Consider the following 57,671-nt stretch of genomic DNA (forward strand, 5'->3'; position numbering starts at 1 on the left):
AATCTTTCGCTTCACCGCCGTAAGTTTTTGCACAAATAGTTGCAATCGCAGCAGTTAAAGTTGTTTTACCATGGTCAACGTGACCGATTGTGCCCACGTTTACGTGTGGCTTATTACGTTCAAACTTGGCTTTAGCCATGATGATCTTCCTTTATTAACTACTCATGGAGGGTCACCCCATGAGCACTTGGTTTTCAACTAAGAATTAGTTAGGGCTTATAGTAATCGAAAGATTACTCGTCGTCACCTTTTTTACCGCCAGCTTGGAATTTAGCAATGATGCCTTCAGCCACGTTACGTGGAGTTTCAGCATATTTAGCAAATTCCATTGAGTAAGTCGCACGACCTTGAGACATAGAACGCATTTGAGTCGCGTAACCAAACATCTCAGCAAGAGGAACTTCTGCTTTAATTGCTTTTGTTCCACCAGGAAGATCGTCCATACCTTGAACCATACCACGACGACGGTTTAAGTCACCCATGATATCGCCCATGTAGTCTTCTGGAGTTTCTACTTCAACTTTCATGATAGGTTCAAGAAGGATAGGATCCGCTTTCATGAAACCATCACGGAAGGCATAAGAACCAGCCATTTTGAACGACAATTCGTCAGAGTCGACATCGTGGTAAGAACCGTCGAAAAGAACAGCTTTAACGCCTACAACTGGGTAACCAGCCAAGACACCATTCTTCATACGTTCTTGAATACCTTTATCAACTGCACCGAAGAATTCTTTAGGTACTACACCACCAACAACTTCTTCAGCGAATTCGTATTCTTTACCAGCAGCTTCAACGTCAAGCGGTTCTAAACGAACATATACGTGACCGAATTTACCTTTACCACCAGTTTGACGTACGAATTTACCTTCTTGCTCAACAGTTTTCTTAATCGTTTCACGATAAGCAACCATTGGTTTACCGATATTCGCTTCAACACCGAATTCACGCTTCATACGGTCAACGATGATGTCAAGGTGAAGCTCACCCATACCAGCAATAATTGTTTGACCAGATTCTTCATCAGTACGTACACGGAACGATGGATCTTCTTTCGCCAAACGACCTAAAGCGATAGACATTTTTTCTTGGTCTGCTTTAGTTTTTGGTTCAACAGCCAATGAAATTACTGGCTCTGGGAATTCCATACGCTCAAGAGTAATGATATTTTTCTCATCACATAATGTATCACCAGTTGTAACGTCTTTAAGACCTACACACGCTGCGATATCACCTGCACGGATTTCTTCAAGATCTTGACGCTCGTTCGCGTGCATTTGCACGATACGGCCGATACGTTCACGCTTAGATTTAACTGGGTTATAAACCGGATCACCTTGTTTAAGAACACCAGAGTAAACACGTACGAATGTTAAGTTACCTACGAATTTATCGTTCATGATTTTGAACGCAAGCGCAGAGAACGGAGCTTCGTCAGATGCTTCACGAGACGCTTTAGTTTCGTCTTTGTCGTCAAGGATACCTTCGATCGCTTTAACTTCTGTAGGTGATGGTAAGAATTCAATTACAGCGTCCAACATACGTTGAACACCTTTGTTTTTGAACGCAGAACCACAAAGCATTACTTGAATTTCAGAAGCTAATGTACGAGCACGTAAACCAGCGATGATGTCTTCTTTAGAAAGATCACCTTCTTCTAGGTACTTGTCCATTAATTCTTCAGAAGCTTCAGCAGCTGCTTCAACCATATTAGTACGCCATTCTTGAGCAGTATCAACTAGGTCAGCAGGAATATCACCGTATTCAAACTTCATACCTTGAGAAGCTTCATCCCAGATGATTGCCTTCATTTCGATAAGGTCAACAACACCTTGGAATGTGTCTTCAGCACCGATTGGCACAACGATTGGCACAGGGTTACCGCCCAAACGTGTTTTCATTTGTTCAACAACACGGAAGAAGTTTGCACCAGTACGGTCCATCTTGTTCACGAATGCTAAACGAGGCACTTTATATTTGTTTGCTTGACGCCATACAGTTTCAGACTGAGGCTGTACACCACCAACTGCACAGTAAACCATGCACGCACCGTCAAGAACACGCATAGAACGTTCAACTTCGATTGTGAAGTCTACGTGTCCCGGTGTATCAATTACGTTGATACGGTGTTGTTGGAATTGGTTAGCCATACCAGACCAGAAACAAGTTGTAGCAGCAGAGGTAATTGTAATACCACGCTCTTGCTCTTGTTCCATCCAGTCCATTGTTGCTGCACCGTCGTGTACTTCACCAATTTTGTGAGATACACCTGTGTAGAACAAAATACGTTCAGTTGTAGTTGTTTTACCTGCGTCAATGTGCGCAGAAATACCGATGTTACGGTAACGAGTAATTGGGGTTTGGCGAGCCATGATATCTACATTCCTAAATGTTATCTTTAAAACAGGACGCATCAATTAAATTGATGCGCACGAATACTCAAACGGGGCAACTTAAATACCCGCAAAGCCCCCACTTTGGTAGAGAGCAATGTTGAATCTAGCTACTGTATGCATGAGTATTCTCCTGATTAGGGACTGTTTTATCCGCTTAGAAACGGTAGTGAGAGAAGGCTTTGTTAGCTTCTGCCATACGATGCACGTCTTCACGTTTTTTGATCGCGGCACCTTTGCCTTCAGCTGCATCAAGCAACTCGCCAGCAAGACGTAAAGCCATCGTTTTTTCAGAACGCTTAGCAGCAGCATCTACTAACCAACGCATTGCTAAGGCAGTACGACGGGATGGGCGTACTTCCATAGGTACTTGATAAGTAGCACCACCAACACGGCGTGCTTTTACTTCGACCATAGGACGAACTTTTTCAAGAGTAGTCTCGAAAAATTCAACTGGGTCTACTTTGTTTTTTTCTTGAACGCGTTCTAAAGCACCGTAAACGATACTTTCAGCAATAGATTTTTTACCATCTTGCATTACGTGGTTCATGAATTTAGCGATTGTTTGGCTGCTAAATTTTGGATCTGGAAGGATCTCACGAGCAGCGACTACGCGACGTCTTGGCATTTTAATACACCTAATAATATGACACTTCAGGATAATCCAGCAGTTTGTACAAGTGTCATGTACACGACGCTGGCCTTACTATACGTCGCTTGAATTACAAATCTATGAAGAATTCAAACAAGCGAAACGCTAAAGGGCTTTTGGACTAGTTTCCTAGAATTACTTCTTAGGACGCTTAGTACCGTATTTAGAACGTGATTGATTACGATCTTTAACGCCGGCACAGTCTAAAGAACCACGAACGGTATGGTAACGTACACCTGGTAAGTCTTTAACACGACCACCACGGATAAGAACAACACTGTGCTCTTGTAAGTTATGACCTTCACCACCGATGTAGCTAGATACTTCAAAACCTGAAGTTAAGCGAACACGGCAAACCTTACGCATAGCTGAGTTAGGTTTTTTAGGTGTAGTTGTATAAACACGTGTACAAACACCACGACGTTGTGGACAAGCCTTCAACGCAGGAACTTTGGATTTTTCAACCAAAGTCGTACGACCCTTACGGATCAACTGATTCGTTGTTGCCATATGGCAATTCTCCCGTTATTAAAAAACCTCAAAAAGAAAATACCTCTTTTTAAGGGCACATAATTGTAAGCTAAGATGCAAAAATGGTCAACACGGCAATAATTACCAAATGTTGACCATATCAATGTTTGACAGGATGACTTACAAAACTAAATAGGGGTGAAATTTCGTTTTGAAACCCTATCTTTGTAATTGTATTGTTAAGAGTACTTTTGATCTTCTATAACATCATCATTTTCAATTTCTAATGCTGGTTTTTGTTCACTATGCTCGTGCTCGACCACATGTTTTTCTGCAAGCTGCTCAATACCTTGATGAACATTTTCTTGCACTTTTTCTTCACTTTTTTCAGAAGTATTCGATTTAACCACAACTGCCACTTTTGAAATTACATCATGATTTTCTATTTCATGATGTTGTGCCGCGTGAATACTGCCATTTTCTCCAACATTCAAAAGACGTGGACTTGCCTTTTGAATAAGAGTCACCGCAGCATAATAAGCTTGAAGTGGTGATAAATGCTCATTCGGATGTTCATTTAAATAGTGTCGTGCAGCACCAAAAATGGCTTGTGCCTTATGACCTACATCTTCTTGTAACTTCCAACTGTAAACAGCACTGAGTACAGCACCTACTGCAGGAGTAAATTTACCAACAGAAGCAAGTTGCGGAACTTTATTTAACCAGTTCCATTTAAACTCGCCATTTTCATCAACCAACCATTTTTTCAAGGTTTCAATATCATTTGAAGACCCCAGTAATTGCTGAAACTGTTGAACATCTTGTGTCTCTAACATATTACGTAACGCTTTTAATGCCAAAAGTACCGTCTGCTTTTCAGCAATCAGACTGATATCGACTTCTTTAAAAATAAACTCAACAACATCTTGATCACTTCCATCATTTAAATCGAAACCATGTGATCTTCCAGTTTGATAAATTGTTCTTAAAACCAAAACTAAAGATACAGGAATATCTACGGCCGCTCCTGCCATACCAGATACACCTGTAATCGCCCCTTGTATTGTTGCAATCAATTTATTTTGTTCAATCAGCGCCTGACTTAAACGTTGAGAGCGTGAAGTATCCTTAGTTAACTCAAATAGGTCTTTTGCACCCGCCTCTTCTAATATTTTTTCAGTAAGTGTACTTTTTGAACTAAAGTCATTCAGCGCATCAAATAAATAGCTTGATATTTTCTCATTCCAGTCAGGTGAAATAAATGTGGCAATACCATTGACCTTTCTAAAATGACGACCAAAAACTTGGCGAGTAACTTTAGGTAAATGTTCACGTAACATTTGTTGTGGACTTTCATATTGTTCCACTTCAAATGGACTTTTGTTTCTAGCATTACCTTCTACTGTTTTGCCATTCGCAAGTGGCTCGACCAACTTACTGACCTCACCTATTTGGCTTTGCTGCAAGATGTTTAAGCCAGTAGAACTGAGCTTTTTAGCCACTCCGAAGACCTGAGAAAACAAATTGTCAGATTGATTATTATTAAATTTTGTCATCCAGTACCTCGATTTTTTAATTTATCTAATTAGAGATAAATACTAGGTGGAATGTAGATTTATCTCAACTTGAATGTGTGTATTTTAGTTAACCCTAAATGAAACATACTATGTATTTGGTTATTTTTTTAAATGCAAAATTGACATAAAGATTTGCCATAAGAAATAAAAAACCTTTCTGCTATCATGGTAACAACGAAAACATATGTCTAATGTTCTTCCAGCTATCTTCTCCTATCATTTAATAGCTGCTGATGTTCATAGACTTTAAATATCACCATAAAGGGACCTGTAGATGAAACGTGTCGTAATCACTGGTATGGGTATTAACTCATGTATCGGTAACTCTTTAGAAGCAGTTACTCACTCACTTCAAAATGGAATCTCGGGGACACGTTTTAACCCAACTTACGCTGAACTTAATTTTAAAAGCCATGTCAGCGCTGCTGCAGAACAAGATTTTGATCATATCGACCGTAAATTAAAACGCTTTATGGGCGTTTGTGCGATGTATGCTTACAACGCTGCTGTAGCTGCGGTTGAACATGCAGGACTCACACCTGAACAAATTGGCGGCAACCCACGTTATGGTATTGCAGGTGGTTCAGGTGGTGGTTCAACTGCATCTGTTGTTGAAATGACTGAGTTATTAGAAACTAAAGGTGCACGTAAAGTAGGTCCTTTCTTTGTACCACGTAATATGTCAAATACCATTACGGCAAACGTAGGTGTTGCATTTAAACTACAAGGTATTGCTCATACTATTACAAGTGCTTGCGCAACTTCTGCAGATGCAATTGGTTATGCATATAACCTTATTCAACTTGGCAAACAAGATCTTATGCTTGCTGGTGGTGGTGAAGAAGATCATTGGTCTCAAAGTTTATTGTTTGATGCAATGGGCGCACTTTGCTCAAAATATAACGATACTCCTGAAACTGCATCTCGCCCTTATTCAGCAGACCGTGACGGTTTCGTAATTGCTGGCGGTGGTGGTTTCGTAGTACTTGAATCGCTTGAGCACGCACAAGCACGTGGTGCGAATATTTTAGCTGAAGTTGTCGGTTATGCAGCAAACAGTGATGGTGCAGATATGGTTGCTCCAAGTGGTGAAGGTGCTACACGCTGTATTTTAATGGCACTTGAAGAAGCTAAACAGCATGGCGTAGAAACAATTGACTATGTAAATACACATGGTACTTCTACTCCAGCGGGTGATGTTACTGAACTTAAAGCAATGGAACGTGCTTTTGGTGAAGGTAAAGTACCACCTTTAAGCTCAACTAAATCTATGACTGGTCATAGCTTAGGAGCAGCTGGCGTTCAAGAAGCTATCTACTCTGTTCTTATGATGCAAAATGACTTTATTGCACCAAACATCAACGTAACTGAACTTGATGAAGGCGCAAAACCTTTTGATATCGTACTTGAAAAACGTGATGCAAAATTGAATACTGTAATGAGTAACAGTTTTGGCTTTGGCGGTGTAAACGCTTGCCTAATTTTCAAGAAGTGGGATGCATAATCCCACCTAGGATTAACGATGGATGCACCTTCTGATGCTTTTTTGTGGGTAAAAGCATTACATATTATTGCTGTGGTTTGTTGGTTCGCTGCTTTGTTCTACTTACCACGATTATATGTTTATCATGCTATGAGTGAAGATGCTGCAAGTCATCAACGCTTTGAAGTAATGGAACGTAAGTTGTATCGAGGAATTATGTGGCCTTCTATGATTGCCACATTAATTACTGCACACTTTCTTGTAGAGTGGGGTGATGCAACTCGACATTACCATGAAGCCACATGGTTTTACTTAAAAGTTGGACTAGTGGCTTTATTAGTGGTTTACCATTTAGTGTGTGGTTACTATCGCAAAAAGCTTATCGGAAATGCTCACTATAAATCACATAAGTTCTGGCGTTTCTTCAATGAAATGCCAACCTTAATTTTATTTGCGGTTGTGATTTTAGTTGTCGTAAAACCTCAGTTTTAACTGGGGTTTTTTTATTGTCTAAGACTTCTTATTTAATTTTTTAATTCATTTCAGTCAGTTAACTATTTTCAATTAAGCTTATTAATGGTCACGACTCCTTTATAATCAATAATTAGAATAAGATTTTACAAGCCTCTGATCAGATTCAAAGTAGACATTTTGTCAATAAGGTACTCAAATCATCAAGTAAGAAATAAATATCGTTCATTGTGTCTGTCTTTCAACATAGTTGATGTATGTTATGCTGCTAAACAAATAGATGAACTTATTTAATAGCAAAACTATGTTCACTCTCAGCACCTTTAAACTCGTCCTAGATCGACAATTTATTATTTTTACTCTTTTTATTCTTCGTCACTTAAAAAGCTATCCAATTCGATTTCTTACGCCTGAAGAAAAAGCTTTAGCGCAAAGGGTTTTTGGAGATCTGCTAGATTGTGAACGCCCTAAAATTATTGCTACTCGTTACTTACCTTGGCAAGCTCATGGAATTTTGATGGCTCCAAATGGAAATATCTATGTAAATTTTTCTGACTATAGTAGCAATTACGCTTTAGAGTCTAAGTTCATACAAGGTATTTTTATTCATGAACTCACCCATGTTATGCAATATCAGCGAGGTATTCATGTATTACTAAAAGGCGCATTTTTACAATCTGCCTATTACCTCAGCTTTAAATATTATAATCCTTACAAATACACCTATCATCCGCAAAAAGCATTTAGCTCTTACAATATTGAACAACAAGGAGAGATTGCGAGAGATATCTGTTCAGGGAAGCTACCCAATATTATTTGTTTACCTCAACTGGATTTGTAAGCAAATAATTGAGTTTGACTTCAACGTAACATTTTTACCAACTTACTCAACGCAAATTTTATAAACAAAAAAATATGAAAATAAAGTTGAGATTTGAGTTTATTACTGTCAAATTATTGAAAATAAGTATAAAAACTTATTCCAAATTTTGGAGTGTTAAGGCAGTATACAAACAATAAAAATAATGAAGCTTGTTTCTATTGTATACAGAAAATCTCGTTATTTTTACGCAGAAAATATGTGATTGGTATATATTATTGATCTTGACATTTTTGTTTACTATTTTACTTGTTTATTATCGTATCATACACATCGTTGAAAAATTATATTTATAAAAATCAACACTATGTGTATTTATATTCGTTATGATCTAGGATTAGGTTTGAATGAAAAGTTTTAAAGTTGCCCTTGCTCAGTTTTCTCCGCATATTGGCAATATTGACTCAAACACCCAAAAGATGATTGAGCAAGCAAATCAGGCGAAAAAACAAGACGCTGACCTGATTATTTTTCCTGAGCTTTCTGTGATTGGTTATCCAGCTGAAGACTTATTGTTACGTCCAAATTTAAACAAACGTATGCAAAAGGCTTTTGCTCAACTTAGCGAAGTTAAAGATATTGTGATGGTTTTCGGCTTCGTGAACCAGAGTGAAGATGGCCAACGTTATAATTCAGCTGCTGTCATGAAAGATGGTCAGGTTTTAGGTGTTTTCAATAAACACAACTTGCCAAACTATAGCGTTTTTGATGAAAAGCGCTATTTCGAAAAAGGTCATCAACATTTGGTATTTGAATACCTTGGTCATAAGTTTGGTGTCCTCATTTGCGAAGATATTTGGTCAATCAATACAGTTAAACAATTAAGCCAATTAAATGTTGATACTGTACTTGTACTTAATGCATCTCCATATGAAGTAGGTAAACCACAACATCGCAAACAAACATTAAGCGAGCTTGCAAAACAACTTCACTTAAATATTGTTTATGTCAACCAAGTTGGTGGACAAGATGATTTAATTTTTGATGGTTCAAGTTTTGTCAGCAATCAAAATGGTGAAATTGCTTTACAAGCACCAAGCTTTAAAGAAGATCTTTATATTGCTGAATTTGACCGTGATACCAAATTATATAAAGTCACTGAGTCTGCTCCAGCATTGGAAACTTTTGCAGAAATCTATCAAAGCTTAGTTATGGCAACGCGTGACTATGTAGAGCGTTCAGGTTTCCCTGGTGTAATCTTAGGTCTATCTGGTGGTATTGACTCTGCCCTTACACTTGCAATTGCTGTTGATGCAATTGGTGCAGAAAAAGTACAAGCTGTAATGATGCCATACACTTACACGTCTCAAATTAGTGTAGAAGATGCGGCAGAACAAGCTCGCCGTATGGGCGTGACTTTCGGTATTGCTGAAATACATTCAATCGTAAATAGCTTCATGCAAACGCTATATCCATTCTTTGGTAACTCACCAGCGGATGCAACTGAAGAAAATTTACAAGCGCGCGCTCGTGGCACATTGCTTATGGGCCTATCTAACAAGTTTGGTAATTTGGTGCTTTCTACAGGTAATAAATCTGAACTTTCAGTTGGCTACTGCACACTCTATGGCGACATGGTGGGTGGCTTTGCTGTTCTCAAAGATGTTTATAAAACAATCGTGTTTGAATTAGCAAAATACCGTAATAGCTTAAGTGAAACTCCGGTTATTCCTGAGCGTGTAATTACCCGCCCACCTTCTGCAGAACTTCGTCCAGATCAAAAAGACCAAGACTCTCTACCAGCTTATGATGTATTGGATGCTATCCTATATGCATACATTGAAGAAGATTTAGGTCAGGCAGACATTATTGCCAAAGGTTTTGATAAAGAAGTTGTTGAAAAAGTCATCCGTTTAGTTGATCGTAATGAATACAAACGTCGTCAAGGTGCGATTGGCCCGAGAATTACCTCTCGTGCATTTAGTCGCGAACGACGTTATCCGATTGTCAACGGTTGGACAGCGAATGACTGAGCAGAAAAACTCATCAAAAACCACAGCACTTGCTCAAGCACTTTTGCTTGAGCAGGTGGAATTTTTCAAAAAACAATTATCGATAGAAAACTCACCTATTTATTTCCAGCAGTTCATCCAACTATTTATGCAACATGCTGACGAAATTAAGCTTTGTGAAGTTGTAGATTTAGAACAATTACAAGCCGTTGTGAAACGTTATGCTTTCGAAATGCAGCTTGGCGCTGGTTTACTTGAGTTTATTGGGGAAATTGCACAGCGTATTTATTTATCTGCTATGAAATCTCCAATTCAGCTACAAGACTTGGTATCCGATCACCAGTTTGAAATGTGGCTTTCCAAATTTTTGGAAATGGAGCATATTCCTCATTATCTGAATGAATTTTTAAGAACCAGCCCTTCTGTTCAACAGCTTTGCCAATATATTGCAACCTCAACCTTAGAACAAAAATTACCAAAATTTTTAACTGCCTCGACAGTAAATGACTACCATTTTGAATGGCAACATAAACTTAAAAAATTCTCGTTTTTACAGCAACAACGTCTCGAGCACAAACTTGAAACGTGGATTGCCAGTTTTATTCATGAACAGCTTACTGAATTAAGCCTTTTATCGGCTGAAGACTTAGAAAGCCTAGTACGTCATGTCTGGGAAGATATTAGACATAAAAAAATGTATGAGTTTATGAAACAGCTCACTCCTCTCGATGTTGAGGAGTTCTTTGTTTTAATTTATGAATACTGGAAAGAGCTACGCCAGTCGCAATTTATGCAAGATCTTATTTTGTATGGCGTCGAAGTTTTTTATGATTTTTATAAAGATCAAAGTCTATTTGAAGTGTTAAGTGAGATTGGTTTAACCGAAACTGACTTACAAACTGAAGCTTTACGCTTTTATCCGAAAGTTATGGATGCCTTTAATGAGCACGGTATTTTGGAACCGTTACTTCAAGCGCTCTTAGCTCCTTTTTATCAAAGCTCAAAAACACTCGATATGATTGAAAAATATTTTAATGAGTAAAAAATAGATAAAAAGAAACCACGCAGGAGCGTGGTTTTTAAAATGGTGGCTATGACGAGACTTGAACTTGTGACCCCCGCATTATGAGTGCGGTGCTCTAACCAACTGAGCTACATAGCCGTAAACTGTGTGCGCATTATCTATAGTTCTGTATAGCAGGTCAATACTTCAAAACTCTTAATGCCTACCAAATGAACAAATATGATTCATACCACTATTATTTGTTCATTTTTTAGCAAATTTACAATTTAAGCAATTGATCGGCCACAGAAATATATTAAAGATCTAATACGAGCTTTTTACCTTTGGCTCGCGATACACAAATCATCATGCTCTTTTGTGAAGCCTTTTCTGCATCACTTAAGTATTGATCGAAATGCTCTGCCTCACCTTCTAAAATAGCAGTTTCACACGTACCGCAAACGCCTTCTCGGCATAAACATTCCACATCGATATTTAATGTTTCGATAGCTTGTAAAATAGTCTGGTTACTTTGTACTTCAATTTCTTGATTAGACTTAGCAAGTACTACTGTAAAAGCTTCACCATCTTCAGGAACTGTTGAGGCAAATTGTTCCCAGTGAATGTACTCATCGCGGTAACGGTGTTTATTACAGCAATCAATCACTGCATCAATCATAGGTTTAGGACCACATACATAGACATGCGTGCCTTTTGGCTGCAAGGTGTAATTAATCTCATTAACCAAATATTTACCTTTATTGGCGACTTGATATGGATAATCAAATGCACCAATGGTTGAACTATTTGGCAATAAATCATCCCCATTGGTGACATCTTGCTTGCCTGCCAAGAACATCCATTGCCAAGCTTGGTATTGGGTTTGAGCAAAAACGTTCCAAGATTTACGGTGTCCATCTATATTTGTTCTTTTATTTTCTAAATCAGAATACCAAGCTGACACACCTAGCTCAGTCGAAAAATTTTGAGTCTTATCAATTTCAAATTTTCTAGATGCTCGGCCAATCCACATATTTTTTTCTTCAATATTAGTGCCATTCGACAAGTCATCAGCTTCAACAAAATTACCACTGTAACGGCTTGAGTTTTTTGATGTTCCCTTATAATTTCCTCCATCTGTTGGATAGAAACCTAAGGTCAAATTGTATTTGTCATATGCAAATTTATATTTAATACCTAAATTATCAATATCTTCTAAACCAACGGTATTTAAAAGCGTCTCGTAATAACTACTTCCCCAAAATTCGCCAAAGCCAAAAATCAACAGGCTGTAAACCTACCGTAATTCTTTGCTGGTCAGATAGCTTATAGCCTGCCCATGCTTTTTTTAGGAAAATTGCATCACACAAACGATTATATTGGTAACAACGGGCATCTAGACCTGCAGTCCAATCTGGATTTTCATAACCCAACACTAATTTAATGTCTGTGAGTCGCCAGTCATCATTTTGAGAACCTTCATTGGCCCCAACCACATAATCCTTATGCAAATAACGGGAACGTACCGCACCAGACACTTTAAATTGACCCGAATCTAAAGTTGGATCACCCCAACTCAAATCAGCCGCAGAGACTTGTACACCCGCAGATAAACTCAAAATTCCTAAAAATAATAATGACCTTTTCATGTCTTCAACATCCTTGTTAAGTGTTATAAGAACATGAAGAAATTGGCTTGGACAAACAATGCCGGAACTATAAAGTCGGTCTTTACAAACTGTTTTTAATCAAAAAATAAGCATAAAAAAAGACCACGCAGGAGCGTGGTCTGTAAAATGGTGGCTATGACGAGACTTGAACTTGTGACCCCCGCATTATGAGTGCGGTGCTCTAACCAACTGAGCTACATAGCCGTAAACTGTGCGCGCATTATCTTAGCTTATTTACCGCGCGTCAAGAAAAATTTTAAATAAAATGAGGTGAAGTGAGCCTATAAGCCGGGTTCTGTCGAGGATGGTCATTCCTCTAGGCGTACAATCACTCATACGCTCAAGCGACCTACCCGAATCCAGTACGGGCCGCACCTAGGATTCCTATTTGGTCTTGCTTCTGGTGGGGTTTGCCATGCCGTGAACTGTTACCAGACACGCGGTGCGCTCTTACCGCACCCTTTCACCCTTACCTCACGAATGAGGCGGTCTACTCTCTGCTGCACTTTCCGTCGGCTTTCACCGCCCAGGCGTTACCTGGCACCCTGCCCTATGAAGCCCGGACTTTCCTCTCCTGCTTCAGTCACGAAGACCTCCACAGCAGCGACCATCCAGCTCACTTCAGGGGCGCATATTAACAAATTTATTCACTAATTGCTTGTGCTTTTTTGAGCAATTAATCTTTTATATTTGTCTAATAGCTGTTCTTCCGTCTCCTCATGCTGCGGATCTTTAGGAATACAGTCTACTGGACAAAATAATTGACATTGTGGCTGGTCATGGTGACCAACGCACTCTGTACATAAATCTGGATGAATTTCATAAATCACTTCACCCATAAAAATAGCTTCATTTGGGCAAACTGGTTCACAAACATCACAGTTTATGCACTCATCGGTGATATATAACGACACTTTACCAACCTTGTTGATGTTTACGTTCAAAAGCTTCAACCACAGCTTGCGGAACAAACTTGGTTACATCACCTCTTAAGCGTGCAATTTCTCGAATCAACGTCGAAGAAATAAAAGAATACTGTTCAGAAGGTGTTAAGAACACTGCTTCGAAATGTGGGTCCAACTGGCGATTCATATTAGCCAATTGAAACTCATATTCAAAATCAGAAACTGCTCTTAAACCGCGAAGTACCGCTGTAGCCTTTTGTTCTTTGAAAAAATTAACCAGTAAGCCATCAAAACCTACAAACTCAACATTTGATAGATGACCTAATGATGATTGTGCCAGTGCAACTCTCTCTTCTAGACTGAACAAAGGGTTCTTATGATGTCCAATTGCAATAGCTACTACGACCTCATCAAACATTCTTGATGCTCTAGTAACTAAATCAACGTGCCCATTTGTGATAGGGTCAAATGTTCCAGGATAAATTACACGCGTTTTAGACATCCGCTAGTACTCTAATTGTATTGTGCGCCTATTTTAGCAAAAGTTATACATGAGGCGAAATATTGATATGTGGGAAAAAACTTCACCTTGGCATCAGTTTACGGCACAATAGAGGCAATTGTGGAAGTTTGAATTATGGCGAAAGCAACAGTAGTAAAGAAACATAATGGCGGAACCATCGCACAAAACAAACGTGCCCGTCATGATTATTTTATCGAAGAAAAATTTGAAGCAGGCATGTCACTTCAAGGTTGGGAAGTGAAATCCTTACGTGCTGGGCGTATGACTTTGACAGAAAGTTATGTCATTTTCAAAAATGGCGAAGCATTTTTACTTGGCTCACAAATTCAGCCTTTATTATCGGCTTCGACCCATGTTGTTCCTGAAGCAACACGTACTCGTAAGTTATTGCTCTCTCGACGTCAGCTTGAACACCTCATGGGTGCAGTTAACCAAAAAGGTTACTCATGCGTTCCTTTGGCGTGTTACTGGAAAGGTCATTTAGTTAAGCTGGAAATTGCGCTTGTGAAAGGTAAACAGCTTCACGACAAACGTGCGACTGAAAAAGACCGTGACTGGCAGCGTGATAAAGCCCGTATATTTCATAAGTAATTTAGTAAAAAAGCCTCTTTTAGAGGCTTTTTTATATCGCATGATTTACTTAATTTAATCTATATAAAAGACCAGCGATATATTCACCAAACCATTTAGCAGTATCTAAATCACCTTGTGGCGGGGTAATCTCAACAGGTGCATTATCTGACTGCGTCATTAAGCCCAAACAACTTGATAAACGGTTTAAATCAGTTTCAGTATGACCAGTTGTCATTAAAGGCAAACCAGACCACAGCATGCCGTGTTGCATCGCAAAAATATTAAGCTGCTGCAAAACTGCAAGCTTATCACCACTCAGACCACCTGAATTTGCAAAACCAGCAGCCAACTTGCCTTGCCATAACCGATTTTTCCAGCGTTTGGATGTGCTATCCATAAACTTTTTAAAATCAGCAGTTACACTGCCCATATAAGTTGGCGAGCCAAAAATAATTCCCTGTGAAGCGTCTAAAACATCCCAGTCAATGTGCTCAATATTCATCACATGTACTTTAACGCCCATCACTTCCGCTCCAGCAGCAATAGCAGAAGCTACCTTTGCAGTGTGGCCATAAGGGCTGTGATAGACAATTGAGAGATGTTTTTCAGGCAAAGACATAAGTTTAATAATTTGAGCGATTTTTTGTATTTTAGCATTTTATTAAAACTTGCTAAACCACGATCTGTGAATATCAAAAATTAGCTTTTTAAGGGATTATTTGAGTCAATATTAAAATTCCAAAAATAAAAAAATCTCCTATATTATTTAAACGTCTAAATAATATAAGAGATTGATATCACAACAATCGTACTTTCTTAAAGTGAATTGCGATTTTTATAAATTACATAAAAACAAAAGTTGCCATACGACCCGTTTTAGCATCGCGGCGGTAAGAGAAATACTCATCTTGCTGTTGATATGAGCACTGGTCTCCACCTAAAACTTGTTTCACGCCGAGTCTTTGCAAAATAAAGCGAGCAATCGCATATAAATCTGCATGAAATTTATCTGGTGCCGCTCCATCAACAAAAGCTGTTTCCAATTCAGGATACTTACTATAAAAAGCAGTTTTAACTTCCGCTCCAATTTCAAAGCAGGGTTGACTAATCGCAGCACCTAACCATGCCCAAGTTGGAGGATTTTGCATAGCAGCAACTGTATTTTCAATAATACCACCTGCCAAACCTCGCCATCCTGCATGTAAGTTAGCGACTTCAGTGCCCTCTGCATTGCCAAGTACCACAGGTAAACAATCGGCGGTCATCATCATTAATGCATGGCCTTTGGTTTGAGTAACCAAGCCATCTCCTATTAATGCTGTAAAGGGAATTTGTTCATTTACCGTATGACAAATCGTGCTATGTGTTTGGGTCATCCATGTCATTTTGTTAACGCCAAACTGAGCAAACTCATCTAAAAGCATCATTCGATGCTGCTGAACGCGTCCAGCTTCATCATTAACATGCAAAGCAAGATTAAAACCCGTTAATTCAGTTTGGTCCGTTGGCAATGCCAAAGGATGTTGAATACGCGTCTGCCCTACAAAAACACTTTGTGGTAAACCTTGAACAAATTCCATAATTCAGTTCCTTAGTAGGCTGCGTTTTCTGAACGTAACACATTAATCAACTGAGTAAAATCTTCAGGCCACGGCGCTTCAAATTGCATTTCTTCACCAGTACGCGGATGTTTTAAACCTAATTTAGCTGCATGTAATGCTTGACGTTTAAAACCACGTAAAGTTTCAATGAGTAATTCAGATGCACCAGCAGGCACACGTACACGGTTCATATAAACCTGATCACCAATCAAGCCATAACCAATGTAGCTAAAGTGCACACGAATCTGATGTGTTCGTCCTGTTTCAAGACGAGCTTGCACACGAGTAAAATCTTTAAAACGTTCTTTTACATTGTAGTGAGTCACTGCATCGCGTCCGCCCGGTAAAATAGCCATTTTCACACGGTCTACCGGATGACGTTTAATCGGCTCATCAATCGTACCGCCAGCAATGATATTTCCATAAACAACTAAGTCATATAAACGATAAACCGATTTATTTGCCAACTGCTTACTTAAAGAAAATTGGGCTTCTAGCGTTTTTGCAACAACCAATAAACCACTCGTATCTTTATCAATACGATGTACTAAACCAGCACGTGAAAGCTCTGCCAGTTTTGGGAAATGGTAAAGCAATGCATTCACTAAAGTTCCTGAACTATTACCCGCTCCAGGATGTACCACCATACCGACTGGTTTATTAATAACTAAAATATCTTCATCTTCATAAACAATATCAAGTGGGATATTTTCAGGCTGACTGGTCGTCTGTGCTTCTAACTCAACATTTAAAGTTAGGGTTTCAATGCCCTCACAACGATATTTAGGTTTTACGATGTTACCATTTACCAACAGATGACCTTCCTTCATCCATTGTTTCAGTTTTTCGCGGGAGAACTCACTCCACACCATAGCTGCAACTTGGTCGATACGTTGCCCTAAGTAGCTTTCATCCAGCTGAACTTGCAACGATAAACGTGTTGCAGTTGTATCAGAAGTATGGTTATCTGCATCCTCAGAATCTTCAAGTAAATTGAAGTCAGTTTCAGAGAAGTTTGTGTTTGAAGATTGTGCTGAAGTCATTTGATCATTGAGATAAAAGTGGTTTAATAGCGCAATTGTAGCTCATTGCCCAACATAACAGAGGAGTTTTTATGTCGCTACCACGTTATAAAATTACGATGCTTGCTCTATCTTTAGGTTTAGCGTCTGCATTTGTGGGCTGTAGCAGCAATCCAAGTAAAAAAGAAGTAGTCGATACTGGGCCTCAATCTAGTGAACAAGCGTATTTTGACAAAGCTCAAAAATCTCTTGATCGTGGACAATATCTTGACGCTGCTAAATCTTTAGAAGCGATTGATACCTATTATCCAACTGGACAATACGCACAACAAGCACAACTTGAACTTCTCTATTCAAAATTTAAACAAAAAGATTATGAAGGCGCGATTGCTTTAGCTGAACGCTTTATTCGTTTAAATCCTCAACATCCAAATGTAGATTATGCTTACTACGTTCGTGGCGTATCTAACATGGAACTGAACTATGATAGCTTGTTGCGTTACACATCTTTGCAACAATCTCATCGTGACATCAGTTATTTAAAAGTTGCTTATCAAAACTTCGTTGACCTGATTCGCCGCTTCCCAAGCAGCCAATATTCTGTCGATGCAGCACAGCGTATGAAGTTTATTGGTCAAGAGCTTGCTGAAAGTGAAATGAATACTGCTCGCTTTAACGTTAAACGTAAAGCATGGGTTGCAGCGGCTGAGCGTTCGCAATGGGTAATTGAACACTACCCACAAACACCTCAAGTGCCAGAAGCCCTAGCAACTTTGGCATATAGCTATGACCAACTGGGTGATAAAGCAACTTCACAACAATACATCGAAGTTCTAAAACTTAACTATCCTAGCCTTGTTAATAAAAATGGCACGGTAAATATGCGCGCTGCGCGTAAAGAAGGCAACTGGATTAACCGTGCTACCTTAGGTATTCTTGGTCGTGAATCTAAATCTGTAGCGGCTGAAACAGCCACTCCAGTTGAACCAAAACGCAGTCTACTTAACCGTGTAAGCTTTGGCTTAATGGGTAATTCAGGTAAAGAAGAAACTCAAGAAACAACCCAAGCACCAGTTGAGACTCCAAAAACTGAACGCAGTTGGACTAACCGTTTAAGCTTCGGTTTACTTGATAAACCAGAAAAATCAGCAGAAGGTGCAACAACTGCACCAGCAGCATCTTCGACTGAAGCTGGCGACGCTGCTCAGTAAGCAATAACAGCTTAAAAATAACCAACAAACAGGCAAGTGATATGACTTGCCTGTTTGTTTTTATAAAATAGTAAAATATTTATCGGGCATATCTCGTTTCATCATGTCAGAATAATCTGACCTATCGCATCATTAGTTTAAACACGGTTATCTGAATTATGGCAATTCCACAGCATACGATTGATCAGATTCTAGATCGCACAGATATTGTCGATCTGATCGGTCAACGTGTGAAATTGAAAAAGACCGGACGAACATATTCTGGTTGTTGCCCTTTTCATCAAGAGAAAACTCCATCATTCCATGTTTATCGCGATAAACAGTACTATCACTGCTTCGGCTGCCAAGCAAACGGTAATGCCATTCGCTTCTTAATGGATATTGATAACCGAAACTTTATCGATGTGATGAAGGAGTTATCGAGTAACGCGGGTATCGAATTACCCAAAGACAATACTGATAATAAAAAACTGTCTTATACACGCCAAGTTACCAAGCCACCAGTTCCAGAAAAAGCAGTTGTAGAACCAAATACTCAAGCACCTATAGATGATCAGTACAATACGCTTGAACCAGTATATTTTGATGATCCTTTTGCACAGTTCGAACAGCCATTTAGTTTTGATGAACCTGTACAAGAAGGTAATTTATACGACCTTTTGGAAAATGTTGCTCAATTTTACGAACACCAATTACCTACCAGTCAAAAAGCGAAGAAATACTTTAAGCAGCGTGGTTTAACTGATCAGACTATTCAGTTTTGGCGTTTAGGTTATGCTCCTGAAGATTGGCAGCATTTAGAAAAAGCTTTTCCTTACGATATTGAAGGTCTAAAGCAACTCGGACTCATCCGTTCAAGTGATAATGGCCGTGACTTTGACCTTTTACGTGATCGCGTTATTTTTCCAATTCGAGACTCTAAAGGCCGTGTAGTCGGGTTTGGTGGTCGTGCGCTTAATGACGAAATTAAACCCAAATACATTAACTCACCAGACTCAGAAGTTTTCCATAAAAACCAACTGCTTTATGGTTTATATGAAGGTAGAAAATTAAAGTCTAATGACTGGTTAATGGTTGAAGGATATATGGATGTCATTGCTTTACAGCAATATGGCATTACTGGTGCTGTCGCAACTTTAGGAACGGCGAGTAATACAGAACATCTTAATATTTTATTTAAACAAAATAATAGAATTACGATTGCCTTTGATGGTGATGCTGCTGGTCAAAAAGCAGCACGTCGAACTTTAGAAATTGCATTACCATTACTCAACGACGGTCGTGAGCTTAAATTCTTTGTATTGCCAAATGACCACGATCCAGACTCCTTAATACGTCGTGAAGGGCTCGAAAACTTCCAAAAGCTATTAGACCAAGCTCCGTTACTATCGGACTTTGTTTTCGCTCATCTTACTGGTCAGCATAATATCAGTACGCCTGAAGGTAAGAGTCTTGTCATGGGTGAGTTAAGAGAACTCACCGAGTTATTACCCAAACAAGGTTCCTTCCGTTATCTATTAACTCAATCTTTTCGTGAAAAATTAGGTTTAGGCAAGCGCTTTACCCCACAAGTTAGTCATGATGCATCGTTGTCATTTAATATCCAAACAAAAGATGAAGACTTTGCTGTCGCAATTTTGATGCACCACCCTTTTCTTTATATTCATTTTGAAGGATTACGTGCCTATATTCCGCAAGATGAACTATTGGCTAAAATATTAGCCATTTTAAACCGTATATTTGATGAATTGCCTGATGACCAAGAGCTAGCGACTTATTATGTTTTAGGTGCATGTAGCACTTATTGCCATGAAGTTGCAGATATTATGCAAAGAACCAATATTCAGGCATTAACTCAGGCACCTGAAGTAGCAGATAAACTTGCTAAAGAATATGCATTGGGTTTACAAGAAAGATATTTACGTCAAAAACTGAAATCTAAAATTTCATTAGTTGAGTCTAGAAACTTAAGACAACAACTCAATGAGCTCACCAAACAAATTAGCTTAAGACTGCTCTCTTAGTTTTTAGGCTTTCGCTCATGGTCAAATACATCCTGTAAATGCTGTTGTAACCACTCAAAGTAATCAGGACTTTCTGCTTTAGCAGCTTCACGTAACAACATAGAGGTTGGATGCATTAACTTTTGTGTCAAACGGTGGGCAAATTCTTTGAGAACTTGCTCTGGATTGACACCATTGTGCAAAGTATTCAAGGCATGAGTAAGCTCTTGCTGACTAATTTCCTCACTATGTTGGCGATAAGCATGGATTGTACCTCCCGCTTCTTTGACTTTTTGATGCGTAATCAATTGAGTTGCTAATTGATTCACCATGACTTCAGCTTCAACAGCCGCCTGACGACGTTGAGCCAAGTTTTCATCAATTACGCTTTGTAAGTCATCAACTCCGTATAAATAGACTCCATCAAGTGACTCAACTTTAGGGTCAATATCACGCGGTACGGCTAAATCCACCATCAACATTTGCTGATAACGACGTTTTTTCAATGCACTTTTGACATCCGCATAAGCAATCACTTGATGCAAACTGCCTGTACAACTTGAAACAACATCAGCACGATATAGATTTTCTGATAAAGCTGAAAAATCAATAATCTCAACTTCAACTTGATGTGTAATTTCTTGTGCTAACTGGTCAGCACGTTCACGACTGCGATTACAAATAATAATCTTGGCAACACCCATTTCTGCTAAGTGCTTAGCCACCAGACTATTCATTTCGCCTGCCGCAACCACCATTACTGTGAGCTTTTCAGGTTTACTAAAGACTTGTAAAGCTAATTGTGCAACAGCATAACCCATTGAAACTGCATGACTACCTACAGCCGTTTCTGACCGAACACGTTTAGCTGCGTAGAAAGCATATTCAAACACGCTATTTAATTCAGGAGAGACCGTCTGCGCTTCTTTAGACAATGCTAGAGCACTTTTCACCTGCCCTAAAATTTGTGGCTCACCCAACATGAGTGAATCTAAACCACTTGCGACACGCATTAAATGTGTGATGGCTTGAGCATTTTCGTAACGATAAACATGATGAATTAAATGCTTTACATCAATATTATTGGCGTCGGCTAACCATTTCAGAAGGCTTTCGGCATCTTCCGCCATGGCGTAGACTTCTGTACGGTTACAGGTCGAGACAACCACTAAGTCTTTTAAAGACTCATGATAACGTTGCTCGGCAAGCAAAGTACTTAATCTCTCTGCATTGAAAGCAATTTGCTCGCGGAGTTCTACAGAAGCTGTTTGATGGTTGACACCCAATGCAAAGAAAGACATATCAGATCATCATTTCGCTAAATTTATGCTATTGTGCAACATCGGTGTCATAAAAAGCATTACTTTGGATCAATAAAAATTGCGTCAAATGAATAGCCGTATTAATTTTAACGGTGCTTCGATAAGACAGTATTCTACCACATTCTTATTGTTAGGTAGCATGTCCTCATATGTCTATGCACGTCCGTTGCAAGAGACCTATGCAGTGCATTCATTTGATCAGGCTCTACAACAGAGTATGGTCGCAGAGTTTGCTTTAGCTTACGACGATATTCCTACAGCACTACACAACTACACTGTGCTTGCGATTAGAAGCAACTCAACAACAATTAAACAGCGTGCACTAGATGTCGCTCTTGAATATAACGATCTACAAGCCGCATTAAATGTTGCAACACATTGGGTGGTTCAAGAACCCAAAGATGTTCCTGCTTTATTTTATTTATCGCATATTGCATTAAAAACACATGAATACCAGCTTGCTGCCGAAACTTTAGATAAGATTTTAAAAATTGATCCAACTGCCGATCTTGAACAAATTCTGGCGAGTATTGCACCCGAAAATGCACAAGACCGAGATGTTTTATTAACGGCTTTACGTTCAAGTGCAGAAAAGGAAAATCCTTCTATTTTAGCGCTTATTGCTAATCTAGAAGCACAAAATGGTCAATTAGAACCTGCTCTAAATACCATTAACCGTGCGCTACGCCGTCGTCCAAAAGTAACCAGCTTTATCTTGATGAAAGCGAACCTATTGATTGCTCTAAATGATCAAGAAGGTGCTTTAAAATGGTATTCAAAATCAAGCCGTAAATATAAGAAAAATCTAGATATTCGCTTAGCTGAGGTCCGTTATCTCATTCAGATTAATCAGCCTCAACTTGCTCTTGAAAAATTAGAAAAAATTATTGAGAGTAATCCTCGGGCTGAAGAAGCATTATTTATTGCAGGTCTAACCAGTATTGACCTCAAGCAATATGATAAAGCTGAACAATATTTAGTTGATTTACGCAACTCTGCAAAATATCAAAACGAAGCATATTACTACTTAGCTATTAATGCTGAGCGAAAACAGCACTATGAAACTGCCAAAGCTTATTACCGTTTAGTTGATGGTAGCCTTTACATTGTTTCAAGACGAAATCTAATTGCGATCTATGATAAACAAGAAAATTTACATGATGCATTACGGTTTTTAACTCAAGAACGAGTTAATTATCCACAGCATGCAAGCTTTCTCTATCAGGCACAAGCCGAAATTTTAAAGAAAATGGGCAATAAAAAAGCTGCATTAAATTTATTAGATGAAGCAATCAAAAACTTACCGGATGATCCTGAACTCATCTATGCAGAAGTTTTATTATTAGACCCTTATACCGACCGCGATAAACTTGATAAAACACTTAAGCAATTATTGCAATTAGAACCAAATAGTCCGACCTATCTGAATGCCTATGCGTATACGCTGGCTTTGCAAAACCGTAGATTAAAAGAAGCACGACAATATGCTGAACAAGCATTGGAATATGCACCAGAACAAGCCTCGATTTTGGATACACTGGGCTATATCGCATTTTTACAAAATGATTATGAGGGCGCAGCGGAAGCTTTAGGCAAAGCTTACGAGCTTAGTCATAACATAAATATTGGGATTCGTTACGCTAAGGCACTGTATATGCAAGGATCATTAACTGAATTTAGTGCTGTGTTACAACAACTGAAACAAAAGCACGCGAATGATCCACAATTACACCAGCTTGATGCGTTAATTTTACCTACATCAGCAAAAAAGAGTTAAATATATGAGCAAATTTGCCCAACTGTGCACAGCGATCTGTGGATCAAGTGTATTATTTTTAACTGGTTGTCAGCATTTTACTCAGCCCAAACCCGCAATTTCCCACCAAGTGCAAGATGAAAAACATTTCAACTTACAAGGTAAAATTGGGGTGCGTACCCCACAGCAAAGTGGTAGTGCATTCTTCACATGGGTTCAGCAGCAAGATAATTTTGATATCGAATTAAGCGGTATTTTAGGTGTCGGAAAGACACAAATTCAGGGAAAACCGGGTGAGGTTACTTTAAACAGTGCTAAAACTGGCTTGATTACAGCCGCATCACCTGAAGAACTTTTAGAACGTGCTACTGGTTGGCAAGCACCAATTACCCATTTAACCAGTTGGATTTTAGCAAAGCCAGCAACTTTAAATGCCCAAATTAGCAAAGATAATGCAAATCGTGTGAGCCAACTCATCGAAGATGGCTGGACAGTCAATTTTAGTTATGATGGCGAACAAACTTTGCCAAATAAACTGGTTTTGAAGCAGGCACTTGCTGAAGATAAAGAAAACCGTATTACAATGGTCATCCAAAACCGTTAAATCTAATTATTTAAATCTATGATTCGAGTTCCTTCTCCAGCTAAGCTCAACCTGTTTTTACATATTACAGGACGTCGTGAAAATGGTTATCATGAACTGCAAACCATTTTCCAACTCATTGATTTATATGACTGGATGACTTTTTCTCTTATTGATAAAGATGAAATTCAGATTGAAGGTTTAGGAGAAGTTCAACTTGAACAAAATCTGATTTATAAAGCTGCTCAAATACTTAAACCGCATGCAAAAAAACTCTCTGGTCTGCACATCAAAATTGAGAAGAATATTCCAATGGGCGCAGGTTTAGGTGGAGGTTCCTCTAATGCAGCTACGACCCTCATTGTTTTAAATCAATTATGGCAATGTGGACTAAGTCAGGATGAACTTGCTGACTATGGCGTAAAGCTCGGTGCTGATGTTCCTATTTTTATTTATGGTAAAAATGCATGGGCTGAAGGCATAGGTGAACATCTATCATTCATAGACTTAGATCAAAAACAGTTCATTATTTTAAAACCTGATTGTTTTATCAGCACTCAATTGCTTTTTTCACAAAAAACATTGACAAGAGACTCTAAGACCACTAAATTTTGCGCCTATCAGTTAGAACCTTCTAATTTTGGAAATAACTTTGAGCCTTTGGCTAGAAAGTTATACCCTGAAGTTGAAGAAGCAATGCAATATCTTGATCAGTTTGGTCAAGCAAAGCTTACAGGTACAGGTGCTTGTGTTTTTACTGAAGTAACAAATGAAATGAATATTGATGACATTCTTAAGCATTCACCATGTAAAGCTTATGTGGTAAATAGTTTAAAAGAATCTCCTCTTAATCATTTTAAAGTTACAAGTTAGGGGCGTCGCCAAGTGGTAAGGCACCGGGTTTTGATCTCGGCATCCGTTGGTTCGAATCCAGCCGCCCCTGCCATTCTTCTTATTTTAAAGACAGACTTAATTGCCTTGCTTTTTGTTGATTATCCTTGACATTGCATTGCAAAAATATTAAAGTTCTGCCGCATTAGGGGCGTCGCCAAGTGGTAAGGCACCGGGTTTTGATCTCGGCATCCGTTGGTTCGAATCCAGCCGCCCCTGCCATCTACTTCATTACATACCAACCGCCAAGGGTGCTTCATGCCCAATCTTGTCGTTTTTAGTGGAAATGCTCATCCACAGTTCGCTCAAAAAGTCGTAAGTCACTTACATATCCCTCTAGGTGCTGCATCAGTCGGTCACTTTTCTGATGGAGAAATTTCAGTAGAAATTACTGAAAATGTTCGTGGTAAAGACGTATTTATCGTTCAGCCTACTTGTGCCCCTACCAATGATAACCTTATGGAAATCTTGGTTATGGCAGATGCTTTGCGTCGTGCAAGTGCTGGTCGTATTACCGCTGTTATCCCTTATTTTGGTTATGCTCGCCAAGACCGTCGTCCACGTTCTGCACGTGTGCCGATTACAGCTAAAGTTGTTGCAGACATGCTTACCACTGTTGGTATTGATCGTGTCGTAATGATTGACTTACATGCTGACCAAATCCAAGGTTTCTTCGATATTCCAGTCGACAACATCTATGGTACTCCTGCTTTGCTTGCTGACTTACGTCAACAACAGCATGATAACCTTATGGTGGTTTCTCCTGACGTTGGTGGTGTAGTACGTGCTCGTGCTGTTGCCAAACAGATGGGTGATATCGATTTAGCAATCATCGACAAACGTCGTCAAAAAGCCAATGAGTCGCAAGTTATGCACTTGATTGGTGACGTGAAAAATCGTGATTGCGTTATTGTAGATGACATGGTTGATACTGCTGGTACATTGTGTAAAGCAGCTGATGCGCTTAAACAATTTGGTGCACGTCGTGTTGTTGCTTATGCAACTCATCCTGTACTTTCAGGTAAAGCAATTGAGAACTTACGTAACTCAGTCATTGATGAGTTAGTTGTAACTGACACAATTCCTCTTTCTGAAGAAGCATTGAACTTAGGTAAAATTCGCCAAGTTTCTGTTGCTAGCATGGTTGCGGAAACGATTCGTCGTATTAATAACGAAGAATCTATCAGCGCGATGTTCGATAGTTTATAATATTGCAGCTTTTTCTTAACCCTGACTTTGGCTGGGGTTTTCTATCACTAAACTGGTCGCAAGTTTAGTTTATTTAATCTTTAATGAGGATTTATCTCATGGCAAACTTCGTATTCAACGCTCAAGCGCGTGCTGAAGACAAACAAGGGAAAGGTGCGAGCCGCCGCCTTCGTCGCGAATCTTTAGTTCCAGCTATCATCTACGGCGGTAACGCTGAGCCTGTAAGTGTAACTTTAGAACTTCGTGAGCTTGTAAAAGCTTTAGAAAGCAATGCTTTCTTTGAAGAAGTTGTAGAAATCAAAGTGGGCGACAAAGTTGAAAACGTTAAAATCCAAGCGTTACAACGTCACCCATCTAAAAACACTCCTATGCACGCTGACTTCAAACGCGCATAAGTGTTTAAAGGCGTAAATTAGTGTCAAATATTTCGCTAATTGTTGGTTTGGGCAATCCTGGTTCAGAATATGCCCAAACCCGCCATAATGCAGGTTTTTGGTTCGTTGAACAGCTTGCAGATAAATATGGCATTACATTAAAAAATGATCCAAAATTTCACGGAATCAGTGGTCGTGGTAATATAGAGGGGCATGATGTTCGCTTACTTCTACCAACGACGTATATGAACCGTTCCGGTCAAAGTGTTGTTCCTTTCTCAAAATTCTATCAAATTGCTCCTGAAGCAATTCTGATTGCTCATGATGAACTTGATATGAATCCTGGTGTAATTCGTCTTAAAACAGGCGGTGGGCACGGTGGTCATAACGGTTTACGTGATATTGTCCCACATATTGGTCCAAACTTTCATCGTTTACGAATTGGTATTGGACATCCAGGTTCAAAAGAAAGAGTTTCTGGGCATGTACTTGGAAAAGCGCCAAGCAGTGAACAAAGCTTAATGGACGGAGCAATTGATCATGCTCTCTCTAAAGTGAAGTTACTTGTTCAAGGACAGGTATCACAAGCTATGAACCAAATTAATGCGTATAAACCAGCTTAAATTGTTGAACAATCAAGCTTGCTATCTTGCTTTTTTAGGAGCAAAATGCGCATCAGCCACCTTGCCAGAACGGCAAAGGCAAAAGATTTCACTATAAGATCTTCTTAGGTCTACTCAGGAGACGCTAGCCATGCTATCTCGTTTATTAAAATGCAAAATTCACCGTGCAGTTGTAACCCATGCTGAACTTCACTATGAAGGTTCTTGTGCAATTGATGGCGTATTGATGGATTTAGCTGGTATTCGTGAATACGAAGAAATCCACGTTTGGAACGTAACTAATGGCAAGCGCTTCACAACTTACGCGATCCGTGGTGAAGACAACTCTGGCATTATTTCAGTAAACGGTGGTGCTGCTCACCAAGCAGATGTTGGTGATTTAGTTATTATTGCTACGTTTGGTGACTTCACAGAAGCTGAAGCAAATGCTCACAAACCACGTTTGGTCTATGCAAATCCAAATAATACAGTCAACCACACAGCGAACTGCATTCCTGTACAAGTTGCCTAATTAAAAATTAAAAAAACAAGAAAGCCCGTAATACGGGCTTTTTTATAGTGTCTATAAACTCTTAACCGCACCCTTCCACCAACTTTGCTGCTGCTTACAATTTAAAGATTGTAGCTCTTCTCCTCGTAAATCAAACAGAATCGCCTCACCCTTTATATTTACCTTAAATTCAGCGTATTTTGCTTTTTCATAGCAATGAGCTAGACCTTCGGCAAATAAGAAGCTTCTAGAAGCTGGGTACAAAGCCTGCAAACGATTTTCAGGATTTTTTAAAATTAAGCTTTGCCCAGCAGATGAATTATTAGTGTCTAAAATTGTACGAATTACTCGATTTTGTGAATCTAAAATAACTTTTGCTGGAATATTGGCATGATTAAAAATCACTTGATCTAAAGCATCACCTTCGCTTCCTGATGGTGATTTAAGAGATTGTAAATTTAATTCATACGCCAGCGCCATGTAGTCGCCTTGTAAAATAGAGCGAGGGTCAACTGGCTTAAGCTTAATAAAAATACTTTTACTCTGATGCAGGTGCCATTCATTTTTTACAACTAATCCTGCAAAGAATAATATGGTAACGAATGCAAGAATAAGAGAGAAATACTTTTTCATTAATTTTCTCCCTCAACAAAATTGTTCTTAGCTTCTTGTAGGAGCAACCTATATAAAGCCAACAATATAATTCCTGACACCAAGATTGATGCACTTTTAGCTAGAAAACTTAATTGCAAACTGTAATAAAGTTGCCAAAGTACAGTAGTGAACACAAGAAGCGTAATACCGTAAACAATGCGATCTTTATTTTTTAAAGCCCATGTCAAAATTACAAATAGAATGAATACATCAAAATAGCCGAGTGCAATAAGTACTATGCCAAAAATTAAAAAAGCAAAAAAAGTTATACTGTGAAGTTGTCTATAGAGATAAAAAAAACTAAAGCACAATAACCATAGACTTGGTAAGACATAGAAAAACCATAATGACTGATCAGCCGAATCAAGCAATGCTAACCCTATAAAATTATCAAAGAATGAGTTCACCAAAATCACAGCAAGTACGCATAAAAAGATACTCCGCTCATACGATACAATTGCTTTATTCCCTATCAGCAGTACTAAGCTAAAGATGAAATAGTTAAGTAAAGTTAAATTAAAATAAGTTTGAACAGAGTTTACTGACCATATTGAATGGTCTAGTTGCAATAGATAGAAAAATGCTATTCCATAAGTTGCGAGCATTTGAATTAAAATAAAGAACCAATGAGGCTTACGAAAATAACTAATACATAGAATAAAAATCTGGGCAATCAACACCCATAAAATTTGATTTGTTTCAGATCCAAGATGGAATAAAAAAGCAGTTTGGCCACTAATAAATAAACAATATGCAAATTGCCGAATGAAATAATTTTGAGATTTTGTTAGTAAAGTTATAGCTATAGCAACAAAGATGATGCCAATAATTAAAGAAATAGTCTGCCAAAATACGAGTGTAAATGCTGCAAGTGCTAAACCAGCAAGCCAAGCACCAATTGCTAAAGGAATGACATAAAAACGGCTTTGGCGAAAAATTCTTATTAAGAAATAACTAATAAGTGCAAACCAAATAAAAATAATGCCAGCAATCAGTAGAAAAATGAACTCATTAGAATCTTTAAATAAATGATTAATCCCATCTACAAGCCATATGGTTGCAGTCACACCAAGAACAGCAGCCATTAAACTGGCACATAATTGATCATTTTTTTGGAAGAAATAATAAAAAGCGATTATTCCTGAAAGGAAAGCCGAGATCAGATAAGGAATGTTTGCATTCGATAAGTATTGAATCATTCCAATGATTGAAATGACCGCAAACCAAGCGATAAAAACAAAACGTAATGCACGATACTTCTTTATACATATCCAAAACTGGATAAGGCTTAATAAATTTAGAGTGAATAGATATAAATAAGGAAATTTTTCTGCCCAAAAAGTCTGTCGAAAAAATAAAAAAAGTGTAAGTTGGCTGGTAATGCAAACTAAAGTAAAAATACCAATATTAGGTCGATATAACCAAGGTAATAAAAGCAAAGTCCAAATCAAGAACAATAAATAACTGTCTGCACCTGTTTGATAAACTTGTCCTATTACAGCCAAACTCAAACCGACCATCAAACCACAAATACCATGTAAGGTCTGCCGAACTCCCTCGCTTAAGGTATCTGTTACGCTCACCCAAGCGGTGACAAGTAATATAACAGGTGGAATGCTGAGTTGAATGCTATCAGGAAGCATCAACCAGTTAGCAGCAATCAAATACAGAATACTTACCGCCATAAATAGATAACTAAAAATATGGAGATGCTGAATAAATAAAGTATTCCTAAAGGGATAATAATCTCTAATCTGCATGAAAAACCTGTTTTATTTATAATTTTCTATAAAAAACATAGCATTCACTTTTAAAACCAACAAGTAAGCTCTTGTTAAAAAACCTATTTCGATTTCTAAAAATACTTATTCATAATGAGACTTAGCATTCTACAAAAGCATCTAGCCAATTTCGCCAAGCGCGCTATAATAAAACCCATCGCTTCAGGGCGGGGTGTAATTCCCCACCGGTGGTAAAGTTAATTTTCATATATAAATTAACAAGCCCACGAGCTTAAATTGTGTAATTTGAGCAGATTTGGTGAAACTCCAAAGCCGACGGTATAGTCCGGATGAAAGAAGACGACGAACTGGGATAAATCCGTTTTATTTCAGTGCCAGCCTGTTTTTACATCAGTCCTGAAATGTTCAACCGTATTTTTACGAGAGCGTTTCATTATGTCTAGCTTAATTCAACCAGAAATTTTTTTCTCAGCCCTCTCTCCTGCTGAACAACGCATTCAACAAGCATTAGAAGATATCCGTCAAGGCAAACCTGTCTTGGTTATGGATGACTTTGACCGTGAAAATGAAGCAGATTTAATTGTTGCAGCTGAAACTCTAACTGTTGAGACCATGGCACGTATGATTCGTGATGGCTCAGGTATTGTATGTTTATGTCTGACAGAAGAATTAGCCGACCATCTTGAACTCCCTCCAATGGTTTCTCAAAACTCAAGTCAGTTTCATACTGCATTTACAGTGACCATTGAAGCTGCTCAAGGCGTTACAACTGGTGTTTCTGCTAAAGACCGTGTAACAACGATTAAAACTGCTATTAAAGATGGTGCTGTTGCAAGTGACTTAAATCGTCCTGGTCACGTTTTCCCATTACGTGCACGTAATGGTGGCGTACTTACTCGACGTGGTCATACTGAGGGGACTATTGATCTAGCCAGATTAGCTGGTCTCAAACCCGCTGGTGTGTTATGTGAATTGACTAATCCAGATGGCACGATGGCATCAGGCATTCAAGTTTTAGCATATGCACAAACTCATCACTTAACCGTGATTACGATTGAAGAACTTGTTCAATACAGTCAACAACACGGTATTTAAATAAAAAAGGTTTGGCTTTAGATCAAAGCCAAACCTATAAATTAAAACTTATTTATATTTAAGAAACTTTCTTTTGTGCTGCCAGTTCTTCAACATAGTCCAAAAGTTCAGAGAACTGATTAATCATCGCTTTTGGCTGTGCTTGAGCAAGTTCCTCTGCTGTTCCATAGCCATAAGTCACAGCTACCGCCTCAATACCATTGTGACGAGCACCTAAAATATCATATTGGCGATCACCCACCATTAAGCATTCTTCTGGGTTTAATTGCTCATGCTCAAGAATATAATGAATGAGTTCAGCTTTATTGGTGCGCTCACCTGTCAATTCACTGCCATAAATATGTACAAAATATTGGCTTAATTCAAAATGATCTAAAATTCTTTTCGCATAAATCGTTGGTTTAGCAGTGGCAACAAATAAACGATACCCCTCCTCTTTTAACGCTTTAAGTGTCTGTACTACAGATGGATATACTTCATTTTCAAACAAACCAATGACCGAGAAACGCTCACGATAAGCCAATAAAGCTTGTTCAGCTAAATCATCATCTTGAGTAGCCAATAATTTTGCAAGTGATGGTTTTAAAGGCGGGCCAATGGTCCAATCAATATTTAAATCGGCAGCCAATGGATAGCCTAGTTTTTCCATTGCATAGCGAATTGAAGTATGGATACCAACTTTAGGGTCTGTTAAGGTTCCATCCAAATCAATCAAAATATGTTTTATAGCCATTCAATCATTAACCCAGTAAAGTATTTAGTTCAATTGGTCGAGAGTTTAATCAAACTCTCTTATACTAACGTAAATTTAAATTGAAAAGGAAATAACCGTGCGTCCAACCGTACTTTGTTTCTCGGGTTTAGACCCTTCAGGTGGTGCAGGTTTACAAGCCGATATCGAAGCAATTGGACAAAGTGGTGCCCATGCAGCAATTGCATGTACTGCCCTCACCATTCAAAACTCACAACAAGTATTTGGCTTTGAAGCAACCTCAAAAGAACTATTACTAGCTCAAGCAAATGCCGTGGTAGATGACTTACCCATTAAATGTGTTAAGTCAGGTATGCTTGGCACCACAGATAATATTGCTGCACTTGCTGAATTTTTACGTGTTCATCCTGACTCTCAATATGTACTTGACCCTGTTTTAGTTGCAAACAGTGGTGGTTCTTTAGGAGACCAAGCAACTTTAGTTAAAGCATTTGTTGAGCTTATCCCACTAGCGACGCTTATTACGCCAAATACAGTCGAATTACGAGCACTAACAGGTATTGATGACTTAGAACAAGCGACAGAAAAGCTATTTCAAATGGGCGCTAAAGCTGTATTAGTTAAAGGCGGTCATGAAGATACCCCTGACTTCATTAAAAATAGTTTATATATTGATGGTGAACTTGCAGCGAGTAGTAGTTGCCCTCGCCTTGAAGGTGAATATCACGGCTCAGGTTGTTCATTAGCAAGCTTTATTGCAGGTCGTTTAGCTTTGGGTGATTCTTTAAAAATTGCAGTTCAACATGCAGAAACATGGCTATTTGGTGTTTTAAAAAATGCTGAAACGCCTGTACCTAATGGACAAAAGATTCCAAAACGATTTTAACAACCAAATAAAAAGGCGCTTTAAGCGCCTTTTTATTTATTCCAATTACTGAGGAATACGTAAAACTTGTCCAGGGAAAATCTCATCTGGATCTTTTAGCATTGGTTTGTTTGCTTCAAAGATTTTTTGATATTGGTTGGCATCACCATAAAATTCTTTCGCAATTTTTGAAAGATTATCACCTGATTTTATCGTATAAAATTTACTTTCTGGCTCAGGAGTAGCAACCGTCATTTGATCATCTACTTGCGCAACGTGGTCTACGTTACCAACAATAAGAATAATTTTTTCTTTGTCTGCTTGGCTTTGTACTTGACCATGAAGCGTCGCAGTATCAGTTGAACCATTATATGTTACAGATAGACCTTCCACCCCTAAGCCTAAACTTTTAATTAATCCTAATAATTTATTTGCCACTTCTTGTGCAGAAGGTTCTGCTGGTGTTGCTGGAGCTGGTTGTGGTTCTGCTGGTGCGGTATTTTTCTTACCAATACCTTTTACAAAATCAAAAAGACCCATCTTTTAGTCCTCATATTATTGTTTATAGTAAAGTCATTAAACTGACCTTTATTGTTATACTTGAAAAAAGAGACACCTCTGCTATCAATTGAGGTTGATCTTGTAAAAATATGTATCCCTATCAATGATTTTGATTAAATAAAAAAAGCCACCTTACGGTGGCCTTCTTTTTAATCAGCAATATGCGAATTAACCAAGTTTTTTAGTTACATAGTCAATTGCAGATTGAACTGTAGTGATTTCGTTAGAATCTTCATCAGGGATAGTGATGTCGAAGTCATTTTCGAAAGACATAACAAGTTCAACTAAATCTAAAGAGTCAGCACCCAAGTCATCCATGAAAGATGCTTCGTTTTTAATCTCTTCAGCTTTAAGACCAAGTTGTTCTGCAACTGCTTGTTTAACGCGTTGTTCGATATCGCTCACAGGAATTCTCCTCATTGCTTGTGGCGTTTGATTTGCCACTAGTTTAATTGAATATAAAAATTTTTAAAAGTTTATACATCGGCGTTAGGCCATGTATAAACCACCATTTACATGTAATACCGTACCGGTAATGTAACCTGCTTTATCACTTGCAAGGAAACTCACCGCATTTGCGATATCTTGTGGCTCGCCTAAACGATTTAAAGCCACTTGATCACTCATTTTTTTGCGAATGTCTTCACTAAGTGCATCTGTCATTTCTGTTGCAATAAAACCTGGTGCCACACTGTTTACAGTGATTTGGCGGCTACCCATCTCTTTTGCAAGGCTACGGCTGAATGCTTCAATACCTGCTTTAGCAGCAGAGTAGTTTGCTTGGCCTGGGTTTGCAAAATGAGCAACAACAGAACTGATATTAATAATTCGACCAAAACGTGCTTTCGTCATGCCCTTAAGTACGCGTTTAGATAAACGATAAACGGCTTTAAGGTGGATATTGAGAATGTCATCCCAATCATCTTCAGACATACGAAGCAACAAATTGTCTTTCGTAATACCTGCATTGTTAACCAGAACAAGTACAGGACCATAATTCTGTTCAATATGAGACACGACTGCTTCAATCTCATCGAGATTACGCACGTCTAGCGCCAAACCTGCACCTTGTTCACCAAAGCTATCTGTTAGCTTTTGTGCACCAGATTCAGAAGTCGCAGTACCTACGACAAAATAACCGTCTTGAATAAGTTGCTGGGCAATTGCAGCGCCAATGCCCCGACTCGCGCCCGTTACTAATGCAACTTTGCGTTCTTGTGTCATGCAATTTTTCCTTCTGCCACTAAAACAGCATTTAGGGCATCTTCCATTTTGCTCTTACTATCAATAGAAAAAGCTTTTTCGATATTTGGTAAACGCTTTGCGAGATTACTCAATACTGTACCAGGACCACATTCAACAATGTACTGAATACCTTGGTCTTGAAGAGACTGCATGGTACGTGTCCATTGCACAGACTCGTACAATTGTGCTGTTAATGCCTGACGTAATTGAGCAACATCGGTAGCAATTCCCGCGTTGACATTTTGTATTACAGGAATGGTAGGTAGCTCAATGGCAGTTTGTTCCAAAGCTTCTGCAAATTTTTCTGCAGCAGGCTTCATCAATGAACAATGCGAAGGTACAGAAACTGGTAAAGCAATTGCTTTAGCAGATTGTTCTTTTGCTAATGCCATCACTTGCTGGACAGATGCAGTACTGCCCGCAATTACAACCTGACCTTGTGAATTATAATTTGCAGCTTCAACTGAACCTTGACCTGATGCAGTTACACTCTGGCATAGTTCAACTACTTTATCATCGGCCAAACCAAGAATTGCAGCCATCGCACCTTCCCCTTGAGGAACAGCACTTTGCATGAGTTTTCCACGCAAATTAACTAATTTAACTGCATCTGCCAAACTCATTGAACCCGCTGCAACTAAAGCGCTGTATTCACCTAAAGAGTGACCAGCAAGGTATTTAGGCGCTAAACCACCCAAATCTAACCAAAGACGCCATAAAGCGATGCTAGCAGTTAATAATACAGGTTGGGTGTTTTGTGTTTGGTCTAAACCTTCACCACTTTGCGCAATGTGCCAAAGATCAAATCCTAGCGCGTCTGAAGCTTCAGCAAAAGTTTGCCCAACTCCACTAAACTGTTCTGCGAGTTCAGCGAGCATACCAACTTTTTGTGAACCTTGACCCGGAAACACAAATGCAGTTTTTGTGGCTAAAGCTACTTGTTCAAGACGTTTAGCAGACATAAGAAATCCTTTTTGGGTTTTCACTCATTTCTCTGGAGCGGAAATTTAACATTTAATTTGTATATTTATAATTGCGAAAAACAACAAAAAAAGGGAGCTTTCGCTCCCATTTTTTCTATACTTAAGCATCACGCTTAATGCATATCATGCAATTATTCAGCATCAGCTGCTTTAGCGAATAATTGGCGACCACGGTAGAAACCGTCTTTAGTCACGTGGTGACGACGATGAGTTTCACCAGTTGCTTGGTCTACTGTTAATGCATTCTCGGTTAAAGCGTCATGTGAACGGCGCATGTCACGGCGAGAGCGACTTTTACGGTTTTGCTGAACGGCCATGATGGCTCCTTACAAAGATCGAAAAAATGGATCAGAACAAATTCAGTTGTCTTATCTCATAATCATAACACAAATTATGAGTTAAGTTTACCCTTCAAACCTGCCAAAACATCAAACGGGTTATCCCGTTTCTCTTCGACAACGTTCTGAATGGTAGGTTGATGTTTATGTTCACAAGCATCATGCTTGGGAGATAAAGGCATCAACAATAACAGTTCATCTTCTAGTAATGCGAGCAAGTTGATCGAAGCAGGTGTATCAAAATCACCTTTTGTCGAAGACTCACTTTCACCTAAAACGATGAAATCAGCATCCTCATCCAAGCGCTCTATCAGTGACTCATCATCTACAAGTGCAATATGAAAGTCAGAAACAATTGGCATTTCAACAGGTTCCAAACAACGTTGGCACTCCATTGGAACTTTTGTTTCCATATGACCATCTAACCACACAATGCGATGATAGGCATCCATTGATAGCTTACAGTCTATGTTGATCAATTGGTTATCAATTGATCCAACAGCTTCACGAGCAATACGAGTAAGACGAGACAATGGCAGTTGACCTGACCATGTAAAGCCTTGCTCAGCCCATTTAAACGGCTCAATCTGTGCCGGAAAGGTATTTGCTGACATAATTAAGGCGGCAATTCTACAAATTCATCGGTACTCTGTCAAAGATTAAGATACAATTTTGTACTTCTTTAGACAGAACTCGGGGTAAATTAAGCAATGCACCTGTTGCAGCCGCAACCTGAAGTTAACACTTCATTACTCGTTTGCACCCATTCAACTCACCAAAACACTCTTTTACCTGACATGGTGCAACTCTCACCATGGCCAAGCTCAAAATTAGAGTCTGAGCAAGTTGATTGGCTTATTTTACACTTTAATCACTGGTTTTCCCACCATAATGTGACATTAGTTCGTGGAGAATTTGAACCAGAATATTTCCCAGCAAACGAACATGAGCCAGCCAAAATTCAATTTGCCCATGGTTTTTTCAATAGTGCTTTGCATGAAATTAGCCATTGGACAATTGCAGGTGCAAAAAGACGTCTGTTGCCTGATTTAGGGTATTGGTACGCCCCAGATGGTCGAACTAAAGAACAGCAAGATTTATTTGAACAGGTGGAAATTAAGCCGCAAGCGATTGAATGGTTATTTTCCCATTCTTTTGGCAGAAAATTTAGAGTCTCGCTCGACAACCTGACAGGTGATGGCGGAGATGGCAAAAAGTTTAAAGATAATGTTTATACACAAGTACAACGCTATTTTTCTGGAGAAGCTAGATTACCTGTTGATGCAGCGCGATTCATTGAATGTATTTGCCAATGTACGCGAGCAGGTGCAGCGTTACAATCTAGTGAATTTAAACGTGAACTCCTTGATTAAATGACAAAAAAACTACGTAAGTTACTTGCTTCCCAAGTTTGAAAAGTCTAATACTATTTTTAATACTGGCGTGATGGAGTCTCTAAAATATGCTGCATTTACATGTACATCCTGAAAATCCACAGCAACGCCTCATTGACCAAGCGGTTGAGCGTATTCGTGCAGGCGATGTTGTGGTCTACCCTACCGATGCTGCTTATGCAATCGGATGCCAGATTGGTAATAAAAATGCGATGGAACGTATTGCTCAGATTCGTGATTTAGGTCCTAAGCATCAATATGCAATTATGTGCTGTGATTTATCAGATATCGCAACTTATGCAAAAGTTGATAATGCGACTTATAGATTATTAAAGGCAAATACACCTGCTGTTACGACTTTTATTTTACCCGCAACCAGTGAAGTTCCACGCAGGTTAATGCATCCTAAAAAGAAAACGATTGGTTTACGTATTCCAAGTAACCCAATTTGTCAGGCTTTATTAAAAGAACTTGGTGAACCTTTACTGACAAGTACACTAATTTTACCAGGACACGAAGACCCTCTTGATGATCCTTACGATATTGAAAATCAGTTAGCTAAACGGATTGATGTATTTATTGATGGTGGGTTCGGAACTTTGACAACCACCAGTATTGTTGATTTATCGGGTGAACATCCAGAAGTTATCCGTCATGGTGCAGGAAACGTAAGTGCTTTCGAATAAGCACTTATTCTCCTTTTTACCAACAGTTAAAAAAAAAGTATTATCAAGAAAAAAAATACTCTTTATTTAGTTTGGATTTTTTTTACACTTTAGTCGTTAAGCAATTTATTAAAAGTCACAATTCCTTTAGAATGTTTTGCACTATCTGCTGTTCTTCTGCTACAGCTCTTATTGACTTGAAAACAAGTCTCATGCTTTTGAAAATTCGCGTGGCTTATAATCGTAATGAACCAATCACTTCATCAATCCATGGAAGACGTTCCACACATCCGTGTTTTAGATGAGTGGCACGACACGATTCCTGAAGATCTTTATATTCCTCCGGCTGCCTTTGAGATTTTACTCGAACAGTTTGAAGGACCACTCGACTTTTTAATTTATCTGATTCAGAAAAACGGTTTTGATTTAGTTCAGCTCGATATCGCCCCTATTGCCACTCAATATTTAGCTTATATGGATAGCATGAAATCCCTAAATATTGAGTTGACTGCCGACTATATGGTGATGGCGGCTTTATTGGCCGATTTGAAATCTCGCTTACTTTTACCTAAGCCAACTGTTATTAGTATTGAAAAAGATCCTAAGCAAGATCTTATTGATCGACTTGAGACTTATTTACGTATTAAGCAAGCTGCTGAGCGTTTAGGGCAAATGCCGGTTCTTGACCGTGATACATTTAGTGCCAATGTAAGCTTAGGACATATTGCGCCTGTTTATGAAGGTTATGATGTTTCAGCATTACACGATGCTTTGTTTTGCGTATTTAACCGTCCAGAACCTGTAACGCACACAATTGCACAAGAGCCTGTACTGCTAGAAGAACGTATTGCTTATATTGAAGAGAAATTAGAGTCAGGCGATGTGTTAAGTTTTAAAGAATTACTGAATCCCCAACAAGGCCGTATGGGCATGGTTGTAACTTTTATGGCTGTGTTAGAGTTAACCCGACAACAAAAGATTAAAATTATTGCGACAGGTGTTGAAGCTCCATTGGCTATTCAAGGGACTGCGGCATGAGTTTTGAACAAAATAATACCGATTTGTCATTAGCTGACATTCATCACGAAGTTTTATTGCAACTTGAAGCGATTATTTTTGCCAGTGAAGCACCTGTTTCGATTGCTCGTTTAAAAGAAGCTTTTAATAATCAATATAACAAACAACAGCTTCGTCAGCTTTTACAACAACTTGCCCTCTTACAACATGGCCGCTCAATTGAGTTGATAGAAACTGCGCAAGGCTTTCGTTTTCAGGTAAGATCCAAATATCGCAATATTATTGCGCAGATTTGGCCAGAGCGACCAACTAAACTGTCGCCATCTTTACTAGAAACGTTGGCTGTCATTGCGTATCATCAACCAGTCACGCGTGCTGATATTGAACAAATTCGTGGTGTATCTAATAATAGTCAGATTCTCAGAACGCTATTTGACTGGAACTGGATTAAAGAAGCCGGTTTTAGAGATTTACCCGGAAGACCTGCGTTGCTAATTACAACGCCTCAATTTCTGAATGCTTTTGGTCTAGCCTCTTTAGGCCAATTGCCTCCCCTACAGAACGCCAAGGAAGCATTTATGGCTCTCGATGCAAATGCACCGAAATCATAAAGAGGTGGACTGTTGATCATTATGTCTAAGGTTGTGCTGTCATGAGTGAAAAATTGCAAAAAGTATTAGCGCGAATCGGATTAGGTTCCCGTCGATATATGGAAGAGGTTATTGCCGCAGGACGCGTGAGTGTAAACGGCAGCGTTGCCCAAGTGGGTGAACGCATTGAACCAGGCGATGAATTACGCATTGATGGTCGTAAAGTTCAGTTTCAAATCGAAGACGAAATTCGTCGTCGTGTACTGATTTATTATAAACCTGAGGGTGAAATTTGTTCACGTAATGATCCTGAAAAACGTCCAACCGTATTTGATCATTTACCACAAATTGCAAATGATCGTTGGGTAATGGTAGGTCGTCTGGATATTAACAGTACAGGTTTATTATTATTTACAAATGATGGTGAACTTGCTAACCGCTTAATGCACCCATCCAATGAAATTGAACGTGAATACGCTGTACGTGTAATGGGTGAAGTAACACCAAAACTACGTCAAAACATGGTGAATGGTGTAGAGCTTGAAGATGGCCCAGCTAAGTTCGAATCTTTCTCTGAAATTGGTGGTGAAGGTATTAACCGCTGGTATCAAGTTGTGGTGAAAGAAGGTCGTAACCGTGAAGTACGCCGTATTTTTGAATCACAAGGCCTTAAAGTAAGTCGTTTATTACGTACTCGCTACGGTACTGTGATTTTACCACGTGAATTACGTACTGGTCGTTGGATGGAACTCGACAAAACTGATATCGACAACTTAGCAAAATCTGTTGAGTTAAAACCGCGTCAAGGTACAGGCTTATTTGGTATGGCGAAACGTCGTACTGACCGTATGACTGAAAAGCCAATGGCAGCGCGTCGTGGTGGCTATTTACGTCAACAACGTCGTGATGATGAAAAAGAAGCACCAGCAAACACTGGTAATCAGCGTAAATCGACTGGTCTTAATCGTGGATTTAAAAAGTTCTAAGATCAACTTTTAAATCAAAAACCGCTCAAATTAGAGCGGTTTTTTTATAGTTTGTTGTCGAATTAACTCATTTTTGCCAATTCAATCCACTCTGCTTCTGGAAAGTGAATAGCTAAATAATCTTTCAAGTAATTTGAAGTATCTTTAGAAATTAATGGATCTTTTGATTCATCTTTTAGATTATAAACTAGAGCCTTTAATTTCAGCCCACGAGACTTAAGCGCCTCAAGACTAAGTAAAGTATGGTTAATACTTCCTAAACGCCCTGATGTTACCAAAATAACAGGGAACTGATGCTGAGCCACATAATCAATTGTGAGTAGACTGGTGGTTAATGGCACCATTAACCCACCTGCACCTTCTAACAATACAATTTCAAAACGCTCAGCCAATGTTTGAGTCGCATTTTCAATTTTTTGAAAATCAATTTCTCTATTATCCAAGCGTGTTGCTAAATGAGGTGAAGCTGGATAGCTAAAGATTTCAGGCATAGTCAGCTTATCGTGATCTTCCTGAAACCAACCTTGTCCCATAATTTCACGATGCTTCTCGATGTCTTCAGAAATAGCAGCATTACCTGTTTGAATGAGTTTTTGGGTAATTACTTTTTTACCTTGCTCAGTCCATAATTTTGCTAAAAAACCTGTCGCGTAAGTTTTACCAATTTCGGTATCAATCCCACTGACAAAATAGATCTGGCCACTCATTTACTTCACTCTCCGGGCAATACAATAAATCGGATGGTATGTTAAGGCATATCCCTCGGCCTGCTTAAACCGATCATAATCTTGATAAAACTGCTGTAAAGTTTGCTTGGTCCAACGATGTTGAGCGGTTGCCGTTACACCTGTTGCTTTCAAATGTTGTAATACAGCTTTAGGCGAATCAAAATAGAGCTGAGTTTCTGACTCAGATAAATGCAAAACTTCAAAACCAGCATGAGTTAAGGCATTGTTCCAACTTTCAAGATTCCAATAACTTAAACCTTGTCCAGTTAGCTCTTTAATTTCAAATAGGTTCTTAGGGCCAAATGTTGAAAAGCATAGCCAACCACTGTCATTTAAAGCCTCATTACAACGCTTAAGCAAACGCGGTAAATCTTGCATCCATTGCAAAGCCGAACCTGAAACAATCATATCGAGCTGTTGAGGGAGTTCTAACGTTTCAACATCGCCAATTAACCATTTCAAATGTTCTTGATGATTAAAGTGCTGCTGCACCTCTGCATACAGATCATTCAAAATTAAATCTTCAATTTGAAAAGCGTCAACAAGCAGACGAGTTAAATTGCCAGAACCACAACCAATTTCAAAAACACGTGACATCGTACTTGGAAAAAACTGCTTTAGTAAGCCCGTTAAATTTTGGCAAATTTGTTTTTGAACAACCGCATGCTCTGAATAGCTTTGCCCTGCTTTAGCAAAACGCTCGGCAACTAAGTTTTTATTCAGACTCACAGAAAACTCACCAGTGCTTCAAGTTCGTGTTGTTCGACCATTGACGTTAAAGAAATACGCAAACGTGAACTATTTTTAGGTACTGTTGGTGGACGTACAGGCATAGCATAAAAGCCGCATTCTTGAATATGTTTTGCCTTATCTATCGCAGCCTGACTTTCTCCCACAATAACTGGAATAATATGACTAGTCGAAGGACTTACATAACCCTTTTCTATAACAGCTTTTTGAAGATATTGGCTAATATTTTTTAAGTGTTCACGCTGAGGCCGAGCAACCAATACTTTTTGGAATATAAAATTTGCCCAAGCCATAACAATCGGAGGTTGAGCTGTACTAAAAATAAGCGGGCGCATTCTATTAATGAGATAATCTTTAATAATAGGATGGCAAATAATGTAACCACCGACTGCTGCTAATGCTTTACCTAATGTGCCTACTAAAAAGTCAATTTCTTGAATGACATTATATTGTTCAGCACATCCTAAGCCTTGCTGGCCACGAACCCCAATTGAGTGTGCCTCATCGACATAAAGCATGGTTTTAGCAAAACGTTTTTTTAGCTGGACTAATGCGGCTAAATCCGTTTCATCACCATCCATACTAAAAATACTTTCTGTGACCACAATGATTCGTTCAATCTTGTCTTCATCATGATATTTTTGCAGAAGTTGTTCTAAATGCTGTAAATCGTTATGTCGATAACGTACATAATGCGCACCAGATAACCGTATACCATCAATCATGCTCGCATGAACTAACTTATCTGCCAAAATTAAAGTTTTGCTATCAGCAACAGCTGGCAAAATACCAATATTCATGTGATAGCCACTATTAAATAGCAGCGCCGACCGACCACCGAATGCTTGGCTTAGGCTATTTTCCAACTGTTCATATTCATCAAAGTTACCAGTCAATAAACGAGCCGATGAAGAACTAAAATAGCTGCGCTCCAAAGGTAAGCTATCTAAAAACTCTTGACGAAGATTAATATCAGCCGCCAGTCCAAGATAGTCATTTGAAGCTAAGTTAAGCATTGTTTTATTTTGAATAGTAATAAAACGGTCATGCTGCACATTTTGGGTAAATTGTCTGAAATTACCTTGTTGTTTTAACTCATCTAACTCTGTAGCAAAATGATCAAGCAATGACATCTTAATGCGCTCCCTGCAATGTTTTAACAACTTCAACTAATTGTTCAAGCAAATCGCTTAGCTCTTGTTGAGTAATAACATAGGGTGGCATCACATAAACCAGTTTGCCAAAAGGACGAATCCAGATTCCACGTTCTACAAATTGTTGCTGTAAAGTTTTCATATCGACATTAAAGGTGAGTTCCACTACACCAATCGCCCCGAGCACTCGCACATCAGCAACATAATCAAGCTGATTTAAAGGCATTAAATGTTGGCTAAGCTGTTGCTCAATTCGCTTAATATTGGCTTGCCAATCTTGCTCAATTAAAAGTTGCGTACTTTTCAAGGCAACGGCACAAGCAAGCGGATTGGCCATAAAGGTTGGACCGTGCATAAATACCCCAGCCTCACCACGACTAATGGTTTCTGCAACATGTTTTGTTGTTAAGGTCGCAGATAACGTCATATAGCCACCTGTTAACCCTTTACCTAGGCACATAATATCCGGTTCGACTTGAGCATGTTCCCACGCAAAAAGCTTACCCGTACGACCAAAGCCAGTCGCGATTTCATCAAAAATTAATAACAGATGATATTTCTCGCAAAGTGCTTTAGCCTGACGTAAATATTCAGGATGATAAAAACGCATGCCCCCTGCACCTTGAACAATTGGTTCAATAATGAGTGCGGCAAGTTTTTCATGATTTTGCTGAATGGCTTGTTCTAGCTCGGCAATATCTTGAGGATTCCATTCTTCGTGGAATTTGGTTTGTGGTGCCGCCACGAAAAGACGATTCGGTAAGCTGGTACCAAAAATTTGATGCATGCCTGTAACTGGATCACAGACAGACATAGCATTCCATGTATCACCGTGGTAACCAGAACGCGTAGTAATAAAATTTGTTTTTTGCGGTTGGCCCTGTGCTGTCCAGAATTGCACAGCCATTTTCAAAGCAACTTCAACAGCAACTGATCCTGAGTCTGCATAGAAAATTTTATCGAGACTTGGCGGTGTAATTTTTAAAAGAATTTTTCCAAGTTCAATCGCAGGATCATGGGTTAGCCCACCAAACATGATATGTGACATGTTCTGTAATTGATCGGTCACTGCCTGATTAAGTTCAGGGTGGTTATAACCATGAATTGCACACCACCAAGAGGACATACCATCAATTAAAGTTCTACCATCATCGAGTTCAATCGTCGCACCATAAGCACGCTTAACTTTAAATGTGGGTAAAGGTTGGGTCATTGAAGTATATGGATGCCAAATATGTTCCAAATCAAAATTATCGGTCATCCTCTATACCCTTTTACAGCGTTCAAATCTCTCATTGAACACATGTTAAACCTGTTAATAATGAAAGAAAATTGCGATATCAATCAAAGCTTATTAACTTTGCTGATGAATTGTTAAAAATTGGCAGATTTCTTCAATTGTTCTTCCTACCTGTAAGTACGGAAAAGCGTGTGTAGCGTCTTTTAGCAACTTATAAGTCATGTTTTCTGTAGCAAAATCCTTAAAATTCTCGATAATTTTGCAAGGAATGACATTATCTTGCTCAGCAAACAGATGAAGCTGTAGACCTGAATAGTTTTTCAAGTTATCTACCAAGTTTAACTGTTCTAGCATTTTTAAACCGTCTACCAGTATTTCCTGTGCGGGTGGATTTGCGATGTTTTGTACACTCATCCAATCTTGTTTCGCTTGAGATGAGCCAAGTGTAATCAAATAATAAAAACGCTTTAAAGTGGCTTGCGGGTTCTGTAAAAGAGACCCTTTAAATTGACTAAATACATTAGCAGGCATTGCGGTTTGCCAATTATCATGAGCAACGAAACAAGGGTTTGAAGCGAGCGTAATTAAAGTTTTTGTTTTCCCTTTTTGCTTGTAAAAAATATCAACCAGTTGAGTTGCTAACTGCCCACCTAGAGACCAGCCTATTACCACATCAACTTCAGCCACTAAATCAAGCTGTGCTTGAAAGTTACGATCTAAAACATTAAAAATATTAATCAGTTGTGTTTCAAAACCAGCTTTTTCCAAATGCAATTTAAGTGATTGCAAAGGTTTTATGCCTACTCCCCAACCTGTAATCAATAAAATTTTATTTTGTAACTTCATATGCCTGTCCACAGCCAACTTTTGCAAGATTATATATTAATATCAATTTTAAATATCTTTTAAAATCAACATAAAAATTAAATTTCATAAAGCAAAATCAGACATTTAGAGGCGTTTAATATTTTGAAATATATTGATAACCAAGGCCTAAATTATTCATATGAAACATACAAAACTTTAATTATCTAAACATTGAAGCAAATCAAAAAACAACATAATCCACACTTCACCCATAAATCGATTGTGCAATGTAATTAATGTTAATACTTATGTTTTTTTATTAAAAAAAATGACTCATTAATTCATTTTAATGATAGAAGATTAATTAATGATCAAAATATTGGGCAGGTTAATATGAATAATCAAAGTATAATATCTGATGGGAGAGAAAAAGATACATATTTTGTTACACCCAATGATATTATAAATACCTTACCTTCAGATAAAAATTATTGTTTATTTCTAGATATTGATGGAACATTAGCTCCATTTCAAATCCACCCTGAACATAGTTTTATCCCTAATACTACATTAGAAGTTATAAAAAAAATTATTGAATTAAATATACCAGTGGTTGCTGTAACAGGTCGCGATGTTGAAACGGCTAGTAAGCTGCTTCAGTCTATTGAGGTTCCTATAGCTGGACTACATGGTTTAGATATTTATTTTGATTCTAACACTTATATTCGTCCAGACTTAAGTGATATTAATTTTAATAAATTAAAAGAAGATATTATAAAATCTTGTGAAAAATATCCTGATTTATTAATTGAGGATAAAGGATATTCTATTGCTTTACATTATCGAAAAAATCCAGAATTAGAAAATAATGCAATTTATATTATGCAACAGGTTAAATATTTTCATCCTCAACTAAAATTAAATAGAGGAAAATTTGTAGTTGAATTAGTACCTAAACAGGCAGATAAAGGCAAAGCAATTCAAACTATATTAAATCATCTTAATTTACCGTTAATTCATCCGATATTTATAGGAGATGACTTAACAGATGAATCGGGTTTCATATTTATTAATCAACAATTTGGCACTTCAATTAAAGTAGGTTCTGGTGAAACAGAAGCTCAATATAGATTAAAAGATATTAACAGCGTTTCTAATTTTCTTTTTTTCTTTCTCGAAAAAATAAAAAAGTTATACGTCAAAAATAGTCAAGATCAGAATGGAGAACAAATATGTCTAAATTAATCGTGTTATCGAATCGAATAAGTATGCCATCAGGTAAGGCTTCAGCAGGTGGCCTTGCAGTAGCTGTACAAGACGCATTAAATGACAGTAACGGTATTTGGTTGGGCTGGAATGGTCAACAAATTACCGATACCGAAGCGCCTGAATTCGATCAGGCATATTCTCATGGGATTGACTACATTACCTGCCCTCTTACACATCAGCAATATGCACAGTATTACTGCGGTTTTGCTAACAAAGTCTTATGGCCTGCTATGCACCATAGAGACGATCTGATTGAATATGATGCTGAAGAATATAATACTTACCAACGGGTCAATCGCTTATTTTCTGAACAATTAAAACAAATTGCTCAGCCGGATGATGTTATTTGGGTACATGATTACCACTTTTTTAGTGTAGCCCGTCATTGCCGCGAATTAGGGATGCAAAATAAAATCGGTTTCTTTTTGCATATTCCTTTTGCAAGCTTAAACATTTGGCGCAAAATTCCAGTTGCGTTACATCTAGTACAAGACCTTTGCCAATATGATGTAGTTGGTCTACAAACTCAAGCTGATCAAAATACCTGTATGCAAACGTGCATGGGCTTACTTGAAGCTCAAAAAATATTAAGTGACCGAATTAGTTATAAAAAGCGTCAGGTATTGATTAAGTCCTACCCTATTGGTGTGCAACCTGAACTTATTCAGCGCCAAGCACAACAAGCATTTCAAACAGCAAATGTATTTAACTTTGAAGATATTCCACGTCAAAAAACTATTATCGGGGTTGACCGTATTGATTATTCAAAAGGTCTACTTGAACGTTTCAATGCATTTGCAACCTTCTTGGAAACCAATCCTGAATATCATAGGCTAGTACGTCATCTACAAGTTGCAACACCTTCACGTACAGATATTCCTGCTTATCAACGTTTATATCAACGCTTTAAAACCAAGCTAGAGCTCATTAATCAAGAGTTTGCACAGGAAGACTGGCGTCCGATTGATTGCTGCTATGACACCGTTAAACATGACAGCCTAATGCATATTTATCGCAATTCTGATATTTGTTGGATTAGCTCACTACGTGATGGTATGAATTTGGTCGCAAAAGAATATATTGCGGCTCAAGATCCAGAGAACCCAGGTGTACTAATTTTATCTAAATATGCTGGTGCAGCTGAACAAATGACTCAGGCCTTGATTGTTGACCCAATAGATCGAGCAGCAATGATGGATACTCTAAAAACCGCTCTAGAGATGTCTAAAGCTGAACGTATTAATCGTTATGAACAGTTAATAGAGGGTTTAGCAACCACGGACTTGAGTGATTGGCGTAATAATTTCTTGAAAGATTTAGAAAATGCTCCGACTTTCACGAAATCTAAATTCTCATTACAAGACAAGTATCTACCCACTTATCATGTCTTATAATAATTCACACTTATAGAACATCGAGAAGTTTTTCTCGATGTTCTTTTCGGCTGGTGAGTTAGCGTAAGTTACTTTGCCTTCACAAGCGTAAAGCGATTGAGTACAGCAATCATGATTAATAAGACAGCTACCCCAGATAGGACTGTGGTTAGACTGGTCCACTGACCAATTAAACCGATTAAAGCTGGACCACTTAATGACCCTGTGTATGCAATAGTTGAAACCATAGAAAGCGCTGCTGCTTTAGGCATATCATTCTGGCGGCCGACACGAGAAAACATAACAGGCACAATGTTAGAACAGCCTAAACCTAAAAGTGCATAACCCAATACTACAACTTGCCAAACAGGTGCCATCACAATAGTGGCCATAGCAAGAGCAGCAACAATTGCACTATAGGTCACAATGGTTTTCTCACCCCATTGTTTTAACAAGAGATGTCCTGCAAAACGACCACTTGTCATACTAAGTGCAAAGAATGTATAAGCCAGCCCCGCAAAGGCAGGATTCAGCTGATATTTACTAGTCAAATAAATACCACCCCAGTCCATTGCTGCACCTTCTGACAAGAAGGCAATGAAACACATCATTCCAATCAAGAGAATAGTACCATTCGGGCGCGAAGTTTTTTTAGGTGCGTCAGTTATTTCAGCTACACCTTGTTCATCTTGCTCAAAGGTTGTTAAAGCAGATGGAATAGCAACAATGCTAACGACCAGTAAAATCATGACCACAGACAGCGTACTCATGAGTGGTGAAAGGCCAATTGCTAGTAGCGTGGTGACAAGCATGGCACCTATTAAACCACCAAGGCTGCACATACCGTGGAAACTAGACATGAGCGCACGTAAGCTGTGTTTTTCCACCACAACTGCCTGCAAATTGATAGCAACGCCGAGACTGCCTGCTGCTGTACCAAAAATAAATAACGCCACAGCCATCGATACAAGACTATGCCAGATCGTTAAACTTGGTAATAACACCATTAAAAGTACGGTTGCCACTGCAATTAATGGACGGCATCCCCAACGCTTAACTAAAGCCCCTGTCGCAGGCATAGCGATCATTGAACCGATTCCCATGCAAAGCAGCAATAAACCAAAATTTGCATGATTTAGGTTTAAACGTTGCTGTGCATAAGGAATGAGTGGTGCCCAAGCAGATATCGCAAAGCCCAAGCTAAAAAAGCTGAGACGAGTTGCTAATCGTTGTGTGCTTAAGAGAGAAGCTGTATCTAAAACAGCAGACTTGGAAAATAACATATACGCGAAGCTCACCATAAAACCATTGGCGATCCATACCAACCGATTCCCCATAGAGAAACCCTTGCCATATTAAGTTTCAGGCAAGGGTTTTTATTGGCGAAATTATATCCAATTCCATAAAAAAAACAGGGGGTGCGACACAATTTTTCTGACTTTTTTGTAACTGCCAAAGCCTTATATAGTAAGGCTTTGAATATATTCAATTTGACAATATTAACGTCTAGCAGTGACTTTGTTTTATTAAAACGAGTGAATAAAAAACCCAGCTTAAGCTGGGTTCTTCAAATCATTAAATTTGAGACTGAATATAATTTTGTAGGCCAATCAGTTCAATTAAACGCAACTGTTTTTCTAGCCAGTAAGTATGGTCTTCTTCGGTATCTGATAATTGTTGACGTAACATATCACGACTAATGTAGTCGCCTTTTTCTTCACACAGTTTAATACCTGTCGCTAATTTTTCACGCACGTGATATTCAAGTGCTAAATCAGCTTTTAAGCAAGATACAACGTCTGTACCGACATTGATATCTTCACGGTGCATGTTTGGTTTGGCACCTAAAAACAATACACGACGAATAATTGCATCGGCATGAGAAGCTTCTTCTTGCATCTCATGATCGATACGCTCATAAATCTTGTTTAGACCCCAATCTTCATACATACGAGAATGGATTAAATATTGATCACGGGCAGCCAACTCTCCGCCAATGAGCATATTTAAATAGTCTATGACTTCTGGATTGCCACGCATAATAAATCTCCTATCGTATGAGTCTATTATGGGCAAACTTAAAAATGATTGCAAAACAAAAAATAGTTAAGTTTATGATTTTTATCAAATTAAAATGAGAAACATACGCATTTGCAGTTTAAGTTATTTAAATTTCCTCTGCAAAAAGAAACGCTTGTCTGATTTACAAGCTCAAACAAGCGTTAAAATATAACTTAAACCATCAATTTATAAATTTGTAACTAAAATCAATGGTTCTTATTTCGGTAGACCTATTCGCTTAAAGTCTGCCCGTAGCTCGCCATAAGTAATAGGAAATCAGTCTCATTCATAACAGCAATACCAAGTTTTGCTGCTTTTTCTAATTTCGAACCAGCCTTCTCGCCCGCAACAACGCATTTGGTCTTGCTTGATACACTACCGCTTACACGCGCACCTAATGCTTGTAGCATTTGAGTCGCCTGATCACGGGTCATTTGCTCTAATGTGCCTGTTAAAACCCAGCTCTCACCATTTAACGGCTGACGTGTTGGAGCTGTTGGCGCATCCCAATGAATTCCGGCTGCAATTAAGCGATCAAGCACTTCAATGTTATGTGGTGCCAAGAAGAAATCAGCAATCCATTCAGCGGTAATATCGCCTACATCTGGGGTTTTCTTCAAAGCTTCAATATCAGCAGCTTTAAGAGCCTCTAATGTCTGGAATGTATTGGCTAACATTCTGGCAGTTGTCTCACCCACCCCACGAATACCTAAGGCATAAATAAAACGCGCAAGAGTTGTTTTCTTACTAGCTTCAATGGCATCAATGAGGTTCTGTACTGACTTTTCACCCATTTTTTCAATGCCCAACAGCGTTTCTCTGTGTTCATGTAAATGGTAAATATCAGCAACATCTTTGAGTAAATCGAGGTGTAATAAAGACTCAACCCAACGATCACCCAAACCTTCAATATCCAGAGCTTTACGCGATACAAAGTGACGAATAGCCTCAATACGCTGTGCAGCACAATATAAACCACCAGAACAACGTGCAAGAGCCTCACCTTCAGGCATAACTACAGGAGATGCACATACTGGACAGTTTTCTGGTAAATGAACAATCTCTGCTTCAGCAGGACGGAACTCTGGCCAAACTTTTTCTACTTTAGGAATAACGTCACCCGTACGATAAACACTTACCGTATCTCCAACGCGTACATCTAGACGATGAATTTCACCAATATTATGCAAAGTCACATTAGAAACAGTCACACCACCCACGAAAACAGGCTTTAAGCGTGCTACAGGTGTTAAAGTCCCAGTACGACCTACTTGCCAGTCAATCTGCTCAACAGTGGTCAGTGCAGCTTGTGCAGGGAATTTATAAGCAGTTGCCCAACGTGGTTCACGGCTTAAAAAACCAAGTTGTTGTTGCTGTTTTAGGTCATCGACCTTTACGACCATACCATCAATTTCAACTTGGAGGTTTGGACGCTCTTGCTGAATTTGTTCGTAGCGCTGCTGTACTTCTTGAATTGAGTTACACAAGTATTGACGCTCAGCAATTTGGAATCCAAGCTCTGTTAGCCATTGCAAACTATCATGCATGGTCGTTAAGTTATGGTTTGGCTCACACTGCGCAATACCATACGCATAAAATGCTAAAGGTCGACTAGCAGCAATATTTGGATCTAGCTGTCTTAAACTTCCTGCTGCTGCATTTCGAGGGTTAGCAAAGGTTTTCTCGCCTTTTGCTTCTTGGTCAGCATTAAGTTTTTCAAAACCAGACTTCGGCATGAGTACTTCGCCACGAACTTCGAGCAAGCGCGGAATGTCGTACTTTTCAGAGTGCAGAACCTTAGGCAAGTTACGAATGGTTTTTACATTTTGCGTAATGTCTTCGCCCGTTTCACCATCGCCACGCGTTACACCACGAACTAGGACTCCATTTTCATACCATAGAGAAATCGCAAGACCATCAAGTTTTAACTCAACTTCGTATTGTACTTTTTGGTTTGGTAGTCGCTCTTCTACACGGCGTGCAAATGCAAATAAATCTTCTTGGTTAAATACGTTACCCAGAGAAAGCATTGGCACTACATGCGTCACACTCTCAAATTTTGAAAGTGCTTGTCCACCTACTTTCGTTGTTGGTGAATCAGCTTGAATAAGTTCAGGATTTTGCTCTTCTAAAGCTTTTAGCTGATGAAATAAATGATCGTATTCACTGTCCGAGATTGTCGGCTGATCCATGACATAGTAGGCATGGTTATGCTTTGCAATCAGTTGAATAAGCTGACGCATCTGTTCGATCACGGAAGTTATTGCCATTATATTATTCACCATAAAAAAGGGTGGAAATTTCTCCACCCTGAGCTGCGACTAGATATGTTGCAATTATCGCAACCTATACAAAAAATTTAAACTAGGCTGTTGCCTGTGCAGGACGATAATCAATCACATGATGACGCCAGTGTTCTTTTAACTGCGGCGTAAACTCAAGGTTATTTTCATCATAAACCTTACCATCAATTTCACGAGCAATTAGACCAGCAATACTGGTCATCATGTCAAAACCAGTAACTGCTTTACTGTTTGGAAGTGCAAGGAAAAATGCCAAGCCTTGAACTTGTTCAGCAGATAAAGTTTCCAAATCGAAACCAGCAGGACCGTTATCTGTCATACGAAGTACAGAGAACATGAGTGCACTCGGTTCATCGGTATTTTCATAACGATGGAAACAAGACATTTCACCGTAACGTAGGCCATATTTTAAAAGTACTTTCAGCGCTTTATCACCCGATAACGCACGGCGCGGATTCGGATAAACATTTAATGCAATAATTTGCTCTGCTACTGCTAATGCACTTTCATCGTCATAACGTTGTTGCTCATGTAAATGAACATCCAAAATATTACTTTCACCTTCAAATTCAGCAATTTCAGCAGTTTCAATATTTGGATTTAAACTTAATTCTGGTTCAGTTTTTGGCTGATCTTCTGCAACTTTTTGTTCAGATGAGCTTATAGCTTCTGGTGCAGCAGAAACAGTATCAGTTAACTCAACTGAACTATTTTCAGTTACAGTAGTTTCTTCAGCTTTAACTTCCTCTACTGGCGTATTTGCAACGGGTGCCGGTGTCTGGTCTATTTGAACTTGTTCTACTTCTTTTGTTTCCTTTTCTTCTAGTTGTACTGGCTCGCTTAAAGTTGGTTCCACTCGTTCAGCCACATTTGCTGATGCTGCGACCGCTTCAGGCTGTTCAAGTTGGTCTCGTACATGACGAGGAATAACCGGTTGATTACTTTCAGGATTAATATGCAAATCACTGTCTAGCGAGGGTTCAGCGTGGTTCGGCTTTTTTAAAATCATTCTTAAGCCAACTAGCATGATAATAATGGCAACAACGATGCCAATAATCGTATTGATTTCCATTCTATGACTCCGAAACTAACCCGTATTCTTTTGCCTGTTCTAAATTGACAGTGACTAATTTTGATGTGCCCGGTTCAGGCATAGTAACACCCAACAAGTCAGTTGCCATGGTCATCGCCAGCTTATTATGAGTAATGTAAATGAATTGTACATGTTCAGAAAGCTCTTTTACCAAATTACAATATCTCTGTACATTCGCATCATCGAGTGGTGCATCTACTTCATCCAGTACACAAAACGGTGCCGGGTTTAACCTGAAAATAGCAAATACTAATGCTAACGCCGTTAAAGCTTTTTCTCCACCAGAAAGTAAGGCCAGAGAACTATTTTTCTTTCCTGGTGGTCTCGCCATGAGCTTAACCCCAGATTGCCAGTCATCTTCCAGACTTAAACTTGCCTCACCACCATTAAAAACCTTCGGAAACAGGTTTTGCAACTCATGATTAATCTGATCAAAAGTCGTCATAAAGAGTTTACGGGTTTCTTGGTCAATGCTTTTCATCGCATCTTTTAACTGAGTTACCGTATTTTCTAAGTCTTGGATTTGGTGGCTCAACTCATCAAAACGTTGAGAAACTTCTTCAAACTCTTGTGAGGCTGCCAAATTAACTGCACCGATTTTTTCAAACTGCTTTTGTACCTTTTCCAGTTTTTGCTGGTGCTCGGTTAAATCTATTTTCAAGCCCGTTTGAAGTTCGGCATTTAGCTCTTTAAGCTGTTCTTGATAATGCTCTCGGTCCGACTTAGCTGCTTGCCATGCTAAACGTTTGGTTTCAAGCTGCTCTCTGAGTTTTTCATCTTGCTGTTGGTACTGATGGCGTTGGTCTGTGAGTGTTTGTTGCTTCTCTTGCACACTATTAAGCTCAAGCTGCCATTCATTCCAGTTTTTTTGCAACTTTTCAGTTTGAGCAAACTGTTGTTGAAATTCCGACTCAAGGTTTGGTAGCTCTAACTGAATAGGGTCAACAAACTTTTTCGCCTGTTCCATTTGAGCTGCAATTTGTTGATATTGACTCTGCAAGAACGAAATATCTTTTTCAAGCAACTCGATTTGTTGAGTCGTCTGCGTGCTGTTACGACGTAAAATTTCGCGCTCTTGTTGTTGCTGTTGTAAGACTTGTTGCTGTTCTTCAAGCTTCTCTGTTAATTCTTCTACCTGAAATTGCAAAGTTTTATAGTCAGGTAAAATGGTTTCTAGCTTCATCGCAAGCGCATGCAAATCAATTTCAAGATCGTCTTTTTGCATTGCATCTTCTTCAAGCTGCATGTCTAACTGAGCTAACTGATCTTTCAATTGCTGTTTTTGCAGTAAAAATGCTTGTGCCGCAGTTTGCTGTTTAGCAATTTGCACGTCTAGCTGCTGCAAGTCTTTTTGTTTTTGTTTAATAACCTGTTGTTTCTGCTGTAAGTCAGCTTGTACCTGTGCAAGTTTTTCTTTTTGCTGAACTGTAATTTGATCTAATGCTTGTAGTTCAGGTTGCTGCTTTTGAAGAACTTGTTCAATTTCATCTAGACGAATACGATGACTAAGCATACCTTGCGCACTTTGACTTTCGCCATCATACATAAGAGCAATGACCCAATCCTGCCCGACATGATAGCCATCTAAAGTCAAAACAGACTGGCCGTGTTGTAGTTGCTTTTGCTCATTTAAAGCATCAGATAAATTTTGCGCAATTGCTACATTGGAAAATATTGAAAGCTGCGGTGACGCAATCCAGTCATTTAAACAGGCCAAATTTCCTTTAAATTTGCTTGTTTGTTCTGAAGGCTTTAACTGGCGAGCAATTCCTTCCTGAAAGACTTGTTCGTTTTCAACAATATGTGCCTGAAGCCATTTTGCTAAAAACTTTTCAATAATCTGCGCGTGTGGCTTACCCTGCTCCGTTAACTCTAAAGCCTGCATTAAACGTAGCGTATCTTGGTTTTGCTTTGGACTTTGTTTAGCAACAAGCTGGCTTAAGTTTTTCTGCTCAGATAATAAAACCTGTATTTCTGTTTTCAGTGTTTGCTGCTGGTTTTTATTTGCCTGATACGATTGTTGAGCTTGTTCAATATGCTGCACATACTGCTCAATTTCAGCTTCTAGCGTTGAGATTTCACGACAAAGCTGCTGCTGTAGTTGCTCAAGCTCGCCTTGTTCATCTTCGTGTACTTGCGATTGAATCTGACTTGCCTGATGTTGCAGCGTTTCTTTTTGCTGCTCAATGCGCTGAACATTTTTGCCTAGTTGCTCAATGTGAGCAGACATTTGCATTTTTTGCTGCTGTTGTTTTTCAACTTGAGCTTTTACTTGTTCAAACTGTTGCTGTGCTTGACGCTGCTGCGCTTGTAAACCAGCAAAGTTTTGTTCTGCTTCGGCTGCGGTATGTTCAATCGTTGTTAAAGCTTCAGTTTGTTCTTCTAGCTGATTACTTAACGTTTCAAACTGTAGCTCGGAAAGTTGTAAACGCTCTTTCGTCTGAGCTTTTTGCTGTTCTAATTGAACCAGTGTCGTACTATTTTGCTGAAATAAACTCTGTTTTTGTTCTAGAGTCATTTTTAGTTCAGACAGTTTCTTTTCAGCTTGCTGCCACTCTTGTTGTAGTGGTGAAGATTGCTGAATAAGTCGCTGAAATAAAGCACTGGTCGATTCTAAATCATGTTCAATTGTACTTAACTCAGAGCGAACTAACTTAAAAGTTTCACCCAGTTCATTCATTTGAACTGTATATTCTTCTTGTAGGCGTACACTTTTATCTGCCTGAAAAGACAAAATTTCAATTTTTAGGGTACGAATCTCACTTTCTAACGTTTTATATTGAACCGCTGCTTCTGACTGGCGTTTTAGCGTTTTAAGCTGTGATTTTAACTCAAGCGCAATATCTTCTAAACGTGAAAGGTTTTGCTCCGTATGTTCAAGATGCTGCAAGGTTTCGCGGCGACGCGCCTGATAACGAGAAACACCAGCTGCTTCTTCAATGAAGATACGCATTTCTTCAGGCTTAGCATCAACCAAACGGTTAATCATGCCCTGTTCAATCACAGCATAAGAACGTGGCCCTAAACCAGTTCCCAAGAAAATGTCGGTAATATCACGACGACGACAACGTGTACCATTTAAAAAATATTCCGACTTACCTTCACGAGTCACCTGACGACGAACAGCGAGCTCATTATAAGCATTATAAGCTCCACCCAATTTGCCATAGGTATTGTCAAAACGCAGTTCCACACTGGCAACACCCACTGGCTTGCGCTTGGATGTTCCGGTAAAAATAACATCTTGCATGCTACCACCACGAAGCTGACGAGCATTTGACTCACCCATCACCCAGCGGATCGCATCAATAACATTGGATTTGCCACAACCATTTGGACCAACCACTGCTGTGCGGTTCGCCTTAAAATTTAAAGTTGTACTATCTGCAAAAGATTTAAAGCCGGAAAGTTTTAAACTGCTTAAACGCATAATGCCCTAACTAACGGCGTGAGCGTCTCGCCCAAGCCAATTCAATCTGTTTCATTCGTGTCAGCGATTCCAACACAAGGTTACGTAAGTGTCGACAAAAATCTTCCATAAATAAAGCGGCTTGTTGTGATTTTCGGATCAAAATTGCATCAGTCACGAGTTTAAATAATGCAAACGCTTCTTGTAGTTCCCGCTTAGAGGTATTTAAGGTCAAAAAATAACTGCGACGTAGTGAAGGTAGTAATTCTTTATAAAATTTCATTAGGTAAGGATTAGCCACCATATCTTGCTGTTCAGCGAGATATTGGAAAATGGCATCGTAGAATTTTTCGATATCGCCTGCTTTCACATGCTCAAGTAATTGTTCTTGTAACAACTGTAATTGATCAGCTTCGTGCGCACGCCATGTTTCACTGATGCGTTGCACAATATGCCCTAATAACATCACGTTTGTATCAAACAGTGCTTTCACTTGTTGTGCAGACATTTCTGAGACAATTGCACCGCGACGCGGAAAAATTTCAATTAAATGCGTACGTTCGAGTAATAATAATGCTTCACGAACTGATCCCCTGCTTACATCGAGCTCTTTCGCAATACGAAGCTCTTGTATGCGTTCACCTTCGACCAATTCGCCACTAATAATCTGTTCGCTAATATATTTGACAATTTGCTCAGAAAGACTTTCTGTCTCTTCGAGATTCATAAATCACCCGCTACTTTTTATATGCATTAATCCATGCTTTTCTTTCGCATTCTTGTTTTTAACTGATCCCATCTATTAAAAACTATGTCATTGTCTGACAATTTTATTGCATTTTAAGCCAACCCACCCAAAATCCATACTTAAATCGGATAAAAAACCTATCTTTAGGCTTTTAAAAGCTTCAAATAAAAAAGCTTAAACTTTGTGAGTCTAAGCTTCCTTTTCTATATTTTTCTAAATAAAAGCGATTTTTAATTCATAATGCCTTTATA

General features: G+C 38.8%; 56 protein-coding genes, 4 tRNA genes, 1 other RNA gene, 2 pseudogenes and 1 riboswitch (1 of these 64 running past the window's edge). Of the genes and pseudogenes, 26 read left to right on the forward strand and 37 right to left on the reverse strand.

The window, feature by feature from the left end:
* From MSG95_RS12535 to MSG95_RS12555, 5 genes are all read right to left on the reverse strand, one after another.
* Window positions 1–139 (reverse strand): GTP-binding protein (locus MSG95_RS12535; protein ID WP_227545342.1); only part of this gene is annotated, 139 nt, incomplete at its 3' end.
* A gap of 94 nt (window positions 140–233) precedes the next feature.
* Window positions 234–2,372: an elongation factor G gene (fusA, locus tag MSG95_RS12540; protein ID WP_263613080.1), complete on the reverse strand. Its 2,139-nt coding sequence runs from the start codon at window positions 2,370–2,372 to the stop codon at window positions 234–236.
* Window positions 2,373–2,550: 178 nt separating this feature from the next.
* Window positions 2,551–3,021, reverse strand: coding sequence for a 30S ribosomal protein S7 (rpsG, locus tag MSG95_RS12545; protein WP_001138055.1), 471 nt, complete (start codon window positions 3,019–3,021; stop codon window positions 2,551–2,553).
* A 159-nt stretch (window positions 3,022–3,180) separates the two neighbouring features.
* Complete coding sequence (gene rpsL / locus MSG95_RS12550; protein WP_002050319.1) at window positions 3,181–3,555, reverse strand: 30S ribosomal protein S12; 375 nt, start codon at window positions 3,553–3,555, stop codon at window positions 3,181–3,183.
* A 200-nt stretch (window positions 3,556–3,755) separates the two neighbouring features.
* Window positions 3,756–5,072, reverse strand: coding sequence for an EcsC family protein (locus MSG95_RS12555; RefSeq protein ID WP_324624697.1), 1,317 nt, complete (start codon window positions 5,070–5,072; stop codon window positions 3,756–3,758).
* 295 nt (window positions 5,073–5,367) lie between these two features.
* Between MSG95_RS12555 and MSG95_RS12560 the strand changes: the two genes are divergently transcribed.
* From MSG95_RS12560 to MSG95_RS12580, 5 genes are all read left to right on the forward strand, one after another.
* A complete protein-coding gene (locus tag MSG95_RS12560; protein ID WP_004703335.1) occupies window positions 5,368–6,597 on the forward strand; it encodes a beta-ketoacyl synthase N-terminal-like domain-containing protein in 1,230 nt (409 codons plus the stop codon).
* A gap of 18 nt (window positions 6,598–6,615) precedes the next feature.
* Window positions 6,616–7,068: a protoporphyrinogen oxidase HemJ gene (gene hemJ, locus MSG95_RS12565; protein WP_004703336.1), complete on the forward strand. Its 453-nt coding sequence runs from the start codon at window positions 6,616–6,618 to the stop codon at window positions 7,066–7,068.
* A gap of 259 nt (window positions 7,069–7,327) precedes the next feature.
* Window positions 7,328–7,888: a hypothetical protein gene (locus MSG95_RS12570; RefSeq protein WP_324624696.1), complete on the forward strand. Its 561-nt coding sequence runs from the start codon at window positions 7,328–7,330 to the stop codon at window positions 7,886–7,888.
* 386 nt (window positions 7,889–8,274) lie between these two features.
* On the forward strand, window positions 8,275–9,900 hold the full coding sequence (locus tag MSG95_RS12575) for an NAD+ synthase (RefSeq protein ID WP_134262147.1): 1,626 nt from the start codon (window positions 8,275–8,277) through the stop codon (window positions 9,898–9,900).
* Window positions 9,893–10,921 (forward strand): hypothetical protein, encoded by a 1,029-nt coding sequence (locus tag MSG95_RS12580; RefSeq protein ID WP_324624695.1) that lies wholly within the window; start codon window positions 9,893–9,895, stop codon window positions 10,919–10,921. Before MSG95_RS12575 ends, MSG95_RS12580 begins: the two co-directional genes overlap by 8 nt.
* A 43-nt stretch (window positions 10,922–10,964) precedes the next feature.
* Here MSG95_RS12580 and MSG95_RS12585 read toward each other — a convergent pair.
* From MSG95_RS12585 to coaD, 7 genes and pseudogenes are all read right to left on the reverse strand, one after another.
* Window positions 10,965–11,041: transfer RNA gene (locus tag MSG95_RS12585), tRNA-Met, on the reverse strand.
* A 157-nt stretch (window positions 11,042–11,198) separates the two neighbouring features.
* A pseudogene (gene cntB, locus MSG95_RS12590) lies at window positions 11,199–11,606 on the reverse strand (carnitine monooxygenase, reductase subunit CntB); the annotation flags it as partial.
* Window positions 11,607–12,531: pseudogene (locus MSG95_RS12595) on the reverse strand (porin); the annotation flags it as partial.
* 148 nt (window positions 12,532–12,679) lie between these two features.
* Window positions 12,680–12,756, reverse strand: a tRNA-Met gene (locus tag MSG95_RS12600).
* A gap of 64 nt (window positions 12,757–12,820) precedes the next feature.
* Window positions 12,821–13,175, reverse strand: an RNA gene (gene rnpB, locus MSG95_RS12605) — RNase P RNA component class A.
* Window positions 13,176–13,202: 27 nt separating this feature from the next.
* A complete protein-coding gene (locus MSG95_RS12610) occupies window positions 13,203–13,466 on the reverse strand; it encodes a YfhL family 4Fe-4S dicluster ferredoxin (RefSeq protein ID WP_004703368.1) in 264 nt (87 codons plus the stop codon).
* A gap of 1 nt (window position 13,467) precedes the next feature.
* On the reverse strand, window positions 13,468–13,959 hold the full coding sequence (gene coaD / locus MSG95_RS12615) for a pantetheine-phosphate adenylyltransferase (protein WP_004703369.1): 492 nt from the start codon (window positions 13,957–13,959) through the stop codon (window positions 13,468–13,470).
* Between the two features lie 135 nt (window positions 13,960–14,094).
* On the opposite strand from coaD, the gene smpB reads away from it, so the two are divergent.
* On the forward strand, window positions 14,095–14,571 hold the full coding sequence (smpB, locus tag MSG95_RS12620) for an SsrA-binding protein SmpB (RefSeq protein WP_004641603.1): 477 nt from the start codon (window positions 14,095–14,097) through the stop codon (window positions 14,569–14,571).
* 49 nt (window positions 14,572–14,620) lie between these two features.
* On the opposite strand, the gene MSG95_RS12625 is transcribed toward smpB, so the two are convergent.
* From MSG95_RS12625 to rluD, 3 genes are all read right to left on the reverse strand, one after another.
* Window positions 14,621–15,172, reverse strand: a complete 552-nt coding sequence (locus MSG95_RS12625; RefSeq protein ID WP_019456634.1) for a flavodoxin family protein — start codon at window positions 15,170–15,172, stop codon at window positions 14,621–14,623.
* A 223-nt stretch (window positions 15,173–15,395) separates the two neighbouring features.
* Window positions 15,396–16,133 (reverse strand): peptidoglycan editing factor PgeF, encoded by a 738-nt coding sequence (gene pgeF / locus MSG95_RS12630; protein ID WP_324624694.1) that lies wholly within the window; start codon window positions 16,131–16,133, stop codon window positions 15,396–15,398.
* A gap of 11 nt (window positions 16,134–16,144) precedes the next feature.
* Window positions 16,145–17,197: a 23S rRNA pseudouridine(1911/1915/1917) synthase RluD gene (rluD, locus tag MSG95_RS12635; RefSeq protein ID WP_174740538.1), complete on the reverse strand. Its 1,053-nt coding sequence runs from the start codon at window positions 17,195–17,197 to the stop codon at window positions 16,145–16,147.
* A 71-nt stretch (window positions 17,198–17,268) separates the two neighbouring features.
* Here rluD and MSG95_RS12640 point away from each other — a divergent pair, with 71 nt between their 5' ends.
* On the forward strand, window positions 17,269–18,387 hold the full coding sequence (locus MSG95_RS12640) for an outer membrane protein assembly factor BamD (protein WP_174722587.1): 1,119 nt from the start codon (window positions 17,269–17,271) through the stop codon (window positions 18,385–18,387).
* 158 nt (window positions 18,388–18,545) lie between these two features.
* Window positions 18,546–20,411, forward strand: coding sequence for a DNA primase (locus MSG95_RS12645; protein ID WP_324624692.1), 1,866 nt, complete (start codon window positions 18,546–18,548; stop codon window positions 20,409–20,411).
* On the opposite strand, the gene hemA is transcribed toward MSG95_RS12645, so the two are convergent.
* The gene (gene hemA, locus MSG95_RS12650; RefSeq protein ID WP_077164615.1) at window positions 20,408–21,691 is read right to left on the reverse strand and encodes a glutamyl-tRNA reductase; all 1,284 of its coding nucleotides are present in this window, start codon (window positions 21,689–21,691) and stop codon (window positions 20,408–20,410) included. The genes MSG95_RS12645 and hemA overlap by 4 nt on opposite strands.
* 88 nt (window positions 21,692–21,779) lie before the next feature.
* Here hemA and MSG95_RS12655 point away from each other — a divergent pair, with 88 nt between their 5' ends.
* The 9 genes from MSG95_RS12655 to panD all read left to right on the forward strand — a co-directional run bounded on the left by MSG95_RS12655 (window position 21,780) and on the right by panD (window position 27,659).
* On the forward strand, window positions 21,780–23,489 hold the full coding sequence (locus MSG95_RS12655) for a tetratricopeptide repeat protein (protein ID WP_324624700.1): 1,710 nt from the start codon (window positions 21,780–21,782) through the stop codon (window positions 23,487–23,489).
* Window positions 23,490–23,493: 4 nt separating this feature from the next.
* Entirely contained in the window at window positions 23,494–24,072 is a 579-nt protein-coding gene (gene lolB / locus MSG95_RS12660; protein WP_086496498.1) for a lipoprotein insertase outer membrane protein LolB, read from the forward strand.
* Between the two features lie 18 nt (window positions 24,073–24,090).
* Entirely contained in the window at window positions 24,091–24,924 is an 834-nt protein-coding gene (ispE, locus tag MSG95_RS12665) for a 4-(cytidine 5'-diphospho)-2-C-methyl-D-erythritol kinase (RefSeq protein ID WP_004703380.1), read from the forward strand.
* Window positions 24,923–24,997 (forward strand) — tRNA-Gln (locus MSG95_RS12670). The genes ispE and MSG95_RS12670 overlap by 2 nt, the downstream gene beginning before the upstream one ends.
* 92 nt (window positions 24,998–25,089) lie before the next feature.
* Window positions 25,090–25,164 (forward strand) — tRNA-Gln (locus MSG95_RS12675).
* Window positions 25,165–25,200: 36 nt separating this feature from the next.
* Entirely contained in the window at window positions 25,201–26,151 is a 951-nt protein-coding gene (locus MSG95_RS12680; RefSeq protein WP_004703381.1) for a ribose-phosphate pyrophosphokinase, read from the forward strand.
* Window positions 26,152–26,249: 98 nt separating this feature from the next.
* Window positions 26,250–26,546 (forward strand): 50S ribosomal protein L25, encoded by a 297-nt coding sequence (rplY, locus tag MSG95_RS12685; RefSeq protein ID WP_002050375.1) that lies wholly within the window; start codon window positions 26,250–26,252, stop codon window positions 26,544–26,546.
* Window positions 26,547–26,566: 20 nt separating this feature from the next.
* A complete protein-coding gene (gene pth, locus MSG95_RS12690; RefSeq protein ID WP_002050315.1) occupies window positions 26,567–27,148 on the forward strand; it encodes an aminoacyl-tRNA hydrolase in 582 nt (193 codons plus the stop codon).
* A 130-nt stretch (window positions 27,149–27,278) separates the two neighbouring features.
* Window positions 27,279–27,659 (forward strand): aspartate 1-decarboxylase, encoded by a 381-nt coding sequence (gene panD, locus MSG95_RS12695; RefSeq protein WP_004703382.1) that lies wholly within the window; start codon window positions 27,279–27,281, stop codon window positions 27,657–27,659.
* Between the two features lie 51 nt (window positions 27,660–27,710).
* Here panD and MSG95_RS12700 read toward each other — a convergent pair whose 3' ends face one another.
* Together MSG95_RS12700 and MSG95_RS12705 are read right to left on the reverse strand one after the other, a co-directional pair.
* The gene (locus MSG95_RS12700) at window positions 27,711–28,271 is read right to left on the reverse strand and encodes a GDYXXLXY domain-containing protein (protein ID WP_174741650.1); all 561 of its coding nucleotides are present in this window, start codon (window positions 28,269–28,271) and stop codon (window positions 27,711–27,713) included.
* Window positions 28,271–30,052 (reverse strand): DUF2157 domain-containing protein, encoded by a 1,782-nt coding sequence (locus tag MSG95_RS12705; protein ID WP_324624691.1) that lies wholly within the window; start codon window positions 30,050–30,052, stop codon window positions 28,271–28,273. Before MSG95_RS12705 ends, MSG95_RS12700 begins: the two co-directional genes overlap by 1 nt.
* 176 nt (window positions 30,053–30,228) lie before the next feature.
* Window positions 30,229–30,379: riboswitch (FMN riboswitch) on the forward strand.
* A gap of 90 nt (window positions 30,380–30,469) precedes the next feature.
* On the opposite strand from MSG95_RS12705, the gene ribB reads away from it, so the two are divergent.
* The gene (gene ribB / locus MSG95_RS12710) at window positions 30,470–31,129 is read left to right on the forward strand and encodes a 3,4-dihydroxy-2-butanone-4-phosphate synthase (RefSeq protein WP_324624690.1); all 660 of its coding nucleotides are present in this window, start codon (window positions 30,470–30,472) and stop codon (window positions 31,127–31,129) included.
* A 58-nt stretch (window positions 31,130–31,187) separates the two neighbouring features.
* Here ribB and MSG95_RS12715 read toward each other — a convergent pair whose 3' ends face one another.
* Window positions 31,188–31,862, reverse strand: a complete 675-nt coding sequence (locus MSG95_RS12715) for an HAD-IA family hydrolase (protein ID WP_174744353.1) — start codon at window positions 31,860–31,862, stop codon at window positions 31,188–31,190.
* 97 nt (window positions 31,863–31,959) lie between these two features.
* On the opposite strand from MSG95_RS12715, the gene MSG95_RS12720 reads away from it, so the two are divergent.
* The gene (locus MSG95_RS12720; RefSeq protein ID WP_324624689.1) at window positions 31,960–32,727 is read left to right on the forward strand and encodes a hydroxymethylpyrimidine/phosphomethylpyrimidine kinase; all 768 of its coding nucleotides are present in this window, start codon (window positions 31,960–31,962) and stop codon (window positions 32,725–32,727) included.
* A 45-nt stretch (window positions 32,728–32,772) separates the two neighbouring features.
* Here MSG95_RS12720 and lysM read toward each other — a convergent pair whose 3' ends face one another.
* The 6 genes from lysM to MSG95_RS12750 all read right to left on the reverse strand — a co-directional run bounded on the left by lysM (window position 32,773) and on the right by MSG95_RS12750 (window position 36,447).
* Window positions 32,773–33,246, reverse strand: coding sequence for a peptidoglycan-binding protein LysM (lysM, locus tag MSG95_RS12725; RefSeq protein WP_004703391.1), 474 nt, complete (start codon window positions 33,244–33,246; stop codon window positions 32,773–32,775).
* A 189-nt stretch (window positions 33,247–33,435) separates the two neighbouring features.
* Window positions 33,436–33,672 carry an acyl carrier protein gene (acpP, locus tag MSG95_RS12730; RefSeq protein ID WP_001279871.1) on the reverse strand — a complete coding sequence of 79 codons (237 nt, stop codon included), beginning with the start codon at window positions 33,670–33,672 and terminating at the stop codon, window positions 33,436–33,438.
* A gap of 84 nt (window positions 33,673–33,756) precedes the next feature.
* A complete protein-coding gene (fabG, locus tag MSG95_RS12735) occupies window positions 33,757–34,491 on the reverse strand; it encodes a 3-oxoacyl-ACP reductase FabG (RefSeq protein ID WP_000191300.1) in 735 nt (244 codons plus the stop codon).
* On the reverse strand, window positions 34,488–35,474 hold the full coding sequence (gene fabD / locus MSG95_RS12740) for an ACP S-malonyltransferase (RefSeq protein ID WP_004703394.1): 987 nt from the start codon (window positions 35,472–35,474) through the stop codon (window positions 34,488–34,490). The genes fabG and fabD overlap by 4 nt, the downstream gene beginning before the upstream one ends.
* A gap of 152 nt (window positions 35,475–35,626) precedes the next feature.
* A complete protein-coding gene (gene rpmF, locus MSG95_RS12745; protein WP_000290730.1) occupies window positions 35,627–35,812 on the reverse strand; it encodes a 50S ribosomal protein L32 in 186 nt (61 codons plus the stop codon).
* Between the two features lie 74 nt (window positions 35,813–35,886).
* Window positions 35,887–36,447, reverse strand: a complete 561-nt coding sequence (locus MSG95_RS12750; RefSeq protein ID WP_004703397.1) for a YceD family protein — start codon at window positions 36,445–36,447, stop codon at window positions 35,887–35,889.
* A gap of 96 nt (window positions 36,448–36,543) precedes the next feature.
* Between MSG95_RS12750 and MSG95_RS12755 the strand changes: the two genes are divergently transcribed.
* The 5 genes from MSG95_RS12755 (at window position 36,544) to rluB (ending at window position 40,485) form a co-directional block, all read left to right on the forward strand.
* A complete protein-coding gene (locus MSG95_RS12755; protein WP_324624688.1) occupies window positions 36,544–37,206 on the forward strand; it encodes an elongation factor P hydroxylase in 663 nt (220 codons plus the stop codon).
* A gap of 89 nt (window positions 37,207–37,295) precedes the next feature.
* Window positions 37,296–37,913 (forward strand): L-threonylcarbamoyladenylate synthase, encoded by a 618-nt coding sequence (locus MSG95_RS12760; RefSeq protein WP_019457039.1) that lies wholly within the window; start codon window positions 37,296–37,298, stop codon window positions 37,911–37,913.
* A 225-nt stretch (window positions 37,914–38,138) separates the two neighbouring features.
* The gene (locus MSG95_RS12765; RefSeq protein WP_174723499.1) at window positions 38,139–38,930 is read left to right on the forward strand and encodes a segregation and condensation protein A; all 792 of its coding nucleotides are present in this window, start codon (window positions 38,139–38,141) and stop codon (window positions 38,928–38,930) included.
* Window positions 38,927–39,520: an SMC-Scp complex subunit ScpB gene (gene scpB, locus MSG95_RS12770; RefSeq protein WP_004703403.1), complete on the forward strand. Its 594-nt coding sequence runs from the start codon at window positions 38,927–38,929 to the stop codon at window positions 39,518–39,520. Before MSG95_RS12765 ends, scpB begins: the two co-directional genes overlap by 4 nt.
* A gap of 41 nt (window positions 39,521–39,561) precedes the next feature.
* Window positions 39,562–40,485: a 23S rRNA pseudouridine(2605) synthase RluB gene (rluB, locus tag MSG95_RS12775; protein ID WP_004703404.1), complete on the forward strand. Its 924-nt coding sequence runs from the start codon at window positions 39,562–39,564 to the stop codon at window positions 40,483–40,485.
* Window positions 40,486–40,547: 62 nt separating this feature from the next.
* On the opposite strand, the gene bioD is transcribed toward rluB, so the two are convergent.
* The 5 genes from bioD to MSG95_RS12800 form a co-directional block, all read right to left on the reverse strand.
* Window positions 40,548–41,192 (reverse strand): dethiobiotin synthase, encoded by a 645-nt coding sequence (gene bioD / locus MSG95_RS12780; protein WP_324624687.1) that lies wholly within the window; start codon window positions 41,190–41,192, stop codon window positions 40,548–40,550.
* Window positions 41,193–41,942 carry a malonyl-ACP O-methyltransferase BioC gene (bioC, locus tag MSG95_RS12785; protein ID WP_324624686.1) on the reverse strand — a complete coding sequence of 250 codons (750 nt, stop codon included), beginning with the start codon at window positions 41,940–41,942 and terminating at the stop codon, window positions 41,193–41,195.
* Window positions 41,939–43,096, reverse strand: coding sequence for an 8-amino-7-oxononanoate synthase (locus MSG95_RS12790; RefSeq protein WP_324624685.1), 1,158 nt, complete (start codon window positions 43,094–43,096; stop codon window positions 41,939–41,941). The genes bioC and MSG95_RS12790 overlap by 4 nt, the downstream gene beginning before the upstream one ends.
* 1 nt (window position 43,097) lies before the next feature.
* On the reverse strand, window positions 43,098–44,378 hold the full coding sequence (gene bioA, locus MSG95_RS12795) for an adenosylmethionine--8-amino-7-oxononanoate transaminase (RefSeq protein WP_324624684.1): 1,281 nt from the start codon (window positions 44,376–44,378) through the stop codon (window positions 43,098–43,100).
* A gap of 93 nt (window positions 44,379–44,471) precedes the next feature.
* Entirely contained in the window at window positions 44,472–45,203 is a 732-nt protein-coding gene (locus MSG95_RS12800) for a hydrolase (protein ID WP_324624683.1), read from the reverse strand.
* Window positions 45,204–45,557: 354 nt separating this feature from the next.
* On the opposite strand from MSG95_RS12800, the gene otsB reads away from it, so the two are divergent.
* Together otsB and MSG95_RS12810 are read left to right on the forward strand one after the other, a co-directional pair.
* Window positions 45,558–46,409 (forward strand): trehalose-phosphatase, encoded by an 852-nt coding sequence (gene otsB / locus MSG95_RS12805; protein ID WP_324624682.1) that lies wholly within the window; start codon window positions 45,558–45,560, stop codon window positions 46,407–46,409.
* Window positions 46,397–47,827 carry an alpha,alpha-trehalose-phosphate synthase (UDP-forming) gene (locus MSG95_RS12810; RefSeq protein WP_324624681.1) on the forward strand — a complete coding sequence of 477 codons (1,431 nt, stop codon included), beginning with the start codon at window positions 46,397–46,399 and terminating at the stop codon, window positions 47,825–47,827. The genes otsB and MSG95_RS12810 overlap by 13 nt, the downstream gene beginning before the upstream one ends.
* Window positions 47,828–47,895: 68 nt before the next feature.
* Here the strand turns inward: MSG95_RS12810 and MSG95_RS12815 are convergent, their stop codons facing one another.
* The 7 genes from MSG95_RS12815 to MSG95_RS12845 all read right to left on the reverse strand — a co-directional run.
* Complete coding sequence (locus MSG95_RS12815; protein ID WP_324624699.1) at window positions 47,896–49,089, reverse strand: MFS transporter; 1,194 nt, start codon at window positions 49,087–49,089, stop codon at window positions 47,896–47,898.
* Window positions 49,090–49,381: 292 nt separating this feature from the next.
* Entirely contained in the window at window positions 49,382–49,846 is a 465-nt protein-coding gene (gene ftn / locus MSG95_RS12820; RefSeq protein ID WP_001214863.1) for a heteropolymeric bacterioferritin subunit Ftn, read from the reverse strand.
* A 251-nt stretch (window positions 49,847–50,097) separates the two neighbouring features.
* Window positions 50,098–52,137: an NAD-dependent DNA ligase LigA gene (gene ligA, locus MSG95_RS12825; RefSeq protein WP_324624680.1), complete on the reverse strand. Its 2,040-nt coding sequence runs from the start codon at window positions 52,135–52,137 to the stop codon at window positions 50,098–50,100.
* A 94-nt stretch (window positions 52,138–52,231) separates the two neighbouring features.
* Window positions 52,232–53,242, reverse strand: coding sequence for a cell division protein ZipA C-terminal FtsZ-binding domain-containing protein (locus tag MSG95_RS12830; protein WP_324624679.1), 1,011 nt, complete (start codon window positions 53,240–53,242; stop codon window positions 52,232–52,234).
* 1 nt (window position 53,243) lies between these two features.
* Window positions 53,244–56,693, reverse strand: a complete 3,450-nt coding sequence (gene smc, locus MSG95_RS12835) for a chromosome segregation protein SMC (protein WP_324624678.1) — start codon at window positions 56,691–56,693, stop codon at window positions 53,244–53,246.
* 10 nt (window positions 56,694–56,703) lie between these two features.
* Entirely contained in the window at window positions 56,704–57,399 is a 696-nt protein-coding gene (locus tag MSG95_RS12840; protein ID WP_324624677.1) for a GntR family transcriptional regulator, read from the reverse strand.
* A 251-nt stretch (window positions 57,400–57,650) separates the two neighbouring features.
* Window positions 57,651–57,671 carry the final stretch of a sulfite exporter TauE/SafE family protein gene (locus MSG95_RS12845; RefSeq protein WP_004703424.1) on the reverse strand. The gene runs 783 nt beyond the window's last position, so the window shows 21 of its 804 coding nt (coding positions 784–804); its start codon lies off the right edge, out of view; its stop codon occupies window positions 57,651–57,653.

This window comes from Acinetobacter sp. IK23 (genome assembly GCF_035615275.1).
GTDB lineage: Bacteria > Pseudomonadota > Gammaproteobacteria > Pseudomonadales > Moraxellaceae > Acinetobacter > Acinetobacter seifertii.

Coding starts and splice junctions, on each gene's coding strand:
- fusA (WP_263613080.1), bottom strand. CDS start 2,372: ATGGCTCGCCAAACCCCAATTACTCGTTACCGTAACATCGGTATTTCT.
- rpsG (WP_001138055.1), bottom strand. CDS start 3,021: ATGCCAAGACGTCGCGTAGTCGCTGCTCGTGAGATCCTTCCAGATCCA.
- rpsL (WP_002050319.1), bottom strand. CDS start 3,555: ATGGCAACAACGAATCAGTTGATCCGTAAGGGTCGTACGACTTTGGTT.
- MSG95_RS12555 (WP_324624697.1), bottom strand. CDS start 5,072: ATGACAAAATTTAATAATAATCAATCTGACAATTTGTTTTCTCAGGTC.
- MSG95_RS12560 (WP_004703335.1), top strand. CDS start 5,368: ATGAAACGTGTCGTAATCACTGGTATGGGTATTAACTCATGTATCGGT.
- hemJ (WP_004703336.1), top strand. CDS start 6,616: ATGGATGCACCTTCTGATGCTTTTTTGTGGGTAAAAGCATTACATATT.
- MSG95_RS12570 (WP_324624696.1), top strand. CDS start 7,328: ATGAACTTATTTAATAGCAAAACTATGTTCACTCTCAGCACCTTTAAA.
- MSG95_RS12575 (WP_134262147.1), top strand. CDS start 8,275: ATGAAAAGTTTTAAAGTTGCCCTTGCTCAGTTTTCTCCGCATATTGGC.
- MSG95_RS12580 (WP_324624695.1), top strand. CDS start 9,893: ATGACTGAGCAGAAAAACTCATCAAAAACCACAGCACTTGCTCAAGCA.
- coaD (WP_004703369.1), bottom strand. CDS start 13,959: ATGTCTAAAACGCGTGTAATTTATCCTGGAACATTTGACCCTATCACA.
- smpB (WP_004641603.1), top strand. CDS start 14,095: ATGGCGAAAGCAACAGTAGTAAAGAAACATAATGGCGGAACCATCGCA.
- MSG95_RS12625 (WP_019456634.1), bottom strand. CDS start 15,172: ATGTCTTTGCCTGAAAAACATCTCTCAATTGTCTATCACAGCCCTTAT.
- pgeF (WP_324624694.1), bottom strand. CDS start 16,133: ATGGAATTTGTTCAAGGTTTACCACAAAGTGTTTTTGTAGGGCAGACG.
- rluD (WP_174740538.1), bottom strand. CDS start 17,197: ATGACTTCAGCACAATCTTCAAACACAAACTTCTCTGAAACTGACTTC.
- MSG95_RS12640 (WP_174722587.1), top strand. CDS start 17,269: ATGTCGCTACCACGTTATAAAATTACGATGCTTGCTCTATCTTTAGGT.
- MSG95_RS12645 (WP_324624692.1), top strand. CDS start 18,546: ATGGCAATTCCACAGCATACGATTGATCAGATTCTAGATCGCACAGAT.
- hemA (WP_077164615.1), bottom strand. CDS start 21,691: ATGTCTTTCTTTGCATTGGGTGTCAACCATCAAACAGCTTCTGTAGAA.
- MSG95_RS12655 (WP_324624700.1), top strand. CDS start 21,780: ATGAATAGCCGTATTAATTTTAACGGTGCTTCGATAAGACAGTATTCT.
- lolB (WP_086496498.1), top strand. CDS start 23,494: ATGAGCAAATTTGCCCAACTGTGCACAGCGATCTGTGGATCAAGTGTA.
- ispE (WP_004703380.1), top strand. CDS start 24,091: ATGATTCGAGTTCCTTCTCCAGCTAAGCTCAACCTGTTTTTACATATT.
- MSG95_RS12680 (WP_004703381.1), top strand. CDS start 25,201: ATGCCCAATCTTGTCGTTTTTAGTGGAAATGCTCATCCACAGTTCGCT.
- rplY (WP_002050375.1), top strand. CDS start 26,250: ATGGCAAACTTCGTATTCAACGCTCAAGCGCGTGCTGAAGACAAACAA.
- panD (WP_004703382.1), top strand. CDS start 27,279: ATGCTATCTCGTTTATTAAAATGCAAAATTCACCGTGCAGTTGTAACC.
- MSG95_RS12700 (WP_174741650.1), bottom strand. CDS start 28,271: ATGAAAAAGTATTTCTCTCTTATTCTTGCATTCGTTACCATATTATTC.
- MSG95_RS12705 (WP_324624691.1), bottom strand. CDS start 30,052: ATGCAGATTAGAGATTATTATCCCTTTAGGAATACTTTATTTATTCAG.
- ribB (WP_324624690.1), top strand. CDS start 30,470: ATGTCTAGCTTAATTCAACCAGAAATTTTTTTCTCAGCCCTCTCTCCT.
- MSG95_RS12715 (WP_174744353.1), bottom strand. CDS start 31,862: ATGGCTATAAAACATATTTTGATTGATTTGGATGGAACCTTAACAGAC.
- lysM (WP_004703391.1), bottom strand. CDS start 33,246: ATGGGTCTTTTTGATTTTGTAAAAGGTATTGGTAAGAAAAATACCGCA.
- fabG (WP_000191300.1), bottom strand. CDS start 34,491: ATGACACAAGAACGCAAAGTTGCATTAGTAACGGGCGCGAGTCGGGGC.
- fabD (WP_004703394.1), bottom strand. CDS start 35,474: ATGTCTGCTAAACGTCTTGAACAAGTAGCTTTAGCCACAAAAACTGCA.
- rpmF (WP_000290730.1), bottom strand. CDS start 35,812: ATGGCCGTTCAGCAAAACCGTAAAAGTCGCTCTCGCCGTGACATGCGC.
- MSG95_RS12750 (WP_004703397.1), bottom strand. CDS start 36,447: ATGTCAGCAAATACCTTTCCGGCACAGATTGAGCCGTTTAAATGGGCT.
- MSG95_RS12755 (WP_324624688.1), top strand. CDS start 36,544: ATGCACCTGTTGCAGCCGCAACCTGAAGTTAACACTTCATTACTCGTT.
- MSG95_RS12760 (WP_019457039.1), top strand. CDS start 37,296: ATGCTGCATTTACATGTACATCCTGAAAATCCACAGCAACGCCTCATT.
- MSG95_RS12765 (WP_174723499.1), top strand. CDS start 38,139: ATGAACCAATCACTTCATCAATCCATGGAAGACGTTCCACACATCCGT.
- scpB (WP_004703403.1), top strand. CDS start 38,927: ATGAGTTTTGAACAAAATAATACCGATTTGTCATTAGCTGACATTCAT.
- rluB (WP_004703404.1), top strand. CDS start 39,562: ATGAGTGAAAAATTGCAAAAAGTATTAGCGCGAATCGGATTAGGTTCC.
- bioD (WP_324624687.1), bottom strand. CDS start 41,192: ATGAGTGGCCAGATCTATTTTGTCAGTGGGATTGATACCGAAATTGGT.
- MSG95_RS12790 (WP_324624685.1), bottom strand. CDS start 43,096: ATGTCATTGCTTGATCATTTTGCTACAGAGTTAGATGAGTTAAAACAA.
- bioA (WP_324624684.1), bottom strand. CDS start 44,378: ATGACCGATAATTTTGATTTGGAACATATTTGGCATCCATATACTTCA.
- MSG95_RS12800 (WP_324624683.1), bottom strand. CDS start 45,203: ATGAAGTTACAAAATAAAATTTTATTGATTACAGGTTGGGGAGTAGGC.
- otsB (WP_324624682.1), top strand. CDS start 45,558: ATGAATAATCAAAGTATAATATCTGATGGGAGAGAAAAAGATACATAT.
- MSG95_RS12810 (WP_324624681.1), top strand. CDS start 46,397: ATGTCTAAATTAATCGTGTTATCGAATCGAATAAGTATGCCATCAGGT.
- MSG95_RS12815 (WP_324624699.1), bottom strand. CDS start 49,089: ATGTTATTTTCCAAGTCTGCTGTTTTAGATACAGCTTCTCTCTTAAGC.
- ftn (WP_001214863.1), bottom strand. CDS start 49,846: ATGCGTGGCAATCCAGAAGTCATAGACTATTTAAATATGCTCATTGGC.
- ligA (WP_324624680.1), bottom strand. CDS start 52,137: ATGGCAATAACTTCCGTGATCGAACAGATGCGTCAGCTTATTCAACTG.
- MSG95_RS12830 (WP_324624679.1), bottom strand. CDS start 53,242: ATGGAAATCAATACGATTATTGGCATCGTTGTTGCCATTATTATCATG.
- smc (WP_324624678.1), bottom strand. CDS start 56,693: ATGCGTTTAAGCAGTTTAAAACTTTCCGGCTTTAAATCTTTTGCAGAT.
- MSG95_RS12840 (WP_324624677.1), bottom strand. CDS start 57,399: ATGAATCTCGAAGAGACAGAAAGTCTTTCTGAGCAAATTGTCAAATAT.